This is a genomic window from Candidatus Poriferisodalis multihospitum (assembly GCF_028283155.1).
GTDB lineage: Bacteria > Actinomycetota > Acidimicrobiia > Acidimicrobiales > Poriferisodalaceae > Poriferisodalis > Poriferisodalis multihospitum.
Genome location: NZ_JAPYOK010000097.1, coordinates 1 through 55,584, shown reverse-complemented (window position 1 = coordinate 55,584; position 55,584 = coordinate 1). Strand labels below are relative to the sequence as shown.

Sequence of the window (55,584 nt, the reverse complement as noted above, 5' to 3'; positions counted from 1 at the left end):
CATCCGCAGCCCTCAGTGGCGCAGTCGCCGGGAACCGGCTGCTCGCCGACTGTGACTTCCCACGTTCCGGCAAGCTGCTCGGACGCACCGATCCGCAGCACCTCCACCCGGCAGGAGCCGCCGGTGGCGCTGACCATCAGGTCGACGGTGTCACCCGCGCTGCCGCTCTGCGGCCAGCAATATCCCGCGATCATGCGGCGACCGTAGTTGGCTCGTCGCCGTGGCGGTACGGGTGAGCGTGCCCTCAGTTGGCGTCGATGAAGTCGATCAGCACCTGTGCCAATTCGGGACCCTTGTCTTCCTGCAGGAAGTGGGCTGCGCCTTCGATGGTGACGTGTGCCTGGTCCTGCGCACCGGGCACCACGTGACGGAACGGCTTGTCGGCGCCCGCAGTCACCGGATCCTGGTCGCTGAAGCAGCACAGGAACGGCTTGTCGAACTGCTGCAGCACGCCCCATGCCTCCCGGTTCGGCTGGGCCTCGGGATCGTCCGGCGAGGTGCAGACGAACGACGGCCAGATGCGAGCGCCGGACTTGTACGAGTCGTCCGGAAAGGGAGCGTTGTAAGCAGCCACTACCGCCGGCTCAAGATCGGCGAGGCAGCCTCCGTTGACAATGTCGCCGATCGGGAACACCGGTGAGGTCTGGGAGAACTTCTGCCATGCCATGAAGGCATCGCTGGGCGAGCGGTCCCCGGTGGGCAGACCGGTGTTGGAGACGGCCACGCGGGCGAACCGCTCCGGCTGGGCCGTGACGAGCCTCAAGCCGATCAGCCCGCCCCAGTCCTGGCCGAAGAACGTGATCTCGCTCAGGTCGAGCGCATCGAAGACCAAGCTCGACATCCACGTCACGTGACGGGCGTAGCTGTAGTCGGACTGCTCGGCGGGCTTGTCGCTGCGGCCGAAGCCGACCTGATCCGGCACGACCACCCGATGGCCCGCGTCGGCCAGCGGCCGGATCATGTGCCGGTACAGGTACGCCCACGACGGCTCGCCGTGCAGCAGCAGCACCGGATCGGCATCGGGCGGTCCCTCGTCGATGTAGTGGACGCGCAGCGAACCGCCCTCGCCGTCGGGAATGTCGGTGTAGTGGGGCTCGAAGTCGTACCCCGGGAGATCTGCGAAGCGCTCGTCGGGCGTTCGAAGGGTTTTCATGGTGATTGCTCCTCTTGGTCGAGTCGAGACTGGTCGAGTTCAGTGAGAATGACGGCTGGGTCGGCATCGGGCGGCGCAATTCGGCGCAGTCGCGCCGTGAACCCCAGGTAGTCCCACATGAGGTGCTCGCCGTCGCGCCAGCGGCGCACCTCGATCGGCCCGGAGGGTCCTTCGAGACCGTGAGGGCGCAGCACGTGCACATGGTCCTCGAAGCTGGCGACCACGTGGATCTCGGTCGACTTGTCGAACTCCGCTACGTCGTGCACGCCATTGTCCAACGTGCCGTCGCAGCGCATGTCGTGGATGATGCCGGCGCCGGTCACCACTACCCGATCGGCGGCCTGCTCGATGCGCTGCACGTGCCCGATGGCAGGATGGCCGGGCTGCGCAGTGCCGTCCACGTACACCTCGACGGTCTGCCAGAAGCCCCGCAGATCGGGCGCGCCGTCGGACAGCGGCTCGGTGCAGCCCGCCAGGACCGGCGGCGGCCAATTCGTCCAGCCTCCCGCTGGGGTGTACGCGACGGGAATGGAGTCGGCGGTCAACGTCATCGTCGTGTCTCCTATTGGCGGGCCATCTCGGTGCGCGCTGCTGTCTCGGCTTCGGACCGTGATGCACCGCTGCGGTCGATCTCGACGGCATGCAGTGCGCCGCTGAAGGCAAACGGCGCCTCGTATCGCGGAGACACTGCCTGACCGTGGTCGTGACCGACGCTGGAGCCGATCGAGGAGATGATGTGCATCATGTAAGGAAGCTCCGCGCTCCCGCAGGGCTCGCCGTCGATCGCCAGCTCGATGACGCCTTCGGTGCGGCTCGTGCGCTGCACCCGCGCCGTCAGCATGCAGTCGCCCGCAGGCACCTCCAGCTCGGACTCGACGACGGTGTGCTCGCCGAACGAGTTGTAGTCCACCACCAGGCGGCCGTTCTGCACGAACACCGACATGCCCGGCGAGTGATCGTCACGCCGGGCGACGAACAGCTCGATCATGCGGTCGTCCAGCGGCAGCACGCCGTGGCGCTCGGCTTCGGCCCACCACAGGCCGATCATCTCGTCCAGCTTGTCGGGCCGGGTCTCGGCGAGGTCGTTGCATTCAGACAGGTCCGCTGAAAGCTCGTACAGCTCCCAACGGTCGTCGTCGAAGGATTCCCCCTTGATGTGCCGCGTCACCGCCTTCCAGCACACGCCGTCCTGCTCGACCACGAGGGCACGGGAGCCGGACTGCTCGAAGTACTGGAGCGTGTTGGTGGCCGGGGCGCCTGCATCGGCGAGCACGGGGGCGAAGGAGTTCCCGGTAACCGGCAGCTGCGCGTAGCCACGGAAGACGTCGGGCGCCGCGATGCCCAGCAGGTCGTACACCGTGGGCGCCACGTCGGACACGTTCACGAACTGATCTCGTCGGGTGCCTCGCTGGTCGCCGGCGATGCCGGCGGGCCAGTGCATCACCAGGGGCACGTGCACACCGCCCTCGTGGGTGTTCTGCTTGTACCACTTGAAGGGGCTGTTGCCGCACTGGGCCCAGCCCCACGGGTAGTTGGTGTGCGAGTTGGGTCCGCCGATGTCGTCAAGACGGTCCATGACGTCGTCTGGGTCGTCGACGATGCCGTTGAAGTACTTCATCTCGTGCATGATCCCGAACGGCCCGCCCTCCTGGGAGGCGCCGTTGTCGGCCAGCACGATCAGGATCGTGTTGTCGAGCTGGCCCATCTGGCGCAGCCCGTCGACGAGCCGGCCGATCTGATCGTCGGTGTGGTCCAGGAACGCGGCGAAGGCTTCCTGCAGGCGGCAGGCGAAGCGGCGATGGCTGTCGGGCAGCTCTGCCCACGGCTTCACGCCGGGGTTGCGGGGCGCGAGCTGGGTGCCTTCCGGTATGACGCCCTGCGCGAGCTGGCGCTCGTACCACCGCTGACGCACCACGTCCCAGCCTTCGTCGAAGCGCCCGCGGTACTTGTCGAGGTATGCCTGCGGAGCCTGGTGCGGAGCATGGGTCGCCCCGAATGGCAGGTAGGCGAAGAACGGCCGGTCGGGTCGCACGCCCTTGCTGTCGTTGATCATGCGCAACAGCTGATCCACCAGGTCTTCGCTGAGGTGGTAGCCCTCATCGGGCCCGCCGGGCGGGTCGATGTGGTGGTTGTCGACCACCAGCTCGGGGTGGAACTGGTCGGTCTCGCCTTCGAGGAATCCGTAGAACCGGTCGAAGCCGCGGCCGAGCGGCCACTGTTCGAATGGTCCGGCTGCGGAGATGTCCTCGGTCGGGGCCAGGTGCCACTTCCCGCAGCAGAAGGTGGCGTAACCCTGCTCGCCGAGGACTTCGGCGAGGGTTGCTGCGTGATTGGTGATGTGGCCGAGCTGGTGCGGGTAGCCCGTGCGGTGGTTCGACACCGAGCGCATGCCGACTGCGTGCTGGGACCGTCCGGTCAGCAGCGATGCCCGGGTCGGCGAGCACAGCGGGGTGACATGGAAGTTCGTGAACTGCAGGCCGCCTGCGGCGAGCGCGTCGACGTGGGGCGTGTCGATGTCAGAGCCGTAGCAGCCGAACTGGGCAAAACCGGTGTCGTCGAGCAGCACGATCACGACGTTGGGTGCATCGGCGCCGGGGTGCGGCGACGACGTGAAGTGCGGCTCGGACTCGGCCAGCGTGCGGCCGATGCGGCCTTCGAATGGGGCGGGCTGGATCGGATGTGTCATCGAGGCTCCTGAGACGATGCCGGGAACGGGTTGGCGTGACTGCGCACGTCTACAGCGTGACCGTCGTGAGATCGTCGCCGATGATCACTTCGCCATCGAAGTGCGCTGCAGCCAGCTCGACCCACTCCGGATACTGCTCGGGAGTGGGCGCCGGCACCATGTGAGTCAGCACGAGCCGTTTGGCGCCGGCGCGGGCCGCGGTCTGGGCTGCCTGCTCCACGTCGGAGTGGTAGTCGAGGATGTCCTGGAACATCTCGTTGGGGGACAGCCTGACGAGGTCGCTCCTGATGACCGTCTGGACGTAGGCATCGGCGCCTGCGGCCAACTGGTCCACGCCGACGCATGGGACGGTGTCCCCCGCGATGGCGGCAACCGCGCCCTCGTGTTCGAGCCGGTACCCCAGCGTCGGCCGCACCGGCGCATGGTCAGTCGCCGCCGTGCTGATGTGCACGTCGTTGATGTCGAACGCGTCGCCGGCCTCCAGCTCGGTCACCTCGACCTGCGGCTCGTTGACCAGCATGTCGTGGTGGGCGATCCGGTAGCCGATGTCGGCCTCCAGCGCACCGAGCTGCCGCTCGACGAACTGCGCCGTGCCCGGCGGGCCGTAGACATTCAGCGTTGCATTGCCCTGGCTCATCACCCAGTGGGTCGTGATCACGTCGTTGAGCGCGCACACGTGGTCGCTGTGCAGGTGAGTGATCAGCACAGCGCTCAGGAAGACCGGCAGCGAGCCGCCACCGGCCATGCGCATCACGGTGCCGCGGCCGGCGTCGATGAGGATGTGGGTGTCGCCCGCCTTGACCAGCGTGGAAGGCCCGGCACGGTTGGCATCGGGCAGCGGCGATCCTGTCCCGGTCAGCACGATGTCCATGACGTTCCTCAGGGTGCCTTGCAGTCTCGGCCGAGCCTCGACGAGCCAGCGGCACCCTAGCATTCTTCTGCCAGTATTACTGCCAATACCTTTCGCCCATGCCTCAGGTGGCATTCCCGATATGGCATTCCTGATTGGGCATCGCCGGTCGAGCCTGTCGATATGGTCCGCTGACGTCTCACCGAGTTTGGGAAGGTGGACGAATGCACGCATCGCGCCGGCTCCAGCGCCGCTTGGCCGCAGCGCTCGTGGCGGCGTCGCTGATCGCTGCCGGCTGCACGGGTGCGGCCGACGATGGCGCGTCCCCGACCACGACGCTTGCCCCCGACGCTGCAGCTCCCACCACCGCTCCCCCGGCAGCAACCCAAGACGATGCCGAGGCCGATCCGCGCGATGCCTACTTCGAACTCGACCGCGTGCTCGACATCAGCATCGAGATCGCCGTGGAGGACTGGGATGTCCTGCGCAACCAGACCCGCACCCTCGCGGACGTGTTCGCGGAGATCGAGGAGTACGGCCTCTCACGCCCGTTCGCCAGCATCTACACCTGGTTCAGCGCCACGGTGACCGTCGACGGCGAGACGCACGCCGAGGTGGGCGTGCGCAAAAAAGGCTTCGTGGGCTCCCAGAGCTCCACCAAGCCGTCGCTCAAGCTGCGCTTCGACAAGTACACCGACGGCCAGACACTTGCCGGGGGCATGAACCGTATGACGCTGAACAACAGCGTCCAGGACCCCTCGATGCTCAACACCTGCCTGTCGTACCGGGTGTTCGCTGCGGCCGGCAACCCTGCACCGCGCTGCAACTTCGCCACCGTGTCGGTGAACGGCACCGATCTCGGGCTGTACGTGCACGTGGAGGAGTTCAAGGCCCCGTTCCTGTCGCACCACTTCGGGAGCGCGGAAGGCCACCTCTACGAAGGCACGGTCAGTGACTTCACGCCTGAGTTCCGCGGCACCATCGAGAAGAAGACCCACGAGGACGCCGACGACTGGTCCGACATCGACGCCGTGGTCGCGGCCCTGGCGGATCCTTCCGACGCCGGCCTGAAAGCGCTGAGCGAAATCGTGGATCTCGACCGCTTCCTGTCGTTCTGGGCGACAGAGGTGCTGGTGGGCCACTGGGACGGCTACGCCGGCGACCGCAACAACTACTGGTTCTACCGCGTGCCCGACGGCCGGTTCGTATTCCTGCCGTGGGGCACAGACGGCACGTTCCACCTCTCCGATGACCCGAACCCCTTCGACAACATCTCCAACCCGCCGCCGTCGGTGCTGGCGCTCACCGCCATCCCCAACCGCCTGTACAACGACGCCGACTGGCGGCTGAAATACGTCGCCCGACTGAAGCAGATCCTGGACGACGTCTGGCACGAGACCGAGCTCCTGGCGGCGGTCGACGAGATGGCCGCCATCGTGCAGCAGCACGCCCTTCCCGCCGAGGCCAGCGCTGCCGAACGGGACACCGAGCGAGTGCGGACGTTCATCTCGAAGCGCAAAGCCGAGATTCTCGATGATCTCTCGCCGGAGCCGCCGGAGTGGCCCGAACCGCAAGCAGCCGCGCCCTCCAATGCCGGGTCGGGAACCGTCGAGGTTGCGTTCGAGACGACCTGGGGCACCCACCTGAACCCAAACCCACTCGGGCAGGGAACGGTCCACAGCCTGATGCTCAACGGCGCCCCTGAATCAGTCGGCGGCACCGGCGTGTTTGCTGGTGATGCGAACCCCGAAGAGCGTGTGCTGCTGCCGGGCGTCGACAACCCGACGTCGATTGTGCTCGTGAAACTCGAAGGCGACGGCTCAGTCAGCGGGATGTCGCTGGTCATCGCCCCCCGCCTGCTGGCCGGAGGCACCACGCTGGTCGTCGGCGAGGACGCCATCGCTGGGGGCATCTGGTCCATCCCGCCGGGAGCGTCGACACCGGACAGCTTCTCGCCCTTCACCGAAGGGGTGCTGGAACTGTCGGCCAGCGGAACGGCACCCGGCGCGGCTATCGCCGGCGCATTCTCCGGTGTCTTCGGGTGGTCCCCACCGGGGTCCGGCGATGCCGACGCCGGTACGCAGGGCCCTGACCAATCAGGTACGGCCCTTGATGTCGGTCTGGTCATCAATGAAGTGGCTGCCAAGGGCGACCCGCTCGACTGGTTCGAGCTTCACAACGCCTCACGAGTGCCCATAGCGCTCGACGGCTTCGAAATGGCCGACGATCTCAACGACGTCGGAAAGCGAGTGCCTTTCCCGGCCGGCACAGTCATCCAGCCGGGCACTTACTTGCAATTCAGCCTCGACAAGGAAGGCTGGCCCGGGTTCGCGCTCGGCAGCGACGAGGAACTGGGCATCTGGCTGCTCGACGGCACGTTGGTCGCCAGCGTCGACTGGGTCGAGGGCCAGTCCGGTGCCAATCAGAGCTACGCCCGTGTGCCCGATGTCACCGGCCGATTCGAAACGGTCGACACCCCCACTCCAGGTGCCGCCAACCGGCCCTAAGGCGACGGCGTCTCCGCAAGCCCGTCAATAGTCGGCGATGGCCCCGATGACCTGTTCGCCGATGAGTTCGATGGAACGCAGGATCTTGGCGTGGTCTCCGGAGATGTGGCGGACCATGACCTCTCCGAAGCCCAAGCTGGCGAAGTAGGCGAGACGTTCGGTGACCTCGGCCGCCGAGCCCACGATGAGATCTCCCTTGCCGGTCCCCCGGTAGCCCTCGGCGAGCACCTGGTCGACTTCTGCGTGGGCAGCCTGGCTGGTGTCGGCCACCAAGATGTCGCGCCGCAGCACAGCTCGTGCCGGTCGGCCGTGTGCGGCTGCCGTGTCCTCGTAGAGCTCCAGCTGCTCAACGCTGAGATCATCGGGCGTGTTCTGACCCGACAGCCACCCGTCGCCGAGCCGGCCCGCACGTTCTGCGACAGCGGGCACTGTGCCGCCAATCCAGATCTCTACGGGCACCCGTGGCAGCGGGCTGATGCTGACGTTGTCGAGTTGCACAAACCGCCCCTCGAAGCTGACCGACTCGCCATCGAGCAGAGGGCGCAGCACCGCGGCGAGCTCCTCGGTGCGCCGGGCCCGTGACGCCATCGAGAAGCCGTACGCCCTGAACGGCTCAGGGTTGCCGCCGTTCACCAGCACCACGATCAGCGGTGCTTCGGCAAAGGCGGCAAGTGTGCCGATCTGCTCAGCGAGCATGACCGGTTCGTAGAACGGCGCTAACAGAACGACGCCGACCGGCATGTCGCCCGTGACTGCCATGATCCGCGCCAGCGTCGGCGCCGGCGAGAACGTGTTGGCGTAGCTGGCCGGCAGTGCATGTTGATCGCCAGTCAGAAACCCGTTGAGGCCGGCTTGGTGGGCAGTAGCCGCCAGCTCGAGAACGTTGCGGGCTTGTTGGCCGGTGTCTTCGGCGCCCATGGGCCGCTCGAAGAACGCTCCCGGCGGGAGCGAGTCGAAGATCTCCTTGAACTGCGGATAGGTGTGAGGACCCGTCGGGTACAGGAACCGGATGGAGGTGCCCAGCTTCATGCGCCGGTCACTCCTGAGGCGGGGTGTGCTCGAAGGGCAGGTTCGAGTATCGACTCTGGGTCACCGTCACCCGCAGCACCACCCGGTTCTCAAGGTTGTCCCGCATCGGGAACGGCTTGGACGTGTACTTGTGACTGATGGCGTCCATGGCGGCCATGTCGGGGTCGGGCTCGACTTCGGCGACGCCTCGCAGCTGCATTTCCTCGTAGGGGTTGTCCATGTCAACGATCGAGATGGCGACTCGGGGGTCGCGCAGGATGTTCTGGGTCTTCAGCGATGTCCGCCCGGTGGCCATGATCACCGTCGTGGAGTCGACGAGATCGATCCAGATCGGGTCGAGCTTGGGCGAGCCGTCAGCACGCACGGTTGCGAGGTGCGCGAAGTTTGGCCTGCGCACCAGTTCCTGCGCCTCTGCGGTCATGGCCTTCGGTTCTGGCGTCGTCATGAATCTCCTCGCTTCGTGAGCGGGTCGGTGTGCAGGCGCTCACCGTAAACGCAAGCGCCGGGGCACCGCCCGCAAGGTGACTCGTGTGTTACGGGGCGGATCTCGCTAGTCGACGAGGAGCGCTGACTCGACGCGTGCATCGCCGAGCAGGCGGCGCCCGTCGAGGAACGCGAGCTCGACGATGAACGAGAAACCGACAAGCTCACCCCCGCCGAGTGTGACGAGCCGCGCAGACGCGGCCGCTGTGCCGCCAGTGGCCAACACGTCGTCGACAATCAGCACCCCTATCCCATCGGCGACGGCGTCGGTGTGCATTTCGAGACGCTCAACGCCGTACTCCAGCTCGTAGTCGGCACCCAGTGCGGAGCGAGGCAGCTTGCCCGGCTTGCGCAGCGGCACAAACCCGGCACCCAGCCGATCTGCCGCCATCCCGCCGATCACAAAGCCCCGGGCCTCAGGCGCCGCAACAAGCTCGACGCCCTCGTGCTCGAACGGTGCGACCAACTCGTCAACGCATGCTGCCAAGCCGGCAGGGTCCCCCAGCAACGGCGTGATGTCCTTGAACACGATCCCCGGCCGCGGAAAGCCCGGTACATCCCGTATCAACCCCCGCCACACCGCTAAATCGTGCCTCATCTCCGACGTCCAGCCATCCCCCAGCCGGCTACGAGCGCTGGGCTGTGAAGAGTGTGGAGATGTAGGGGATTTCCAACTGACCGGAGGGGTGGTGACGCTCAAGCAGTGCTCGCAGGCGTCGGCTCGTCTCTTCCTCGCCAAGATGTTGGACGGCGGCGTGCATCTTTGACGATGAGCGTGCCAGCCCGATGAACTGCTCGTGTGTCAGCGGCCGTGTCCATTCTGTGGCGTTTCTCGACACATCGTCGAGGCCAGCCTCGGCCAGCTCGGCGACGACGTCGAAGCTGCGGTAATCGCGGGTGTAGCCCGGACTGTGCTCTTCGAGGAACGACTCGTAGTCCTCGAACAGAGGTAATTCTTCCAATGCACGGTCGTTCTGGATGATCCCGATCACTCCACCGGGAGCCAATACTCGCCGAGATTCGATGTAGAAGCGAGGGTGGTCGAACCAGTGCAATGCCTGAGCGGCGATGACCAGACCTGCGGATGATTCCTGGAGGGGCAAGTCCTCAGCGCTGCCAGCACGGAATTCGACGGCGGAGTCTCGACTGTCGCTCACAGCCTGCGCTCGCATCGCCTCCCCAGGTTCGACCCCGACGATGCGCCATTCAGGCAAGATCAGAGCGAGTTGCCGCGTGGCGATGCCAGTGCCCGAGCCGACATCGACAGCCAGCTGGGGTACAGAGCGGCCATCGAGCGCTTCTCGCAGTGCGACCCACAGCGATTCGGGATACCCAGGCCGAGCCCGGCTGTAGGCGCCCGCGAGTTCGTTGAACGCCTGGTGGCGATCAGTCATGGCGGTCGGGGATGTCGACGAGGCGGCCTCGCGGGATGAGGCGCTCTGGGTCGTACATCGGCAGCGTGCAGAGCTCGCCGCGCAGCATGACTCCCTCGTGAGACTCCACTTCGAGTCGGGTGCCGGGGCCGTCTGCCGGGTCGTCCATGCGTGCAATCGCGACGCCGCATTGCAGGTACGGCGACCAGGCGGTCGAGGTCACCCGGCCGACGGGCGCGCCGTTGCGCCTCAGCGTGCGGCCGAGCTGTGCGATATCTCCTTGTGTCCGCAGACCCCAGGTACGACACGCTCGGTCGGCGCGCTCCAGCGCCGCCTTGCCGACGAAGTCGGGTTTGTTGAGGTCGACGAAGCGTCCGAGGCCGGCTTCGAATGGGCTGACCGTCCGGTCGAAGTCGGAGCCGGCGTTGAGCAGACCGGCCTCGATGCGGCGCGCCCTGAACACCTGCGCCGAGGTGATGATCATGCCGAACTGCCGGCCGACGTCGAGAACTCGGTCGCCGACCGCTTCACGATCGATATCGGGGGTGAGGTAGAACTCCCAGCCGAGCTCGTTCGTGAAGCCCGACCGGGTGATCACCACCGGCTGGTCGGCGATCGAGACCTCCGCTATGTCGAAGTAGCGGAACGGCTCGGGCGGCTCACCGTCGACAACCGCAGCCAGCACCTCGAGCGAACGGGGCCCCTGCACCTGGCTCACCCAGACATCGGGATCACGCACGTCCACATCGAGGTCAGCGGCGTGAGCCCGGTACCAGCCGTAGAGGTCGCCGTTGGCCTGCGCCATCCAGAACCGGTCCTCAGCCAGGCGCAGCATCACCCCATCGTTGATCATGCCGCCGTCGTGGTAGCAGGCGAATTGATAAGCGCATCGCCCAACGCGCACCTTGGACACATCCCTGGGGAACACTCGGTTCGCGAGCCGTTCGGCATCGGGGCCGACAAGTTCGATGGGCAACTCGCCGGTGTGGCGCAGGATCACCTCCCGGCGCACCTTCCAGTACATCTCGGTGGCCGAGACGTCGGCGAAGCGCACCGGCGTCAGGCGACCGTTGTAGATCTGATACTCGGGATCGTGCGCCAGCTCTTGGTACATCAGCGGGTGCGGTGCCATCGACATGCCGAGCTCGCTCGGAGGAACGCCCTCGGTGGACAGCGCTTTGGCCACGAACCTCAGCGGCGGCATCTTCACCGGAACAGCATGAGCGATGGCGCGCGACCAGACAAGAGACGGCGCTGCGCCGTGCGTGAATGTCGGAGCCAGCGGCCCCGCCGCCATCGTGGGTTAGTTGCGGACGAGTCGGAAGACCGGGATCTCGCGGCCGTGCTCGGCAGCGCTCTTCTCGTAGTCGGCGAACTGGGGCATCAGCGCAGCCTGGGCGTCGAAGAGACGCTTGCGCTCGTCGCCCTCGGTGAGCTGAGCCGTGGCCTCCCACTTGTCGGTGCCGACTTCGACCGTGACCGCCGGGTTGGCGACCAGGTTGTGGTACCAGTTCGGGTTGGTGGGTGCGCCGCCCATGGAGGCGATGATCACCACGTCGTCGCCATCGGTGGAGTACACGAGCGGCGAGCACAGCTCACGGCCGGACTTGGCGCCGGTCATGGTCACGAGGATCATCGGAGCGCCCTTCAACCACCCGCTGCAGTTGCACTCGTTCTCGCGGAACTCCTTGATCACAGGTTCGTTCATCTTCAGAAAGTCCACGGAAATCTCCTGTCTGGCGAACTCAGGCAGTATTGCCGCTGGAGCCGATCACGTCCTGCATCTCGCGGACATGGCGCAGCCACAGCCCGCCGCCGTTGTAGGGACGGGGGTCGTAGGAGGCGTGCCCGAGCAGCCGTTGCACCCGCTCGCTCTGGCCGGACAGCTCTCCCAGGCCGAAGTCCATCGGGCTGGCTTCCTCAGGGGTCAGCCAGCCGGCAACGAAGCTCACATGGAAGGCCCGGCGCCACCGGTCTGCGGTCTGGTTGGCGCCGCCGCCATGCAGCACGTATCCCGAATAGATGAGCGCATCGCCCGGCCCCAGCTCAGCCGGTACCGACTCCCGCTCTTCGTAGCGATTGAGCTCCGACAGCCGGTGGCTGCCAGGCACCACCCGGGTGGCGCCCAGCTCCTCGGTCACATCTTCCAAGCCGATCATGGCGCTGACAGTGACTTCCGGGGAATCCGGCCACGTCGCCTTCACGAACGCCCACCAGTTGTTTGCATCTCGGTGAAGAAACTGGGCGGGCTCGCCCGGCCCGATGTACATCACCTGGGCGGTGTTCAGCCAGTACGAGCCGCAGATCGGCAGCAGCACCGCATCTGCGATCTGGGCGTAGAGCTCGTTGTCGAGGACGTCGAAGAACGCCGGCGTCAGCCTGGCCAGGCTCGAGAAGCGGATCGTGTTCGACCCGACGAAGAGCTTGCCGTCGTCGCCGAGCCCCTGCGTGGCCCCGCCAGGCTCGACACCGCGGGCATAGTCGTCGGCCGCCTCCCGCATCTGAGCAATCGTGTCGGCGCTGAACATGCCCTCGACGATGACCCCACCGTCATCTCGCATCGCCTCAAGAATCGGCTCGAGTCCTGCCGCTGCGGGAATGCGCTGCAGCGAACCAACGGCGGTCTTGCTCATGGCGGCACGTCTCGACTTCCGGGACCCGTGCATCGGGCCATCTGCCCAGAAACTACTCCCCGGCTCACGGTTCGCCGCATTCGCAGCAGGCGCCGCGAACCCCATTTCGCCCCAGGGCTAGCGTCAGGCTCGCAGACCGGCAGCCAGAGGGGACGCTGATGGACATCACCACCGTGGATCGGGATCGGGCAGCTCAGTACACCGGCGATGTGGTCGAGCTGGTGTACAACTCGGGACCGCCCACCTACGACTATCAATTCGTCACTCGAGCGGCGTTCGACCGGCTGATCGGCGACTCGTGGCTCGCTGAGGGCACGCTGTGCGGGTATGACGAGACCACGGTCGCCCTCGAGGGTGACGATCTGCTGGGCATCGAGATCGGCTACGCCGGGCCCGAATTCGATCGTCGCAAGAAGACGCTGCGACCGCTGTGGGAGAGCATCATCGAAGACGGGGCCGTGACCCACGACGAGCTGGCCGAGATCGCCCGGCGCTCCTATCTGGCCAGCTACCTCAACGCAGTTATCCCCGCCAGCGCCTACTACGTCCATGCCCTGTCCGTCCGGCCCGATCATCACGGCCAGGGCATCGGTGCCGCGCTCATGAAGGACGCCATCGACCGGGCTGCCGACGAGGGATACCGGGTCGTTCACCTCGACGTGCTGTCCGACAACCCGGCAGTCAAGTTCTATGAGGCGTTCGGCTTCGAGGTGCTGGCCCAAACCGTCGCGCCCATCCCCCACAGTCACGGCGTGCCGATGGAACAGCGCATGTCGCTCGACCTCCGCTGAGTCGGCAAAGGCAAACAGCGATGACCGATTTCGTCCGCACCGACGACGCGCATTTCGACGCGCTGAACGACTGGGACTACGAGCCCCGCTACCACCAGTGGAAGGACCTGCGCGTCCACTACGTCGACGAGGGCCCGGCCGACGGACCCGTCATGCTGCTGCTGCACGGCATGCCGACCTGGGCCTACCTGTATCGAACCATGATCCCGGGCCTCGTAGACGCCGGGTTCCGCTGCGTGGCCCCCGATCACCTCGGCTTCGGCCGCAGCGACAAGCCGACCGATCCGAACTGGTACTCGATCGCCCGCCACACCGAGGTGCTGACCTCGCTGATCAACGCACTCGACCTGACCGACGTCTCTGTCGTGTGCCAGGACTGGGGCGGACCTATCGGCCTGGCTCAGGCGGCGATAATGCCGGACAGGTTCAGCCGGCTTGTGATCATGAACACCTGGCTGCACCACCCGGGGTTCGACTACGACGAGAGCTTCCTGCAGTGGATCGACGCCTGGAAGCCCGGCGGCCGGTATGCGCATCCGCAACCGAGCATCGGGGTGGTGCCACTGCTGGCAGGACGCATGGTCCGCTCACGTGACGTGGTGCCGGCGATCAAAGCAAGAGTCGAGCCCGAACTCGAGGGCGAAGCGGCGCTGAGGTACGCGGGGTTCTCAGCACCGTTCCGAGGCCTGCCCGAGGAAGGCTTCAACGGCGCCCGCTGGTTCCCGCTGTCCATCCCGGTCGGCAACTACGACAGCGGCAACGGCGCAGGCCAGGCATTGCACTACCGGGTGCTGCTGGGCTGGGACAAGGCCGCGCACTTCGTCTGGGGCGCCCAGGACGATGGCTTCAGCGAGGAGTGGGGTCGCACCTGGGCCGGGCAGATGAACGCGCCGATCGATGTACTGCCCGACGCCGGGCATTTCCTGCAGTTCACCCACGGTCCCGAGATCGTCGAGAACATCCTGCGGCGCGCCCGCGGCTGAAATGACGGGAAGCCTGACGCCGACGGCTCGATGAGCCAGGCGACGCCTACTCCTTGTAGGCGACGGCCTCGATCTCGACGAGCGCCCCGGGGATGATGATGCCGGCAATCACGGTGGTGCTCGCCGGCGGCTCGTCGGGGAAGTACTTCTTGCGGGCTGCGCTGTACTCGCCGTACTGGTCGATATCGGTGATGAACGCCTGCAGCTTCACCACATCAGCCATCGAGAAGCCCTCTTCGGCCAGCGCCAGGCCGATGTAGTCGAAGATCTCCTCGGTCTGCCCGCCCATGGACTTGCTGAGGTCGTTGGCGATGCAGCCCGATACGTAGATGGACGGCCCGGCCCTGACCGCCGGAGCGAACGCACCGCTCCGGATCAGCTCCGGAACCGGGTGTGCCTCGATGAGCGCCTCTGAACGAATGACCTTGCCAACCATGGCCGGAGACTAACCGTGCGGTCAGACAGGGCGATCGCCGATGAGCGTCACTCGCTCCATGCGGCGGTGCATGCCGCCGTGGTCGGGCACGGCGTAGTGCTGGGTGCAGCGGTTGTCCCACTGCGCAATCGACCCTGCCCGCCACCGGAACCGGCACTGGTACTCGGGCGTCGCTGCCTCGTCGTAGAGACGCTGGCGCAGCGAACGGCTCTCTGCGGGGGTCATTCCATCGATCGTGAGCGTGAAGATCCGGTTGACGTACAGGCTCTTGCGGCCGGTGACCGGATGGGTGCGCACGACAGGGTGCTTCTGCTCGGGAAACTTCTCGGCGGCCTCGGCGCGCTTGCGGTCGCTCATGCCACGCCCGAACGCCTTGACGTAGGAGTGGATCGCAAAGCTGCCGTCGATCTGTTCCCTGAGATCGTCGGGAAGGCGCTCGTAGGCCAGTTCCATGTTCGCGAAGCAGGTATCGCCGCCATAGCGCGGGACGATGCGGCCCATCAGCACGGAGCCGAGCGGCGGGCACTCGCGGAACGTCACGTCCGAGTGCCAGGTCTCGGCGGCGTAGAAGCTCTCCGCAGTGGATTCGAGCACGAGGATCTCGGGGTGCCCCTCCACATGGGGCGCGAACGGGTGGACTTCCAGCTCGCCGAGCGCACGCCCGTAGGCGACATGCTCGTGCTGCGTGAGCTGCTGATCTCTGAAGAACAGCACCTTGTGCGCCAGCCAGGCGTCCTGCAGCTCGGCGACTAGCTCGTCGTCGAGCTCCCGCAGATCTACGCCGGCGATCTCGGCGCCGATCGAGCCGGTGAGCGGCTCCACCCGAATGCGGTTGTACTCGTTCGGTTTCACCGCATCGACGCGCACTTCAGGCTCCTTCGGGGCCCATCACTCGGGCCCGCAATTGCTGCTCGCACACAGATACTCGCAGATACACCACAATCGGTCCCGAACCGAATCGGCGGGCGGCGCTCGCACGAAGGGATCAACGGAGGACCGACATGGCTCCAGGCGGGCACGACAACCACGACGAGGTCAGTCCGCCCGGGCCGAAGCCGCCGACTGGTCTCACCGTTGCAGCCAACACTGCGGCCGCGATCTCCTTCGACGATCCTGGTGACTTCGAACGAGCCAGCCGTGGCCTCGTCGCCCAGATCGACGATGGCCGCGTCACCATGGACGAACACATCGTGTTCGATGTGGCCCGTCACGCCTTCGTCAACGAGTCTGCGACAGCTCCCCCATCGGTCCATCCGAGCCTGTGGCGGCAGGCCCGGCTCAACGTCCATCACGGCCTGTTCGAGGTAGCCGACGGTGTCTGGCAGGTGCGCGGTTACGACCTCGCCAACATCACATTCCTGGCCGGAGCGGACGGCTGGCTGGTCATCGACCCGCTGACCAACGCTCCCGCGGCCGCAGCAGCGCTGGACCTGGCCAACCGCACGCTCGGCGCTCGACCCGTGAACTCGATCATCTACACCCACTCCCACGCCGACCACTTCGGCGGCGTGCTCGGGGTGACGAGTGCCGAGGCCGTGGCAGCCGGCGACGTGCAGATCGTGGCCCCCGACGGGTTCTTGCAGGAAGTCGTGAGCGAGTTCGTCATCGCCGGGCCCATCATGGGCCGGCGGGCCGCCTACCAGTTCGGGCCGTTGCTGCCGCCGGGTCCGCTCGGCCACGTCGACTGCGGGCTCGGCTCCACGATGGGCTTGGCGCGATCCGATCTGATCGCGCCGACCGACACCGTCTACGAGACCGGCGAGGAACGGATCCTCAGCGGCATCAGGATCGTGTTCCAGAACACGCCAGATGCCGAGGCCCCGGCGGAGATGAACTTCTTCTTCCCCGACAAGCGCCTGCTGTGCATGGCCGAGAACTGCACGCACACGCTGCACAACCTGTACCCGATCCGGGGTGCGCAGACCCGGGACGCGCTCGCGTGGAGCAAGTACATCGGTGAAGCCATGGACTTGTGGGCAGACGACACCGACGTGATGTTCGCGAGCCATCACTGGCCCCGTTTCGGCACCGCGGACGTTCGGGCGTTCCTGGCGATGCAACGCGATGTCTACCGATGGATGCACGACCAGACCATGCGCCTGGCCAACCAGGGTCTTCGACCGACGGAGATCGCCGCGCAGCTGCGGCTGCCGGCCGAGTTCGACCAGTCCCACGTGCAGGGCTACTACGGCACGGTGTCGCACAACTGCCGCTCGGTCTACAACCGTTACCTCGGTTGGTACGACGGCAACCCGGCCAGTCTCGACCCGCTCCCCCCGGTCGAAGCAGGCGCCAACTACGTCGAGTTCATGGGCGGCGCCGACGCAGTGCTCGCGAGAGCACGCGAGTGCTTCGAGCGCGGCGAGTACCGGTGGGTGGCCCAGGTCGTGAACCACGTGGTGTTCGCCGACCCTGCGAATGCCGAAGCGCGCAGCCTTCAGGCCGACGCGCTCGAGCAGCTCGGCTACCAGTCGGAGTCAGCTACGTGGCGCAACGCTTACCTGATGGGCGCGAAGGAACTGCGGGAGGGCTCGCCTGACTGGGGCCGCATCCCTGCCCGGGACATGTCGCAGGCCATGACTGCCGAGCACCTGTTCGACGTGATCGGTGTCCGCTTCGATCCCGACGCGTTCGATGCCGCGCCCGTGACTATCAACGTGCACCTGACCGATCTCGACGAGGATCATGTGCTCGGCGTCGGCCGCTCAGCCATTCACCACCGGCCGAATGCTGTCGACCCGGATGCCGTTGCATCGATCCGCACGGATCGCTCCACGCTCGCCGCTGCGCTCAACGACGCCGGCTCGCTCGACCGAGCCGAGATCGCCGGAGATCGATCAATCCTGCAGTCGCTGTTCGCCGGCTTGACGGTGTTCCGCACGGCACCGCTCATCGAGCCTTGAGGGCGACCGCGGGTCCTACGCTTGGCGCTGCAGACCGGCGGGCATGCTCCGGCGCCCGCTCTGAAACCGAACTGCCGCTACCACAGAGGAACCGCGAGATGACCGACACAGCTCCCGTCGAAGACTGGGCCACCGACTACGACATCTTCGACCCCGACTATGTGCGCGACCCGGCCCCCGTCTGGGACGAACTGCGAGGGGGCTGCCCGGTGGCCCACACCGAGCGCTGGGGCGGCTCGTTCCTGCCCACCCGGTACGACGATGTGCAGGCGCTCGCCAAGATGGTCCCCGAGCTGTCCAGCGGTGACCCGCTCGTGACGACCCCGCCGCCGGAGATCATCGAAGAGCTGCTCATGGACCCCGTATTCGAGAAGTACGGCGCCAACGCCGCGCCCATCTCGGAGGACCCGCCGGTGCACGGCTGGACCCGGCGTCTGCTGCTGCCGCACTTCACGCACAAGGCCGTGCAGGCGCACCGCCAGTACACGCTTGACCTCGCCAACCGCCTCATCGACGGCTTCATCGACGAGGGCACTGTCGACGCCGCCGGGCAGTACGCGCAGCAGATCCCGCCCCGGGTCATCGCACACCTGATGGACGTCGACGAGAGCCGTGTGGACGATTTCACCTACTGGGTGCAGTGCATCTTGGAATTGGGGCTCTCCGATGTGCAGCTCCGCCTCAAGTACCGGCGCGTGATCCGCGATTACTTCCGCGAGGTCGTCGAAGAGAAGCAGGCAAACCCCGACGACGGCTTCGTCTCGGCGCTGCTTGCGGGGACCGACGACCAGGGCGAACCGGTCGATCCCATGAGGGTCGTGGGCATGCTCAACTTGCAGCTCATTGCGGGCATCGACACCACGTGGAGCTCGATCGGGTCAGCCCTGTGGCACTTCGGCACCCACCCCGCCGATCGCGAGCGCATGGTGGCCGAACCCGACTTGTGGCCCTCGGCCATCGAGGAGCTGTTGCGCTTCTACTCGCCGGTCACCATGGGGCGCCGGGCCGCCGCCGATGTGGAGTTCGGCGGGGTCACGATCCCTCAGGGCAGCAAGGTGCTGATGAACTTCCCCGCGGCCAACCGCGACCCGGAGGTGTTCGAGCGCCCCGATGAGGTCATCCTGGATCGACCGCACAACCGACACATTGCGTTCGGCGCCGGCATCCACCGCTGCGCCGGCTCGAATCTGGCTCGCTTGGAGATGGACATCGCGCTGCGGACGTGGTTCGAGCGCATCCCGGACTTCGAGGTGAGCGAGCCCGGCGAGGTCACCTGGGCAGGCGGGCAGGTACGCGGTCCCCGCTACCTCCCGGTCCGCTTACCGTCAAACCCCTGAGTCAACCGATATTGGCGCCGCCGTCGCTGTGGATGAAGCGACCGGTCATGCCGCGTGACGCCTCAGAGGCGAGGAACACGTAGCACTCGGCATGGTCGGCTGGTCCGAGGGCGACGCCCAGCGGGCTCCGCCGCCGGATCGACTCGACACGGTCGGGCTCCTGACCGAGGGATCGGTCGTGCAATCCCAGGGAGCGCAACCCGCGAAGATCAGTGCTGTGCGTGCCGCCGGGGGCGACGCCGTTCACCCGGACGTCGGGTGCCAGCTCATGCGCTAACGACACCACGCAACCGCGCACGGCGAACTTGCTCGCCACGTACAGGATTCCCCCGCGACCGGGCACAAAGCTGCTGGTGGAGCCGGTCAGGATCACCGAGCCCTGGCTCTCGCGCAGGGGTTCGATGCTGGCTCGCACCGCCAGCAGCATCGAGCGCACGTTGACGTTCATGACCTCGGCGAAGGCGTCATCGAGGGCGTCGGGCGGCAACTCCTCGAGTCCCAGGTAGAAGTCGAACAGCCCGACGCAGCTCACCAGCGTGTCGATGCCGTCGAACGCGTCCAGCATCGCTGCCACGGCTGCGTCGTTGTCGTCTGCGCTCGTGGCATCGCCGCAGATCACAGGTCCGGCCGATGCCTCTGCCAGCGCCTGGCACTTGTGCGGGTCGATCTCGAGAGAACCGACGCTGGCTCCCTCGGCCAGGAAGGCATCGTGGACTCCCCGGCCAATGCCCGACCCGGCCCCGACGATCAACGCCCGGTTGCCGGCCAGCCTGCTCATCGCGGAGCCGTCACGGAGGCGTCGCAAGGTGGCCTCACAGGAAGATCGCCAGGTTCTGAGTGCGCAGCACCGACTCGTCGATCTCGATGTCCCGGGCTCGCAAGCGCAGCCCATCCGGCGTCGTCACCAGTACGTCGGTGCGGCCGGCTGACAGGAGGCTCGGAGCCGTGCGGTCTCCCCGCGAGCGGTACAGCAGCACCGCCGATTCGACGACCAACTCGCCATTGTCGCCTTCGAAGGTCCGCACGTTCGAGACGTGATGGCGGATCCGGCTTTGGGGGTCCTCGGTCCATGCGTAGTCGGTGCCGAAGCGCTGCACCCGTTTCTGCAGCGAGTACCAGTCCTCGTCGAAGTGGTCCATGGTCTGTACCTCGGCCTCGTCGGTGGCCTTGACCGCCGTGACCCGCACGGGCATCCGGTAGCGGATCTGTGGGTGCATCAGCCCCAGCCATGCCTCGAAGTTCGACGTGTCGAGCAGGTGGGCTTCCTCCACCAGGAACTGTTCAGCCGATTGGTGCCGAGGGTCGCTGTAGGGAAGCGGCGCCCCCGAGCGCGCTGTGCTCACGCCGGGGTCTCCCCCATGCCGAAGGCGATCGGCTCGCGGGCAGGCGCCGGCTGGGACACCAGGTCGGCCCACATGGAGAACCAGTGGCGCTGGTTGTGCTCGCCGAAGCCCTGGTACGCCGTGCCCGGGCCTCCGAAGTCAGCGAACTGGTCGACGATCGGCTGGCCGTCGAGCGTGAGCCCCATGCGGTTGTTGAGCAGCAGATTCCGCGCCATCGACCCTTTGGCCATTGTCGTGATCGACACCCAGTTCTCGACGTCGTCCTGCTCGAACATGCCCGATGATCCGAAGCACATCAGGTACGCCTTGTACGAGGCGGCCTTGTAGTCGTCCGGGGCGTCAGCTGCCACGCAGAACCAGGAGTACACCTCGGTCTCGCCCGGCCCGACGGGCTGCCACAGGCGCACAGAGATGAACGGCGTGATCCGCCCGTCGGCGTCGGTCTGCGGCCAGTTGTGCACGAAGCTCAGATTGGGGAACAGCGTCGAGGCGGACGGCATGAAGCCCGGCTCTGTGGCAAGCGCACGTTGGGCGCCGCTCAGCTTGTGCTGCATGCGGTCGATCATCTCGTCGGGGTAGCCGACGTAGGCCAGCCCCGACCTGAAGTCGCTGCCGGGCGGCAGCTTGTAGGTGGTGCCGCCTGCGGGCCCGGCGTTCCACAGCACGCCTTCCTTGCGCTTGTACGGCTTCGGCTCGCCGAACAGCTCGATGTCAACCACGCTCGCGTGAGTGTGGGGGGTGTGGTAGCTGTCGCCCATGAAGTTCTCGGCGCCGATCTTCCAGTTGGCCTCCACGCGCCAGCGCTGCGGTCCGCGGAACTCCATCCCGGCGTCGCTCTGGCCCGTGTAGAAGTCGAGGTAGAAGGCGAAGTCGCCGAGCCACGTCTCGAAGTCGGGGGCGTCGGGGTCGAGGCTGGCGAAGATCATGCCGTTGCGGGTCGCCACCGAGGGCGCCCGCAGCAGCGCCTGGCCCTCCTTGATGAACCCGTCCTCGCCGCCGTAGGCGTCGACGTGGAACGGCAGCCCGGCGAGCTGGCCGTCGTTCTTGTAGGTCCAAGCGTGGTACGGGCACCGGAATGTGCGGGCGTTGCCGCGCTCGGCCCGGCACACCTGCATCCCCCGGTGGACGCACATGTTGAACATCACGTGGATCTGGCCGTCGCCGTCGCGGGTCACCAAGAACGAGTCGTCCCCGATGTTGCGCACGACGTAGTCGTTCGGGCGGGCGATTTCGGATTCGTGGGCCAGGAACGTCCACGCTCGGCCGAACAGCCGGGCCCGCTCCAGCTCGTGCACCTCGGCGTCGTTGTACAGGTAGGCAGGGATGAGGCCCTGTCGCACCGAGGCCGTGACCTGGTCAATATCCATCGGTCCTCCCGGGCCTCAGCTCAGCCCACGGCCGTCCTGTTCGAGGGCCGCCAAGTGGTGTCTCCACAGGGTCTCACGGTTGAAAGCACTCCCCAAGTCCGGCAGCTCGGCCAGATCGTTCTCGGGGATCGCCTCGGGCGTGGCTCCCGCAGCTCGCACACGCAGATGCATGCGGGCCAGCGTGTCGACCTGCAGTGCTCGCAGCACCGCATCGGCCACTTCGGCGCCCGTTGTCACCACGCCATGTCCCTGCAGCACCAGCGCTGAGGCATCGCCGAGCGATGCGACCATCTCCGCAGCGAGTTCATCGGTGCGGATCAACACCGATCTCGGGTGCACTGGGATACCGGCGGCAGCCAGATGGGCGGCCGGGATGTCATAGGCACCGAAGATCGGCTCCAGCGCGAACCCCGCCAGGCTGGCCACCACGACATCGGGCGGGTGAGCATGCACCACGCACTCGACATCGGGATGGGCCGCGAGCACCGACGTGTGGATCGGCAGCTCGCTTGGCACCGCGTAGTCCCCAGCGGGATCGTCGGCGATCTCACCTGTGTCCAGGTCGACGACGCGCACATCGTCTGGCACGGTGAACTGCAGCCCGCGCTCGCGAGGTCCGCGGCTCCGCACCAGCGCCCGTCCGCCTTCAATCCGAACGCTGATGTGCCCCAGGATGTTCTCGACCAAACCGCGATGCGCCATCACCCGACACCCGAGCGCGACATCGCGCCGGAGCCCGTCCAGGCCATCGCTCATGCGTCGAAGCTATATCGCCATGCCCACGCGGCGGCCCGGCGAACCAGGCAGTGGCTCGCTCCGTCCCGAGAGGAACGACACCGTTCTGGTTATCGTCCTGCGGACGGCGACGTCGACGGCAGTCGAGGGGTGAGATGAGCGAGGGCGAGAGGGCGACGGGACCGCTGGCCGGAGTGCGCGTTGTCGACCTGTCGTCGGTGCTCATGGGACCGGCTGCCACTCGGACGCTCGGCGACCTCGGCGCCGATGTCATCTTCGTCGAATCGGCAACAGGCGACCGCAACCGCAGCATGGGCGCCGGCCCGACTGCGGAGTTCTCCGGCGTCGCTCTCAACCTGCTGCGCAACAAGCGCAGCATCGCGATGGATCTCAAGCATCCGCGTGGTCGGCAGGCGTTCTTGGACATCGCCGCAACCTGCGACGTGATGATCACCAACCTCCGTCCCGGACCGCTGGGACGGCTCGGCCTGAACTACGAAGCAGTGCGGGAGGTTCGCGACGACATCGTGTTCTGCCGGGCACATGGCTACCCGTCCTCGAGCGATCAGGCCGACGCGCCCGCCTATGACGACATCATCCAGTCCGCCAGCGGCATCGGCGACCTGTTCAGGCGCATGGGCGCCGAGCCGATGCTGCTGCCCAGCCTCGTCGCCGACAAGTTCTGTGGACTGACGATTGCCAACTCTGTGACCGCGGCGCTGTACCACCGGGCTCTGACCGGCCAAGGGCAGTGCATCGAGATCCCGATGATCGATGTGATGCGCGCCTTCGTGCTCGCCGAGCACGGTGCGGGCGCCATCTCCGAGCCCCCAGTGGCGAGCGCTGGATATGCCCGCATCCTCACGCCCGAGCGCAAGCCCCAGCGGACCGCCGACGGCTGGATCAACATCCTTCCCTACGACCACGAGCACTATGTCGCACTGTTCGAAGCAGGGGGACAGCACGATCTCGCCGCCGACGAGCGGTTCGCCACGCCCATCGAGCGCGTCACCCACAGCGACAGCCTGTACCGCGACGTCGCGTCGGTACTGGACCAGCGAACGACTGCCGAATGGCTCGAGCTGTGTTCCGAGCACGGCATTCCCGCCACCGAGGCAGCAACGCTGGATGAGCTCGTATCCCAGCTACCGGTCGAGGAGCATCCGGTCGCGGGCCCGTACCGGTCCATCCCGCCGCCCGAGCAGTTCTCCGAGACGCCGCCGAGCGTCCGGCGGCCAGCTCCGAGGATCGGCGAACACGGTCGGGAGATCCTCGCTGAGGTCGGTTACGACGGCGAGACGATCGACAGCCTCATCGACTCAGGAATCCTCAGCACGCCCTGACATACATTGAAATTCAGGCCGACCCGAGGCAGGCAATCACTACGGTCGCGAGAGGGCCAGCCCCCCGGTTGCTACCCAAGTGGGTTGCTCTGCCAACTCCGGGGCGGCTGGCCTCTGCGATGCAGCGTAACAGGCCGGCGATGACACCGACCTACGATCCGCTCACCACAGAACGGAGTGACGATGAGGTTTGACGGCAAGCGGGTGATCGTGACCGGCGGAGCTTCCGGCTTCGGCAAGGCGATCAGCCAGGGCTTCGCCGAGCGCGGTGCCCGGGTGATGGTGACCGACATCGACATAGAGGGCGCCGAAGCGGTCGCCGCCGAGCTTGACGGGGCCCTGACCTTCCGGCTCGACGTCACCGATGAAGACGCGCACGCCCAGTTGGCTCGGCTGATGGTGGACACCTGGGGCGGCATTGACATCGTGGCCGCCAACGCTGGATTCGCTCACCGGATGGGATCAACACTGGACATCCCCACAGAAGAATTCGACCTCATGTGGGCGGTCAACACCCGCAGCGTCTACTTCGCCGCCAAGCACTTCACGCCGCACATGCCGCCCGGCAGCTCGATCGTGAGCACAGCGTCAATCGGCGGCAAGCGACCCCGGCCAGGCCTGACCCCGTACAACACATCGAAGGCGGCGACGATCATGCTGACGAGGGGCCTGGCCGAGGAGTTCGCACCAGACATCCGCGTCAACTGCGTCGCACCGGTGGCATCAGAGACCCGCTTCTTCGAGCGGGCGACCGGTTTGGACAAGATGCCAGACGAGATGCGAGAAGCAGTCGTCGAGGGCATCCCGATGGGCCGCATGTCCGACCCGACCGACGTCGCGAACGCTGTGATGTATTTGTCCTCAGACGAGGCCAGGTTTCTCACCGGCGTCTGCCTCGATGTCGACGGGGGACGCAGCATCAGCTAGCGGCGTCAGTGAGCACCGGGTCGCCCATGTCGGTGACGGTTCTGCCTCGGTAGGGTCCCGACGGTGAAGTTCGCAGCGTTCCTGGCCCCCCACCACCCGCTCGGCGAGAGTCCCACACTGCAGCTGCAGCGAGATCTCGACCTCGTCGCGCACATCGACCGGTTGGGCTACGACGAGTTCTGGTGCGGCGAGCACCACTCGACCGGCTGGGAGACCATCGGTTCGCCCGAGATGTTCCTGGCTGGCGCCGCAATGCGCACGGGCCGCATCAAGCTGGGCACGGGCGTCACATCCATCCCCTACCACCACCCCTTCCACGTCGCCCAGCGCATCGTCCAGCTCGACCACATGAGTTTCGGCAGGGCCATGCTGGGAACCGGCCCCGGTGCGCTGCCGTCCGATGCCCACACGCTCGGCATCGACCCGATGCTGCTGCGCGACCGCCAAGACGAAGCCATCCCGGTCATCAAGCGCCTGCTGGCCGGCGGGGAACGGTTCACCTACGAGTGCGACTGGTTCTCGGTGTACGACGCCAAGCTGCAAATCCTGCCGTACCAGCACGAGATCCCGATGGTGACGGCGTCGATGATCAGCCCGTCTGGCATGACGATCGCCGGCAAGTACGGCATGGGCGTCCTGTCGATCGGATCGATGTCCACCGAAGGGCTGGCATCGCTGCCGCTGCAGTGGAGCTTCGCCGAGGAGGCAGCGGCCAAGCACGATCAAATCGTGGACCGCGCCGACTGGCGGGTCATGTTCAACTTCCACGTTGCGCCGACGCGAGATCAGGCACGGCGCGACGTCGAGCACGGGCTGCTTCGTTGGCACAACGAATACAACGTCGACACGCTGCAGCGTCCCGGCCTCGAGCGCCTCGCCTCAACCGCAGACGCCATCGACTTCTACGCCGACCCAGACACCGCCGCTGGGGTCATCGGCACGCCCGACGACCTCATCGAGAACATCTTGCGGATGCAGGAGATCACCGGTGGATTCGGCGTGATGATGGGATTCGTCAACGACTGGGCCGACCCCGAAGCCATGTTCCGCAGCTGGGATCTCATCGCTCGCTATGTCATTCCTGCGATCCGAGGCCAGATCGCGCCGATGCAAGAATCGAAAGAATTTGTGATCGACCACCGGGAGTACTTCGACCGGGCGGGCAAGGCGATCCTGTCGAAGATCTTCGAGAATGAGCGGGCCGCCGCAGCCCTGAAGGGCGCCGGCACACCCAAGTCGGGCTTCACCCCCCGCGTCGGCGCTGACGCCGACTGACAGCTGCGCCGCGCACGCGGCGGATCGCTCCCCGTCTGAAACGGTCGACTCAGCTCTCCTGCAGAGCGCGCCAGATTCGCTCGGGAGTCAGAGGTAGATCCAGATGCTCGACGCCGAACGGCGCCAAGGCATCGAGCACTGCACTGTGGATCGCCGGGGTGGCAACCACGGTCCCCGACTCACCGATGCCCTTGGCGCCCAACGGGTTGAGGGGCGACGGCGTCACCGTCTCGTGGCTCTCGAAGAACGGCAGCTCCGCTGCGGACGGCATGGCGTAGTCGGCGAGCCCTACCGTCATCGGGATGCCGTCGTCGTCGTAGAACATCTCCTCGTACAGCGCCGCGCCCACAGCCAGCGCCAGACCGCCGTGCACCTGGCCGTGAGCCAGCACCGGCTGCAGGATCACGCCGGCGTCGTCAACGCTCAGCAGCCGGCGCACCTGCACCGCGCCGGTTGAGGGGTCTACTTCCACTGCGGCCACGCAGGCACCGAATGAGAACGATCCGGCCCCGCCTTCAGGCCGGAAATGGTGGTGCACGCTCAGTTCGCCCAGGTCGGCCCAGCCGAGAGACCGAGCCGGCGTGCCTACGACATGGAACAGCCCGCGATCGGTATCGAGCGTGACATCGTCGGGATCGGCTTCGAGCAGCTCGGCAGCACGCTCGCGGGCGGCCGCCACCAAGTCAAGGGCCGCTCCGTGGGCGGCTGCGCCGCCGAGCTGCGCTGAACGCGACCCGATCGTGCCCCCGCCGACGGGCGAGCGATCGGAGTCGTCGTGGGAGATCGTGATCAGGTCGACGTCGAGGCCCAACTGCTCGGCCACCACCGGGGCGAACGTCGTCTCGTGGCCCTGCCCGTGGGGCGAGGTGCCGACCACCACGTCGACGCTGCCGTCGGCCGCCAGTTGGGCGGTCGCCCGCTCCCCCTCGCCGCCGCCGGTGACCTCGGTGGTGCAGCTCACGCCGATGCCCAGCAGCGTTTCGCTGCCGCCGTCTGCCCGTCGATCAGCCTGCTCGGCCCGCAGTCCCGCATAGTCAGCCAGCTCTGCAGCCAATCGCAGCGCCTTGGGGTAGTCGCCGCTGTCGTAGGTGGCTCCGACCGCGGTGCGGTAGGGAAACCGTTCGGGCGGCACGAGGTTGGCGAGGCGGACTTCGAGCGGGTCACGGCCGATGGCCTGAGCGAATCGGTCGACTGCCCGTTCGATGGAACAGGCCGCCTCGGGCCGGCCTGCGCCCCGAAACGCCACCGTGGGCGTCGTATTGGTGACCACCGACGTTCCTCGAAGCGTTGCGTGCGCGATGTCGTAGACGCCGGTGCCGCTGTTGCGCAGGTTGTTGGTGACGTTGGTGCCCATCGCCGGGTACGCACCGCTGTCCTGCAGCGCGTCGACGGCGTACGCCACGATCGTGCCGTCGCGGTTGCCGCCGATGCGGACGCGGTGACGTGACGCCCGCCCATGGCCCATGGCCAGGGATGCCTCGGAGCGGGTCTGCGCCCAGCGAATCGGCCGCCCGATCTCGCGCGCCGCCCATGCCACAGCGACATCTTCGGGGTAGCAGCCCCATCCCCCTTTGGCGCCGAAGCCGCCGCCGACATCGGGCGAGATGGCTCGCACCGTTCCCGGCTCGAGGCCGAGCAGTGTTTCGATGACGTGCTTGGCGCCTGCGGGCCGCTGCGAGCACACCCACGCCGTGCAGCGCCCGTCGGCACCCCAGCTTGATGCACCGGCGAGCGGTTCGATCGGGTGGGGGCCGAGCCGGGGATGCGTCAGGTCGAACTCGACGGTCACGTCACAGCTCCACCGCAGCAGCACGGGTCTCGGCGATCACCAGGGCGATGGGCTCGCCGACGAAGCGAACAGTGTCATAGGCCATGAGCGGCCGCCACAGGTCCCGGTTCATCGACGGCAGCCGGGGCGGGAACGGCCAGCCGTCCACCTCGGGCCCGAGGTACACGGCGATCACCCCGTCCGCCGTCCGGGCCTCCGTGACATCGACAGAGGCAAGACGTGCATGTGCCTCTGCTGACCGCACGAACACAGCTTGCGCTGCGCCCGCCAGCTCGGGGACATCGAGCCCGTCGATGTAGGTGCTCTGGCCGCGCAGCAGCGCTTCGTCCTCGCGCCGGCCGCTGAATGGAGTGTCTGCCACGGCCGCAACGTAGCCCCGGCGTGCAATGATCGGCACCGCACGTCGCACGATCGGAGCAGGCGATGGACATCCAGGTGGACACCCGAGGCGGACCCTCGGACGGTCCCTACTTCGAGGACGCGGAGGGCTTCAACATGCCCGAGCCGCCGGGCAACGGGAGTCGCCGGATCCCGCTGGGCGACTTCCCGACCGGCCCCGAGGTGGGATCGCGCTTGCCGGACATCGTTGCAACCGATCAGTCAGGGCGCCTGGTCGACGTGCATGCCGACCGGGCCGGCCAGCCTGCCGTGGTGGTCTTCTACCGCTCGGCGGTGTGGTGACCGCCGTGCCGAACCCAGCTGGTCGAGCTGGAACGAGGCATGGATGCCTTCCGGGCAGCGGGCGTCCGGCTGTACGCACTGAGCTACGACGAGCCCGATGCGCTGGCCGACTACGCCAAGGCGCATGACACGACGTTCACGATGCTGTCGGATCCCGACAGCGAGGTGATCAAGTCGTTCGGGATCCTGAACACGCTGATCCCGCCCGATGATCACCCCTGGTACGGCCTTCCGTTTCCCGGGTCGTACGTCATCGATGCCGACGGGGTCATCGTGGCCAAGTTCTTCGAGCACAACTTCGCTGTGCGCTCCGGTCCCGAGCAGCTGCTGGCGGCGGCACTCGGCCATGAGTTCGAGGTTCCGGCCCCGAGCAACGAACAGCCTGCCGACCGGGTCTCGGCAGACGTTCGGATCGACGGGGATCGGCTCCCGATGGGCGTCACGCGCCAGATCGTCGCCACGTTCCGGGTTCCCGAAGGCCAACACCTGTACGGCGAACCTGTGCCCGACGGATTGGTGGCCGCAGCCATCGAGCTCGACGACCTCGACGGGATCCTGTCCTACGAGCTACTAGCGCCGCCGACGTCACCTCTGACGCTCACCGGTTCGGGCGAGACACTGCAGGTGTACGAGGGGGACGTGGTGCTGCGGCTGCCCGTGACGCAGAACGCACGGAAGATGCAGAAGGACGACGAGGGGCGCTTCGTCACGATCAGCGGTCGGGTTCGCTGGCAGGCCTGCGACGACACCGAGTGCTTCCTTCCCCAGTCCATGCCGTTCAGCTTCCGCGTGGAAGCCGGCTTCCCGGTGCTCGGCGACATGGGCCCCGGCGTCGGCCGGGTGCCGGCCATGAATGGCGCACAGCACTTCCAGCGGCTGATCGACCGACGCGTCGGAACCGAGACCGGAGGCGAAGGCCAATGACTGGAGCATTCAATGACCGGTGACAATCCGTTCGGCCGGGGGTGCGCCTGGGTTGACGGCGAGTACGTGCCCATCCGTGACGCCAAGATCTCGCTGCTCGACGTGGGCTTCAGCCGCTCGGATGTGACCTACGACGTCGTCGCCGTGTGGAACGGCAAGTTCTTCCGGCTCGACGCTCACCTGGACCGCTTCGAGCGCAGCATGAAGAGCCTCCAGATGGACCTCGATCTCGACCGTGAGCAGATCACCGAGATCCTCACCGAGTGCGTGCGCAAATCAGGGCTGCGCGAGTCCTACGTCGACATGATCACGACACGGGGTCGGCCGAGCCGAGACAGCCGCAGCCCGTGGTCGTTCCAGAACCGGTTCTACGCCTATGCCATCCCATACATCTGGATCGTCGAGCCCGACAAGCAGGAGGCAGGCTCGCACCTGATCATCGCCCAGGACACCGTGCGCATCCCGACTGCATCGGTGGACCCGACGGTCAAGAACTTCCACTGGGGCGACCTGACCCGCGGCGCTTTCGAGGCCCACGAGCGCGGCGGCAGCGTGGTCGTACTGCCTGACCTCGACGGGAACCTCACCGAGGGTCCCGGCTTCAACATCTTCCTTGTTGCCGGCGGTCAGCTGTACACGCCCGACGCCGGGGTGCTGGAGGGCATCACTCGCCGGACCGTCCTCGACTTGGCCGCCGAGCAGGGTCTGACCACCCACGTGGCCCCCATCCCGGTCGCCGATGCCAGCCGAGCCGACGAAGCGTTCATGACCAGCACGGCCGGCGGCGTCATGCCGGTCACGACGATCGACGGTCAACCGCTCGGAGACGGAACCCCCGGGCCGATCACGATGCATCTCCGTCAGGCCTACTGGGACGCCCACGACGACCCCCGCTGGACGACGCCAATCGACTACTGAGCCCGTCGTCTCGGGCTCCGGCGTGTCGCCCGTCAGAGCCTGCTGAACAGAACTATGCGACAGCCGCAGGAGCCAGTTCGATCTTGGCCGTCACGAGAGGCGTATCGACTACCAGGCCGTGATCGGTCTGGGTGACGGTGGCGCTTTCGGGTCCCGTGATCCGCCATGGTCCGGCTTCGGATCCAACGATTCTGAACATCGTCGTCTGTGTCGGATTCTCGTGCAACGGCGCCAAGCCGAGCTTCAGCGTGCTGCCGGCCCATTCGGCCTGGCGCAAGGCAACACGGGGGAAGTCGACGTCGACCACCTGCGGGCAGCGCTGCAAGGGCGCTGCTGACAGCGTTGTCCAACGCTGGGGCCCGCAGGCTTCAGCGGCGGCCAAGAAGGCGTTGAACTGGCCTCGGGGGTACTCCTCGTTCAACCCCATGCCCCAGGTGAACTCTCCCCGGTCGTGGTCCCAGGTCGGCTCGTAGGACGCTTCGACGGCCGCTGCCAGCCGCTCTTCGAGGTCGGTCATGCCCCACTCGCGGGCCAACAGCAACGATGAGGGGATCCCGCGGCCGGCAATCAGCGGCAGGTCGAGGTCCAGGTCGAGCCGTGCCGACCGGCAGGCCGCGTCGAACAGGCGCCGGGCCTCGTCGGCCCGCTGGGGCGCCACGTAGAACGCCGTGGTCAGCGCGGCTCGCACTGGCAGACGGTGATGCACGTCGATCTGTGGGTCGTAGTACATCGTGGTGGTCGTGGGCTCGGCCTCGCCCACCAGGTCCAAGTAGTGCTCGCGGGCGTATTCCCACCATGGGTCGAACGCAGCGGGGTGGTGGTCGGTGCCGTAGCGATTGTCGTGAAGCCTCAGACCGAGGCCGGCTCCGGCCAGTCAGAACGGCCAGATCTTGGTGTTCTCTCAGTGGCAGCCGATCGGGGCGGCCAGCCACTGCTGCCGCAGGTGAGCGGCAATCTCCGAGTGAGCCCACGTGAACGTGTGCTCGCCGTCGCGGATCATGTCGAACGGCTCGTTCCAGCGGCTCTCGGCAGCGATCATCTCGCGTATGCCGAGCAGCACCAAAAAGAAGCCCTTGTAGAAGAGCATGCCGTCGGCAGCGACGGGGTCCATCTGGATGCCCCACGGCTCGATGCCATTGGCCGTCCAGCCGGGCACGTCGTAGTCGCCCCACAGATGGCGAGGGATGAATGGCCGGTAGGCGTCGGGGTAGTTCGCCCGGTCCGGGTCAGGGCCGAATTGGGTGAGCCAGTCCGACGCCGACCACCAGCCCGTATGGCGTTCGATGAGCTGGTCCAACACGGCGACGTAGCGTTCCGTCCACGCAGGGGTGCGGTGAGCCATCAGACCGAGGGCGTAGGACGAGTCGACGAGATCGAAGCGATGCCAGCTGGCCATCGGCGGATCTGAGCGGTCATCCCAGTGGGGATGCGGCTGGCCGCCGCGTGACCAGTCGTCGGGGGTGTGGGCCTTGCGGTCGAGGTAGCGAAGCCATCCCAGGCTGCGGTCAGACAGCATCGGATCCCTTTCGACAAGCTGTCCCGACGCTAGCCCTGGCTCGATTCCAGCGGCTCCACGGCAACGATCTCACGCTCCGGCGAGCGAGACGACCTCGAACAGTGAGTCGTAGCCGGCCAGTCCCGGCGGATCGGTGCGTTGCGGTACCCGGAACAGGATGATCTCCGAGGTCAGGCCGCTGTAGTCGGAGATGCGGCTGGCGCACTGGACTGGCGTGCCGGTGATAGTCATGGTGTCGACGACCTCGTCGGGCACCAAGCCGATCGCCTCCCGAATCTGGCCTTGAGGCATCAACCGGGTTGCGGCGTCGGCAAACTCGTCGAAACCCAGCTGGCGGAGCTGCGAGTCGTAGTACGGGTGCGGCACGGGGTGGAACAACCCGCAGATGGTGGCCTTGGCGGCGTTGCGAGCCAGCTCCTCGTCGTCGTTGACGCTGAGGAAGGAACCCATCAGGAAACCCACGCCGGCAGGGTCACGGCCAGCCTCGTCAGCCGCCTGTTGCGCCGCGGGCCGGACGATGTTGCGCATGAACTCGACCGACGACATCACACCGACGCCGACACCGTCGGCTACCTCACCCGCCAAGCGGACCATCTTGGGTCCAGAGGCCGACAGGTAGACGGGGATCGACGGGCGTGTGGGTTCCCAGGAGGCGCGCCAGCGGATGCGGTGGTGATCACCCTCATAGCGCACCGGCTCCCCCGCCCGGCCGGCCACGGCGCTGCGCACGATCTGGATGTAGTCGCGCAGCTTGCCCAGCGGCCGGAAGTCGTCGATTCCCATGTACCAGTCGTTGAAGTGCCGATTGCCGGTGCCGAGGCCGAGCGTGAACCGTCCGCCGCTCATCTCGTCGAGGTCCCGAGCTGCGATTGCGGTCAACCACGGTTCGCGGGCATACGCATTGGCGATGTAGGTGCCCACGGTGACCCGCTCGGTGGCAGCGATCACGGCTGCCGCGGAGACGAAGGCGCTGCGTCCGGCCTCCACGGTGTACATCGACTCCATCCCCGCCGCCTCGCCTTCACGAGCAAGTTCGACAAAATCGGCCATCGAGTCCTCGAAGCCCAGCAGTAGGCCCAGCCCAGGTTTCGACATGTCCGGTCCCTCCCTGGACAGTTTCAGAAGATCTTGCCGACGAGGTCCGCCTTGCGGACGGCGCCCATCAGGTCGCTCCAGCCGTCGTCGGTAGCTCGCACCCACTTGGTGAGGTGCTCCATGCGCATCATCTCGGCAATGTCGGGATCTTCGGGATCCATGGCCACGAGGAGCTCGACGAACCGTTTGCTGTCGGTTTCGCTCAGGCTGGGACCCGACGTGTAGGCGCAGTGGCAGTAGGGCCGCGTACGCCACACCTCGACGATGTCGTCGGGAGCCAGCTCGTGGCGGCGCAGCAGGTACCCGAGCCATGGCTCGAAGATGACACCCGCGTCGGCCCGGCCGTCCATGACGGCCCCGAAGATCGCCCGGTCGTCCACCCATCGCTGCAGGTTGGAGTACTCGGTGGCCTCGAGCTCGACGAGCTCGCAGTCTGAGGTGATGTCGAAACCGTCCTCGGCGAGCTGCGCCGTGGGCAGTAGGAACAGCTCGCTGGAGATGTCCACGCCGAGGGCCAGGCGCCGCCCTCGCAGATCGTCCAGATCGGCGATGGCGGCATCGGCTCGGGCGACAATCAGAGAGTGGACGTCCTCATCTGTGTCCCGCATCGCCAGCGTCCGGCATGTGCCCGGCGACTGCAGCAGCAGCTGGGCGTGCGCCATCGGGGCATTCCACGCAATGTCGACGTGACCGTCCAGCACTGCACCGCACAGCGCGTCGTAGGTGGAATACAGCGCGTACTCCGTTTCGAGTCCGGCCTCGTTGAAGTACTTGCGGATGGCGTTCCAGATGAAGACAGCTCGCTTCGGATCGGCCGCCGTGGCGCCGATCATGAGCGGTCGCTGACGTTGGGTCATGGGTTCATCCCCTGTCGCCCAACGTAGTACCGCTCCCTGCGGCGTGGCTCAGCTCAGATCGAACCGGTCGAGGTCCATGACCTTCGTCCAGGCCGCCACGAAGTCGGCCACGAACTTGGCCTCCGCGTCGTCGCTGCCGTAGACCTCGGCGATCGCCCGCAGCTGCGAGTTGGAGCCGAACACGAGGTCAACCGCGCTGGCTGTCCACTTGATGTCGGCGGAGGCACGGTCATGGCCTTCGTATGTGTGCTCGGTGTCGGACACCTGCCAGTCGGTAGCCATGTCCAGCAGGTTCACGAAGAAGTCGTTGGTCAGCGCTCCGGCACGCTCAGTGAGCACGCCCAGCGACGAGCCGCCGGTGTTTGCACCCAGCACCCGCAAGCCGCCGACCAGCACCGTCATCTCCGGTGCCGTCAACGACAGCAGGCTCGACCGATCCACCAGCATCACCTCGGGACGGCGCTTGTCATCGGCCCGCCAGTAGTTGCGGAACCCGTCAGCGGTGGGTTCCAGCACGGCGAACGACTCGGCGTCGGTCTGCTCAGCCGAGGCATCGCTGCGTCCCGGCGAGAACGGAACCACGACATCGTGGCCAGCGGCGCGGGCGGCCTGTTCCACCCCGGCGCACCCGCCGAGGACGATCAGGTCGGCCATCGACACCCGCTTGCCACCGTCCGGGGCGCTGTTGAACGCCGCCTGGACTCCTTCAAGCGCTGTGAGAACGGCTGCCAGCTCGGCCGGGTCGTTGGCTTCCCAGCCATTCTGCGGAGCAAGCCGGATGCGTGCGCCGTTCGCGCCGCCTCGCAGGTCGCTGTCGCGGAACGTTGACGCAGATGCCCACGCCGCCTTCACCAGTTCCGATACCGACAGGCCCGAGTCGAGAATCGCAGTCTTGAGCGCTGCGATGTCGGCCTCGTCGACCAGCTCGTGGTCGACGGCCGGCACCGGGTCCTGCCAGATCAGCTGCTCGTCGGGGACTTCCGGTCCGAGGTAGCGCGAAACGGGTCCCATGTCGCGATGGGTGAGCTTGAACCATGCCCGGGCGAATGCGTCCGCAAACTCGTCGGGATGCTCGAGGAACCGCCGCGAGATGGGCTCGTAGATGGGGTCCATCCGCAGCGACAGGTCGGTGGTGAGCATCACCGGCGCGTGCCGCTTCGACGGATCGTGCGCATCGGGCACGGTGTCGGCCGCAGCGGGATCGGTCGGCACCCACTGGTTGGCGCCTGCCGGGCTCTGGGACAGCTCCCACTCGTAGCCGAACAGGACCTCGAAGAACGAGTTGTCCCACGCCACCGGCGTGGGCGTCCAGATGCCTTCGAGCCCGCTGGTGATCGCGTCACCGGCCTTGCCGCTGCCGAACGTGCTCGTCCAGCCCAGACCCTGTTCCTCGAGGGCAGCACCTTCGGGCTCGGGGCCGACGTGGGCATCGCCGTCAGCGGCGCCATGCGTCTTGCCGAAGGTGTGACCGCCGGCGATCAGCGCCACGGTCTCCTCGTCGTCCATGGCCATGCGGGCAAACGTCTCGCGGATGTCCCGCGCTGCTGCGAGCGGGTCGGGAGTACCGTTCGGCCCCTCCGGGTTCACGTAGATGAGGCCCATCTGTACGGCACCGAGCGGGTTCGCCAGATCCCGGTCGCCGCTGTAGCGCTCGTCGTCGAGCCACACGTTCTCGGGACCCCAGTAGATGTCCTCCTCGGGCTCCCACACGTCCTCTCGGCCGCCGCCGAAGCCGAAGGTCTCGAAGCCCATCGACTCCAGTGCCACGTTGCCAGCCAGAATCATCAGGTCGGCCCAGGAGATCTTGCGGCCGTACTTCTGCTTGACCGGCCACAGCAGCCGGCGGGCCTTGTCGAGGTTGGCGTTGTCGGGCCAGCTGTTGAGCGGTGCGAAGCGGTGCGTGCCCGAGCCGCCGCCTCCCCGGCCGTCGTGGATGCGGTAGGTGCCGGCGCTGTGCCACGCCATCCGGATGATGAGCGGCCCATAGTGGCCGAAGTCGGCCGGCCACCATTCCTGCGAGGTGGTCATGGCCGCCGCGAGGTCGGCCTTGACGGCGGCGAGGTCGAGGCTCTCGAACTCGGCGGCGTAGTCGTACTGCTCGTCGGTGGGGTCGATCAGCGGCGAGTTCTTGCCCAAGGGCCGCAGGTTCAGCTGCTCGGGCCACCACTGCTGGTTAGCGAGTGAGCCCATGTTTGCTTGGTCGTGCAGCACTGGGCATCTGCCGGCGGCGGATGTCGCAGCGTCGGTGGTGCTGTTGTCAGTCATTTCTGCTCCTTGCGGAATGTGGAATGGTTCGGTGGATCAATAGTGCCGTCGTCATGGCGAACTCTCGGCGAGGGCAGGCACGGCCTGGCATACCGGGCAGATGCCCCAATAGATGACCTCGGCCTCGTCGATCGTGAATCCGTGGTCTTCGGCAGCCTCGAGGCAGGGTTGGTACCCCACAGCGCAGTCGACGTCGACCATCCGGCCGCAGCCCCGGCACACCAAGTGGTGGTGGTTGTCGTCGACCCGGTCCTCGTATCGGGCCGCCGACCGTGCCGGCTGGATGCGCCGGATCAGACCTTCTTCGGTCAACATGGCCAAAGCGTCGAATACTGCCTGTCTGGATACAGACCCGATACTGGCACGCACATCGCCGACCAGATCGTCAGCAGCGGCATGAGGTCGGGCAGACACGGCATTGAGCACCGCCAACCGCTGCGCGGTCACCTGGATCCCACGGTCCCGCAACATCTGCACGGTGTCCTGAGGCATGTATCGACTATATCAGATTCTGGACTTAGTCTAAAACCAGCACAGAACAAAAATCGTCCAGCCGCCAACGAGCGCGTCTTGGGTCCGCTGACCGGCGCCGCCCACTCGACGGAAGGCGGAACCGGCGAAGCCGTATGCGCACTGATGACTGGCCGCGGCTGGGACAATTGCGATGTGGCGGGTGTCATTGATGAGCTGCTGCGGCGGATCGCTGAGTTTCACCGCAGCCGTAAGGCTGTCCCCGAGTACCCGATGGTTGCCACGGTGCTCGACGCGCTCGACGAGGCCCGCAGTCCGGCCCTGGTCGAAGCTCGACACCTGCCGGTGCTGCGGCATCTTGATGCCGTCAAGCTCTGCGGCGACGGCGCCGTCGATGCGGTGCTCGAAGAGTTTCTCGCTCTCGCACCGGCGCTGCCGTGGATCCAGACCGCCGGCTATCGGGGCGTGCTGAGCCAGGACTTCCACGACAACTACGGCTACGTGCAGCTCATCGGCCCGACGTCAATTGTCGAGCACCGTTCGGTGAGGGTCGGCATCGGCGTCTGGGGACCGAACCTGCACTACCCCAGCCACCACCATGAGGCCGAGGAGCTGTACCACGTGCTGGCCGGCGAGCCGACGTTCACCAGCGGCGACGGCGTGCCCCGAACGGCCGGGCCCGGCGATGCCGTGCATCACGCACCGTGGCAGCCGCACCAGCAGGACTTCGGTGCGACGCCGACGGTGCTGCTCTACTGCTGGACTGGCGAGGTGGTGGCCGATGCTGCACTCGTCGAGGGCGCGTGCTGACCGCTCGCGTACGTGTCAGCCTTCGGCGACTGCCTTGAGGTTCTCCAGCGATTTGGCAATGTTGTTGACCAGCAGGCTGTGGCGGTTCATCTTCTGGAAGAATTCCTGGTCGAGGATCGGCGAGTCGAAACTCTCGGTGACCCGGCAGCCCACATCGTTTGGCTCGATTTCGTAGCGCCACAGCGTGCGACGGCCGTCCTGGGCAGGCACCTCAAAGGCCCATTCCCGACCGGGTTCGGCAGCCACGACGACGCAGCCCGCATCCCACTTCATGTCGCCGGCCTGGTTGTAGCCCCGGAACTTCGCGCCAACCTCGGGACCGGTCGAGCCGTCCTCCCACTCGGACCTGTAGCACTCGGGGCTGAACTCGCTCACCCGCGACAGATCCGTCAGGATTCCGTAGACCGCTTCAGGGCTCGCCGCTATGTCGACGCTGGTGCTGGCAGTGGTCTCCACCATGGGTGCTCCTCGATGTGGGGCTTCAGGCCGGCGTGATCGTACCGACATCCACCCCAGGGAATTTCGTTCGACTTCCGCCGAGGCCGACTGGCACCATGACGAGCCCGATCCGAGAGGATGACGCGCCATGAACGCAGCCGGACCACTCTCAGTTTGGGAAGCTGACCCCTCTCACCGTCAATAGGCTGCCCGGCCGCGTCAAAGGAAGGACCGATCCCCGATGAGCGTCGCAACAACCAGCCACGTGACTGAGATTCCTGCCGGTCCTCCGCAGGCTGCCGCGGAGCACTTCGAGCGTCTGCTCGCATTCGAAACCGATTGCTGGGATGTGCATGAGTCGATGAAGAACGGTTCGCAGGACTTCGTTCTGCTCCACGTCAACGACGATCAATCGGGATTCGACGCGGGTCACATCGCCGGTGCAACCCACATGTACCACGCAACGATCACCGAGGAGGCCCTGGAGGCCTACCCGCCCGAGACGCAGTTCGTCGTGTACTGCGCAGGGCCCCACTGCAATGCCGCGGACAAAGCCGGTGCCCGGCTCGCTCGGCTGGGCCGGCCGGTCAAGAAGATGATCGGTGGCAAGTCCGGCTGGCTCGAAGAAGGCTTCGACCTCGTCACCAGCTAGCGGGGCCACCCTGACGGGCAGCATCGCCTCAGATGGGGAAGGTCACTCCGGTGACGTTTTCTGAGGCAGCCCACACCTGCCGTTGCACCTCGGCGTCGCGTGAACGGTCACTGGAGCCCACGAGCACCGGGTGCCCGCGCATCTCGAACCAGCCGTCCGAGCCGTAGAACTCTCCTCCGGCAGCGGCTGGATCGGTGGCGGCCCGTAGCGTGGCGAGAGCACCCGTTGCAGCACTGTTGCGCAAGGGGCCAATCAACGGCTCAATGAATCGGATGCCCCGGAAGTGGCGCAGGATTTCTGTCTCGGCCCAGCCAGGATGAGCCGCCAGCGCCACGGCGGGCGAGCCAGCAACCTCCAGCCGACGCTGCAGCTCGTAGGTGAACAGCAGGTTCGCCAGCTTCGAACGACCGTAGGCGGCTGACTGGCTGCGACCCTGCTCTAGCCCGAAGCGGTCGAAGTCGATGCGGGCGCGATAGCGGTGCGCGTTGCTGCTGACCGTGACGATCCGTGATCCCGGAGTGCCGACAAGCCGATCCAGCAGCAAGCCCGTCAGCGCAAAGTGCCCAAGGTGATTCGTGCCGAACCGGATTTCAAACCCGTCCGTTGTCTGCCGGCGGGGTGTGTGAAAGACCCCTGCATTGTTCACGAGCAGGTCGATGCGCCCGTATCGCTCCCGGATGTCGGCGGCGGCGCTGCGCACCGAGTTCAGCAATGCCAAGTCGAGCTCCACCAGTTCCAGGTGAGCAGCTGGGTGGTTTGCCTCGATGTCGGCAACCGCTGCTTCGCCCTTGGCGAGATCCCGCACTGCGAGCACCACGTGAGCACCCCGACCGGCTAGCGCCCGGGCCGTTTCCAGCCCGTTCCCCGAATTGGCGCCGGTCACGATCGCCACGCGCCCGGACTGGTCGGGGATGTCTTCCTCTGTCCACTTGTTGACGGTCACTTAATCAGACAGTCTGGCGGTATCCCCGAAAGCGCCGGAGACGCAGGCTGTTGGTCACTACGAACAGCGACGAGACGCCCATCGCACCGGCGGCGATCATGGGGTTCAAGATGCCCAACGCTGCAAGCGGGATTGCCGCGGCGTTGTAGGCGAAGGCCCAGAACAGGTTGCCCTTGATCGTCGACAGTGTCCGGCGTGACAGCGCAATCGCATCGGCGACGGCTCGCAGGTCACCGCTGACCACGGTGAGATCAGACGCCTCAATGGCCACGTCGGTGCCGGTGCCGACAGCGATGCCGAGATCGGCCTGCGCCAGCGCCGGGGCGTCATTGATGCCGTCCCCCACCATGGCCACCCGCTTGCCGCCGGCCTGGAGCCGCTGCACGGCGGCGGCCTTGTCGTCGGGATACACCTCGGCGATCACCGATTCGATGCCCGCCTGGGCAGCGATGGTGCGTGCGGTGCGCTCGTTGTCGCCGGTGAGGAGTGTGACCGCCGGTCCCTGACGGCGGAGCGCCACGACTGCCTCCGCCGAGGTCGGCTTGATTCGGTCGGCCACCTCCAGGACGATCTCCGCGATACCTCCGCGGCCAGCAAGCACGGCCGTTGCACCTGTGGCCTCGGCGTCGGCGGCCAAAGCCGCGACGTCTGGCGGCACGGCGTCGAACAGGCTGCGGCGACCCACCCGAATCTCGACGCCGCGAATAGTCGCCGTCACACCCGCGCCCGGCGTGATCTCGAACGCCTCCACATCTGTCAACGCGCTTATCGAACCGTCGACAGGCTCATCGACAGCGCCCCCGACAGATCCGGCGATCGCCTGAGCGATCGGATGTGACGACAACGACTCGGCCGATGCAGCCAGTCGATGCACTTCATCACGCTCAGCGCTCGGAAGTTCACCTGCATGAACGCCGGTGAGTGTCATCGCACCCTCAGTGAGCGTGCCGGTCTTGTCCATCAGCACGACATCCACCGAGCGCGTGTCCTCGAGGATCTCACCGCCCTTGATGATGACGCCGAGCTGAGCGCCCCGACCAGTTCCGACGAGGATTCCCAGCGGCGTCGCCAGCCCGAGGGCGCAGGGGCAAGCGATGATCAGCACCGCCACCGCGGCGCTGAACGCTGCTCCGGCGTCGTTGCCCAGGAGCAGCCACGCAACCAGCGTGACGACGGCCGTGGCAATGGCGATGGGCACGAACACCGCCGACACCCGATCGGCCAGCCGTTGCACTTCTGCACCACTGCCCTGCGCTTCGTTCACCAGGCGGATGATCTGAGCCAGTGCCGTTTCGGCGCCGACCTTCGTCGCCTCGACGACGAGCGCTCCATTTGCGTTGATCGTGGCGCCGATCACCTCGTCGCCGGGCCCCACCTCCACCGGCACGGGCTCGCCGGTCACCATCGACGCATCGACCGCAGACCGTCCCTCCACAACCACGCCGTCGGTGGCGATCCTCTCGCCCGGCCGGACAACGAACCGCATGCCGACCGCCAGGTCGGCAAGCGCAATTTCGCGGCCATCGACCAGTCGGGCCGTCCGCACGCCCAAGTCGGCGAGCGCCCGGATGGCGTCACCGGAACGGCGCTTAGCCCGAAGCTCCAGCCATTTGCCCAGCAAGATCAGCGTGACGATCACTGCGCCGGTTTCGAAGTACACATGGCCGTCGCCGATGTCGGCGACGGACACCGCCAGCGACCACGCCAGCGCCGACAGCGATCCCATCGACACGAGCGTGTCCATCGTGGTGGCGCCATGGCTCAGGTTCAACGCCGCCGCTCGATGAAACGGCCATCCAGATCCCACGATCACGACGGCCGCCAACACGGCGACCAACCATTCCCATCCGTCGAACTGCAGCGCCGGCATCATCGAGATCAGCAGCGACGGCACCGTCAGCACCGCACCGATGACCAACCGGGCCAGCAGGTCCGATTGGCGCCGCTTCTCGGCCGCCTCGCTGTCGCCGGCAGCGATGACCGAGTAGCCCAGCGCTGCGATCTCGGTCGCGACCAACGACTCGTCGAGCGATCCGTCGTGCGTGATCGTGGCCCGCCCCGTGGCGAAGTTCACCTGCGCCGCCGCCACAGCATCCAACCCATCGAGCCGGTTCTGGATCCGGCTGGCGCAGGCAGCACAGGTCATCCCGTCGATCGCCATCTCGGCGCGGGCGGTGCCCGTGGTCACATTCGCACTCTAAAGATTCCAGTCAACTGGAAAGTCAAGTGGTTTAGCGGGCTCGGCTGATCACCTGGCAGCGGTTGGGGTCGGTGCACGACGCCGGGTCGAGCCCCTGGGATCGCCTCAGCAGTGCGGCCAGCTCCGTGCGAGCGGAGCGAAGCTGGGAGATCTGGACATCGATGGCATCCACGTGGGCCTCGATCAGCGCCGTGGTGTGCGCGCATGACCGCTCGCCCGCGCTCTTGAGCTCGAGCACCGACGAGATCTCGGCCAGGGTCAGGCCCGTGGCCTGCGCGTCCCGGATGAATCGCAGCCGCTCGACCGCGTCGGCGGCATAGGCGCGATAGCCGCTCGCAGTCCGCTCGGGTTCATCCAGCAATCCGATCGACTCGTAGTATCGAATCGTCTTCGTGCTCACCCCGCAGCGATCTCCCATCTCTCCGATCCTCATCTGCACGACCGTACCTGACCTTCCCGATTGAACCTTCCAGCCGAAGGGAACCCCGCCAAGAAGGACGGGCAATGAAGATCACTGCAGTCGTGCTCAACAGCGTCGGCGGGCCGGTGAGCGTCGACACGCTGGACCTCGACGAGCCCCGAGCCGGCGAGGTGCTGGTGAAGATGGCGGCATCAGGTGTCTGCCACAGCGACCAGCACGTCGTCACCGGCCGTCACCCCGGCGACCTGCCGTGCGTGCTGGGACACGAGGGCGCAGGCGAGGTCGTTGCGCTCGGGCCCGACGTCACCCAGGTGCAGGTCGGCGACCGGGTGGCGCTCAACTGGATCCCGAGCTGCAAGGCCTGCTTCTACTGCGAACGCGGCCAGCATCACCTGTGCCGCGAGGTCGTCGGGCCGCTGTGGGCCGGGTTCCTGTTGGACGGCACGAGCCGGCTGTCACGCGGCAACCAGATGATCCATCACTACTCAGGCATCTCGACCTGGGCCGATCACATGGTCGTGCCCCAAGTGTGCTGCTCGGTGCTCGACCCCGCGGTGCCGTTCGAGGTCGCTGCGCTGATCGGCTGCGCTGTATCCACCGGCGTGGGTGCGGCCTTCCACCAGGGCAACGTCGGCCCCGGCGACCGGGTTGCGGTCGTGGGAGCGGGCGGCGTCGGGCTGAGCGTGATCATGGGAGCCGCGATGGCCGGTGCCGAGCGGATCATCGCCGTGGACCGGGAGCCCGCCAAGCGCGGCTTGGCGCTAGCGCTCGGCGCGACGAATTTCGTCGTGAGCGACGGCAGCGCCATCGAAGCGGTGCGAGAGCTGACCGGCGGTCGCGGCGCCGATGTCGTGTTCGAAGCCATCGGCAACCCCGGTCTGCAGCAGTCGTGGATCGACGGGGTGAGACCCGGCGGTGTCCTCGTCCTCGTCGGCATCGGGGGCACCGCCGAGACGACGCCGTTCAACTGCGCCGAGCTGACACGGGGCCACAAGTCGGTCAAAGGCAGCTACTTCGCCGCCACCGACGCCGGCCAGGCCATCGAGGATCTGTGCGCGGCCTACCTCGCCGGCCGGCTGCCCGTCGACCGCCTCATCTCCAAGCGGGTTCGCGTCGACGACGTGCAGCAGGCCCTCGACGCCATGCTCAGCGGCACCGAGGGCCGCACCGTCATCGTCTACCACTGAGCCGCGTGCTCAACACAGCTGAGCCGTCAGTCACTGCCGGACGAACTGGGCGACCGTCTCGATGTTGAGCTGACCGGCGAGCCCGGCCGTGCGGTGCACAGCCGCCTCCTGCCACTCCTGCGACGACGACATCGCCAGCAGCGCCCCCCGGTTGGGGTACTTGGCGATGGCGATCTCGTCCCAGAGCTCCTCGACCTGGCCGAGCGACAGGAACGTCACGTCCGCTGCGAACTGGATCTCGCCGCCGTAGTCCTGGATGATCCGCGACACCGCACGGCCGTAGAGCTGGTACGCCTCGAACCCGGTCAGATCGGTCTCGCGGCCGTCTTCGTACTCGGCCTTGTCCTTGAACTTCAGCAGGTTGACCATGTAGATCGGCCCGTCGGGCCCGGGCTGCATCATCTCGTCGATGCGCTCGGGGCTCGTGGGCAAGACTTCGTTGACGACCTCCATCAGGTCACCCTCCTGTCGTCGGCTCCATCAGTCAACTACGTCAGCGGCACAGACAGAGCGGACGGACCGCACGGCCTCGGAACGAGCAGATCAGGCCCGACCGACGAGCAGCGTGAGCTGTCCCGTCTTCTGCTGCTTGCCCGTCTGCAGCATCCGCCCCGTCGGCACCGATGTGAGCTCGACGGCGCCGTCGTCGAAGCCGGCACTGACCGACTCGGCCACGAGGTCCATGTCTCGCATCGGGCCCCAGAAGGGCTCATGGTTGTAGTAGGTGTCCCAGTCGATCATCGCCTGGGTGACCGGGTCGACGCCGGCGTACCCGGCGAAGTCGGCGTGCACCATGAGCCCGCCCGGTGCCAGCAGGCGTCGGCATTCGGCCAGCGCCCTGCGCAGCGCCGCCGGCGACATCTCGTGGATCACGATGTGCGAAACGATCAGATCGAAGTGACCGTCGGGAAAGTCGGTGCACTCAGCGTTCTGCTGGGAGAAGTGCACTGCCCGGCCGAGCGATTCGGCCCTCGCATGGGCGTACCGCAGCACCGGTGCGCCCAGGTCGATGGCGTGGACCTCGGCCTCGGGAAACGCATCCACATAAGGCAGCGTGGAATTGCCGGAGGTGCAGCCCATGTCGAGAATCCGGCGGGGTGAGAACTCGGGGTACGAGACTGCCAGGAAGTTCTGGCAGACGGACTGCCCGTAGTCGTCGTTGAGTGCGCCCATCTGGCCCATCGCGTACACGTAGACGCCGCGGTCGAACAGCGCCCCCACCGACACGTCGTCGTCCATGTACTCGCCCCGGTAGCCGCCTGGCATGGCGTGGATGTCGACCTCGGCGTTGTACCAGGGGATCTCCAGATCGCGATCGAGGCGCAGCGACCCGAGCCCCGCATCGGCTGCGCGGGCACGCTCGGCAAGCTCGGGGGCTTGGCGAGCGATGGCGTCGCTGACCGAGCTCCACAGCAGATGCTGGCTGGATCGGCGTACCGAGCTCCACAGCCGGTAGTAGGTGTCGGAGCTGAGCGCTTCGCGGACTTCGTGACGGTCGGCGGGCTCGGCGCCGTGCTCGTCAACCCACTGTCCGCGGACCCGCCGGTCGTAGATCTCTCGCACGCCCGGGCTGACCCGGGTTGCGATGTGCGACTTCAGCGCCTGGACGAAGCTCTCCCGGGCGGTCTCGTCGTGGGTCTCGGCGGGCAGGAGCGGATGTGTTTGCTGGCTCATCTGGCTGTTTCCCCTCTAGAGCTCTGCGAAGGCCCGATCAACGACCCCGAGATAGCGGTCCTCGGTGTCGCCGGCCAGCGCCTCCTCGCGCATCTCCTCGAACACGCGGTACACGCGCCCGGCAAATGCTGCTGCGTCCGCAGCACGGGCGGCCGTCTCGTCGGCATCGGGCCGGTACGACTCGATCGCAGCGGCGGCATCGATGCCGGCGCGCGCCAGCACCGCTTCCAGCGTGGACTGCCGCTCACGCAGCGCCCAAACCTCAGCCGCCAGTGCCGTCACAATCGCAAGGACCGCATCGGTCGCACCGTCGTCATCGAAGAACGTCGGCCTCGCGCCGCGCGCCGTGGTCGGGAAGCTGCGTCCCTCCACCGGCTGGGCCTGCGGCGCTGTGGGCTCGCCCATCACCCCAGCTTCGCAGAATCTCTCTCCACTGGACGGCCTTGCGCGAATACGTCCAGGATCCAAGTGGTTGCCGGCGAATAGACGTCGATGAAAACGGCCGGCTCGTCGCCGAGGACTTCGCCGCCGTGGGGCACGCCGCCCGGCGCGTACCACCCATCGCCCGGCCCGATCTCGCGGGTCTCCTCGCCCACCGTCAACAGCATGCGGCCTGACAGCAGCAGGCTGAACTGCTCGTGGGGATGGCTGTGCATCTCGTAGGTCGCACCCGGGTCGTAGGTGGCCCGGATCATGTGCATGTGCTCGCCGGTCAGGATCTGCGCTTCGACCTGATCCGCTTCCCAGCGGGTGGTGCCGAGCTCATCCCAACTGAAGATGCGCCGCTCGGTCATCGCTTGCCAGCCATCTCGGAGCCGAACATACACTCGCTCGGGTGCCCGGCTCACAGACCCGTCAGCAGCTGCTCGAGGCTGCTCTGGCGGTGATGGCCCGCAGCGGGCTCGAGGGATTGACCATGCGCGGGGTAGCCGACGAGGCGAACGCAGCCCTCGGCTCCATCCAGTACCACTTCGACGACAAAGACGACCTCGTCAACGGCGCGTTCGGACTCCTGGTCGAACGCATGGTCGAGGTGTCGCTGTTCGCCGTGAGCGATGCCGACGACCCCGAAGCCCGGGTGACCGCATTCATCCGGGCGGCCTTCTCCCCCGAGATCATGGACTCCGACTTCCTGCCGCTGCGACTGACACTGTGGGCCGCTGCGCCATCACGCCCCGACATCGCGGCGATCAACGAGGCGCTGCACCAGAACTACCTCGAACGCCTCAGCTCACTGATTGCCCAGGCTCGCCCGTCGATGAGCCCGGCCGACGCCGATCGCCGGGCCGCAGACGTCATGATCACCGAGAACGGCATGTGGCTGAGGTGGGTCATCTCGCAGAACCATGACGAGCTGAACCGCTGCATCGAACACTGCATATCTCTCGCCCTCGGCGACTGACCGGCTAGCAGCCGGTGGCGTCTTGCAGTCGGCGACACGCCTGTTCTATGCGGCCCGTGCTGAGCTTGGTGACGAACCGTCGGAAGCGACTGCGCTCGATGGTGTGAATGTTGTCGAAGTTGACGACGCAATCAGTCGGCACTCCGTCCTCAGAGGCGGTGAGCTCAAGCTCGGAGACCAGTCCACGCCGTGTCCTGGTCAGCACTGCGACGACGACGGCATCGATCCGGTCGGCTACCGGGTCACGGGTGAGTACGAGGACCGGCCTGTCGCCGTCAGGTGCGCGGGCGAACCAGACCTCACCGCGTTGCATCGAGCCAATCCGACCAGTCTTCGGCTGGTCCCCAGTCGGCAACTGCGGCAAGCGACATCTCGTCTTCGGTCACCGGATCGGCTTCATACAGCACAGCCTCGTGCACGGCGGCGAGCCGGGCGAGTTGGCGGCGCAGCGCGTCGCGCATCAACTCGGAGCGCTCGATGCCGAGGCGCTCAGACCATTGCCGGATTCCTTCAACGTCTTCCTCATCGGCTCGAAAGCTCAGCATCATCATCGTCATACATTCAACTCTATTTCGTATGACACACCACACGGATTCGGACGGCATCCTTGACTGGTTTGGACATCTGTCCAATACTGGCGATTGGTCGCATGATGTGGAACTACACACCAGAACTGCCCTTGCGCTCAGCGCCGTTCCTGCACTGGCCGCTCCGGCCAGTCGCCATCGCGAGACATCTCGGACGCACATGGCTGCCGTTGCGGTCGCGCGTCTTCATGCTGGGGGTGGCGCTCGGGGTCTGGGCGTGGTTCATGCCGTCGCCAGAGCGCACGAAGAGCTTCGCCTTCGGCTGGATCCTCGAGATCTGGCTGCGCAATCTGGTCTTGGTGACGCTCGTCGCCGGCGGACTCCATGTCTGGTTCTACGTCCTGCGGCGACAGGGCGCCGGCCTGCGCTATGACGCCCGGCCGTTCGGCCGGAACCGACGGGTGTTCCTGTTCGGGAATCAAGTGCGCGAGAACATGTTCCTCACACTGGTGCCGGCCATAGTCATCTGGACGGGGTTCGAGTCGCTGATCCTGTGGGCGTACGCCAACGGGCACGCACGCCTCATCTCCTTTGACGCCAACCCCGTCTGGTTCGTGGCGTTCCTGGTGATCATCCCCTGGTGGTCGATTATGTACTTCTCAGCCCATCACCGGCTGCTGCACGTCGGCCCCGCCTACCGTCACGTCCACTCATGGCACCACCGCAACACCAACGTCGGTCCGTGGTCGGGGCTGTCGATGCACCCCGCCGAGCATCTCGTGCTGTTCTCCGACGTGGTGCTGCTGTTCCTGCTGCCGTCGCACCCGCTGCACCTGTATTTCATGATGATGCACCACGGCCTCGGGGCGCCCCTGTCCCACACCGGCTACGACGCCCTGCTGCTGGGCCCTCGGACCGGTCCTCAGGCCAGGTTCGAGCTGGGCGACTTCCACCACCAGATCCATCACCGGTTCATCGAATGCAACTACGGCGGCTACGAGTCGCCGCTCGATGAGATGATCGGTGCCTGGCACGATGGAACACCCGAAGGCGCGGCCGTGCTGACTCACCGGTCTCGATGTTCCTGACGCTGTGGGCCACGCCCCGCTCGGTGTCCACCGCATTCGAATGGATGATGCGCCAGCGAGGCGATTTCGAGTGCTTCCACGAGCCCTGGAACGAGCTCTACTACTACGGCGAGGACCGCCGATCGCAGCGAGACGCGCACGTCTCGGCGCGACCGGGTCACACCTACACCGCGTTCTGGAGTGAGATCACCGCGCTGGCCGGGCAGGGCAACGTGTTCATCAAGGACTTCGCCTATTCGGTCGAGCACGATCTCGACGAGGCCAAGCTCGCAGCGATGACCAACACGTTCCTGATCCGCGAGCCGAAACGGGTGATCCAAGGCCTAGGTCATCACTGGCCCGACTGCACGTGGGAAGAGGTCGGGTTCGAGTCGCTGCACCGGCTATTCGGCCAGATCGCCGACCGTAGCGGTGCTCCCCCGCCGGTCATCGACGCCGCCGACCTGACCGGCGATCCCGACGGAACTATCCGGGCATTCTGCGCAGCAGTGGGTATCGAGTTCATTGCCGAGGCGCTGTCGTGGGAATCGGGCGAACGCACCGAGGTGAGCTGGTACGGCGAGGGCACGGGCCCGTGGCACGACAACCTGCGCCGAAGCACCGGCATTGCGCCGCCGCGCACCGAGTACCCGCCGCTCGCCGAGACGCCGCGCCTGAATGAGATGTACGAACGCAGCCTGCCGCTCTACGACGCCATGGCAGCCCACCGGCTCCGGCCGGCGCCGCAGTAGAACCGCTGAGCGTTGCCGTCGGCCCGCTCCAGTCAGTAGACGTACGCCATGCGAAGGTTCGTCATCGGTCTGCTCGCGGGGATTCGGGGCATCTCTGGGTGGGTGTGGAAGCTCCGGGGCACGTCGCCCGACGACGTGGCTGAACAGCGGATCACGAGCGGGCAGTCGTGGAACGAGTTCTGCGATTCGCTCAAGGCGGCGGGGGCTGCGCTGCAATTCCCCGGAACGCCGCGGAATGCGTTCGACCAAGCCGAGGGCTACCGGTACCTGAGCCGCATCGCCCGAGCAGGTCTCATGGCCTTCGTCGAGCACGCCGACCCGAAGGCGCCGGTGCTGCACCGTGTAGTCGGCGAGACCACCAAGATGGGCGCAGACAACCCCGACAACTTCTACCTGACGGCCAGGCTGGACGGGAACTACGAGTACAGGATCACCGGCCGCCGCAACGACATCGCCTACCTGAGCTTCGGCACCCAGGCCGGCCACTACGGCCAAGGCGGCGGTCTGCCCCCCACCAGCTACCTCGAGTCCGACGACATCGACATCGACGCGGACGGGCACTTCGAATTGGTGCTCAGCAGCACCCCGCACGAGGGCAACTGGCTGCCGATGACTGCGGAGACAGGCGTGCTCGTGGTGCGCCAGACCTACGGCGACCGCAACGCCGAGACTCCCGCCGAGCTCACCATCGAGCGCATCAACTGCGCCCCCGCCGAGGCTCGTGCGTCCCATCTGACGGCGAAGGCGCTCGATGACGGGCTCCGCAATGCCGGCTCGCTGGTGATGGGAGCTCCGTTGCTGTTCGCGAAGTGGGCGCGGGACTTCCAGAAGCACACCAACGAGCTGCCCCGGTTCGACCCGGACGTGTCGCTCGCGGCCGGCGGCGACCCCAACATCGCCTATTACCACAGCCACTGGGCGCTCGAGCCTGATGAAGCGCTGGTAATCGAGGCCACGCCGCCCGACTGCGAGCTCTGGAACTTCCAGCTCAACAACTACTGGATGGAGTCGCTGGACTACCGCCACTACACCATCCACACCAACAATCACCTCGCCGGCTACGAGGCCGACGGCTCTGTGCGAATAGTGGTGGCCCACGCCGATCCCGGCCTGCCGAACTGGATCGACACCGCGGGCCACACTTCGGGAACGATGTGCTTCCGCTGGGTGCGTGCCGCCGAGCACCCCCAGCCGAGCTGCCGGGTGGTCAAGCACGCCAGCCTTGCGGAACTGCACCGTGGCTGATCCCGCGGGCACTGGAGGGGCACGGTGACCTCCACCGACTACGAGCATCCCTTCCGCCCCGCCCCAGTCAGGCTCCTCAACCGGCTCGGCAAGGCGGGCGCGAACCTCGGGCTGTCTGACCGGCTGGATGCCGAGGCACTGCGCGACACTGCACGACGCAAGACCGGTTTCAGCGACTTCGGTGACGACGGTCACGCGGAGGCCTTGGAGGTGCTGGTCACCTCGATCAAGGCCGAAGCCCGCCTGAACACGACCGGCCGCCTGATCCAGCGGTCCCGCCTCACCGGGGCGCTGGTGCAGCGGCTCCGGATCTCAGAGCTGCTGCGACGGCATCCCGAGATCGCCGACATCGACCTTGGCACGGTCATCGTGATCACCGGCCTGCAGCGCACCGGCACCACCCTGCTGCATCGGCTGCTGATCTCCCATCCGGACTTCCGCGGCCTCTCCGGCGCCGAGGCCCTGATGCCGGTGCCGGGCGCCCCAGACAGCGACCGCGCCGAACGGGCACGCAAGCGGCAGGCGGTGCTCGCTCAGAAGTCGATCTCGTACCTGGCGCCGGAGTTCATGGCCATCCACCCGATCAGCCATGACGAACCCGAGGAAGACGTCCTGCTGCTGGACCTGAGCTTCATGAGCCAGTCGGCCGAGGCGACAATGCACGTGCCGACCTACGCCCGCTGGCTGGAAGCCCAGGACCACACCCCGGCGTACGAGTATCTCCGGCGGGTACTGCAGGTGCTGTCGTGGCAGCGGCCCGGCCGCACTTGGGTGCTTAAGACCCCGCATCACCTCGAGCATCTCGACGTGCTCCTGCGCGTGTTCAAGGGCGCGACCGTTGTGCAGACCCATCGAGATCCGCGCATCGCGCTCGCCTCGTTCTGCAGCATGGTCGCCCACGGCCGCGGCATGTTCAGCGATCAGGTCGATCCGGTCGAGATCGGTCGCCACTGGAGTGCCAAGACACACCGGATGGTGGAGCGGGCGACGGCAGTTCGAGCCGAGTCACCGGCCGATCAGTTCGTCGACGTGTCGTACTACGACCTCATGGCCGACCCGGTCGCCGAGGTCCGGCGCATCTGCGAGCACGCAGGAATCCCCTTCGACGAACGCGCATCGGGGGCGGCCACGCAGTACCTGGAGGCGAACCCGAAGAACCGCTTCGGCAGGCACGACTACCGGCTGGGGGACTTCGGCTTGACCGACGACATGGTCGACGAGGCGTTCGCGGCCTACCGCGAGGCCTACGCAATCCCCATTGAGAGCGACCAGGGCCGCTCCGCCGAGCAACCCGCCGATGCGGTGCAGCCGGGACGCGGGCTCGGCGACAGCGGCTTCGTCGGAGCCTTGGTGACCGCCGTCCGCGACCTGCGCAACCCGAAGGCCCCCGATGTCGAACCGGTCCCCGACGACGTTTGGATCGACGGCAAGACGTGCCTGGTGACCGGTGCCAATAGCGGGCTGGGCCGAGCTGCCGCTGTCGAGCTCGCCCGGCGCGGCGGCAGCATGATCCTGGCGTGCCGCCCGGGCCGCGACACGATCTGCGACGAGATCAAACGGGAGTCCGGCAGCGAGAGCGTGGAGCTGGTCGAGGTGGACCTCGCCGATCTTCGCTCCGTTCATCGCTGCTGCGACGAGCTGCGTGACCGGGGCGTGCGCATCGACATCGCTCTCTTGAACGCCGGACTCATGACCCCAACAGCGAGGCAGTCCCCGCAGGGCTACGACACCATGCTCGCTGTCCATTTTCTGGCCAACCGCGTCATGATCGACCGCTGGCTGGCCGACGGCGTGATCGATCCGTCGCAGTCCGACAGCGAGACCCCGAGGATCGTGTTCGTCTCATCAGAAGCGCACCGCTCCAGCGCCGACCTCGACATCGAGCGTCTCGACGCCTTCACGCCCTATGGCATGAAGGACGCCATGAGGCACTACGGCCTGAGCAAGCTCGCGCTCTGCACCTACGCCACCGAGCTGTCGCGCCGCCTCAACCCCGGCGACGGCGTCGAGGTCGCCGTGCACTCGCTGTGCCCGGGCGGCGTGGCGACGAACATCGCCCGTGAGGCTCCGCCGATGCTGAAGCCGATCGTCGATCCCGTGCTGCGGCGGCTGTTCCGGTCGCCTGCGGACGCCATCGATCCGGTCATCTACCTCTGCTGCGCTCCCGAGGCCGGCAGCTGCACCGGCCTCTACCTGCACCTGATGCACCGCAAGCAGGTGTCCGAACGCGCATCGGACCCGGCGAATGGCACCAAGCTGTGGGACGCTAGCCAAGTGCTCGTCGAGGAGTCGCGAGGTATCCGATGAGCGCAACCTTGCCGGCCGAGCTGCGGCTGACCCATCTCGAGCAACTGGAGGCTGAGGCCATCCACATCATGCGCGAGGTAGTCGCCCAGTGCGAGCGGCCCGTCATGCTGTACTCGATCGGCAAGGACTCCTCGGTGCTGCTGCATCTGGCCCGCAAGGCGTTCTTCCCCGGCAAGATCCCGTTCCCGCTGCTGCACGTGGACACGACCTGGAAGTTCCGGGAGATGATCGCTTTCCGCCAGCGCATGGCCGCCGAGATCGGGTTCGAGCTGATCGTCCACACCAATGCCGACGGCGTCGCCCAGGGCATCAACCCGTTCGACCACGGCTCGAAGAACTACACCGACATCATGAAGACCCAGGCGCTCCGGCAGGCGCTGGACGCGGGCGGGTTCGACGCGGCATTCGGGGGTGCCCGGCGCGACGAGGAGAAGTCGCGGGCCAAGGAGCGGGTGTTCAGCTTCCGTGACGCGCATCATCGCTGGGACCCGAAGAACCAGCGGCCCGAGCTGTGGAGTCTCTACAACGGGCGGGTCAACAAGGGCGAGTCCATCCGGGTGTTCCCCATGAGCAACTGGACCGAGCTCGACGTGTGGCAGTACATCCACCTCGAGGAGATCCCCATCGTGCCGCTGTACTTCGCCGCCGAGCGGCCGGTGGTGGAGCGCGACGGCGTGCTGATCATGGTGGACGACGACCGGTTCGTGTTCGACGAGGGCGAAACGGTCGAGCAGCGGCTGGTCCGGTTCCGCACGCTGGGCTGCTACCCGCTGTCGGGGGCGATCGAATCGACGGCCACCACGCTGCCCGAGATCATCGGCGAGATGCTGGTGGCCACCCGGTCGGAGCGGGAAGGCCGCGTGATCGACTTCGACCAGTCGGGCTCCATGGAACAGAAGAAGCGCGAGGGGTACTTCTGATGGATCTGCTGCGCCTGCTGACGTGCGGCAGCGTCGACGACGGGAAGTCGACGCTGATCGGCCGGCTGCTGCATGACTCGCAGCTGATCTACGAGGATGTACTGGCCGGCTTGGCGGCAGACTCGGCGACCCACGGCTCAGCGGGCGACCAAGTCGACCTGGCGCTGCTGATGGACGGCCTGCGCGCCGAGCGCGAGCAGGGCATCACCATCGACGTGGCGTACCGCTACTTCTCCACGGATCGGCGCACGTTCATCATCGCCGACACCCCCGGGCACCCCCAGTACACGCGCAACATGGCGACCGGCGCCTCGACCTGCGACCTCGCGGTCATCCTGATCGATGCCCGCCACGGTGTGCTGCCCCAGACCAAGCGCCACAGCCACATCGCCAGCCTGTTGGGCATCCGCCGGGTCGTGGTCGCGGTCAACAAGATGGACCTCATCGGCTGGTCGCAGGATCGGTTCACCGAGATCTGCGAGAGCTACCGCTCTTTCGCCAAGGCGCTCGGGTTCGGCGAGCCGTACTTCCTGCCGATGTCGGCGCTGCTGGGCGACAATGTCGTCAACGCCAGCGACAACCTGGGTTGGTTCGACGGGCCGCCGCTGCTGGAACACCTCGAAACGGTCAGCATTGACAGCGGGATCGACACCGTGCACTTCCGCATGCCGGTGCAGTTGGTGTCTCGCCCCGATGCGGACTTCCGCGGGTACGCCGGCACCATCGCCTCGGGAACGCTCCGGCCGGGTGATGAAGTCGTGGCGCTGCCATCGGGACTCAGTTCGGCCGTGGAACGGATCGCAACCTTCGACGGCGACCTCGATCTCGCCGGGCCGGGGCGGGCGGTAACGGTGACGCTCGCCGACGACATCGACATCAGCCGGGGCGATCTGCTGGTGACGCCGGGAGGCGAACCGCAGCGAGCACACGACCTCGACGCCATGGTGGTGTGGATGGCCGAGGCCGGCGCCGAGCCCGGCAGCTCCTACCTGCTCCAGGCCGCCAACGCTGTGTCGAACTGCACGATTCGCAGCATCCGGCATCGGATCGACATCGATTCCGGCGCACATGAACAGGCACCGGGCCTCGGGCTCAATGACATCGGGCACTGCGTCATCACGTCCGACCGGGAGCTCGCGTTCGATCCGTACAACGCCAACCGAGCGACGGGTTCATTCGTGCTCGTCGAACGGCTCACCAACGCAACGGTGGCCGCGGGCATGATCATCGGGGCGGCCTCGGCGTGGGGCCGCACGCCCGATGCGGCGCTCGTTCGTCAGCGTTCGGAGATCAGCGATGCGGAACGGGCCATCCGCTTCGGCCAGCAGCCGTGCACCATCCTGCTGACCGGGCTCACTGCGGCCGGCAAGTCCACCCTGGCCACGGCGCTGGAGCGAGAGCTGTTCGATCGGGGCAAGGTGTCGATCCGCCTTGACGGTGAGAACGTCCGCATGGGAATCTCCCGTGACCTGGGGTTCAGCACCCAGGAACGCTCGGAGAACCTGCGCCGGGTGTCCGAGGTTGCACGGCTGGCGAACGGCCAAGGGCTGATCGCCATCGCCGCGCTGGTGGCGCCCGATCGCGTGGTTCGACAACGTGCCCGTGGCCTCGTGGGCGCGGAGCGCTACGTCGAGGTGTTCGTGGACACGCCCATCGAGGTGTGCCGCGAGCGTGATCCCCACGGCCTGTACGCGATGGCCGATCAGGGCGAGATTCCACGCTTCCCCGGCGTATCGGCTCGCTATGACCGGCCAACCGACGCCGACCTGCGCGTCGACACGTCCGCCCAGAGTGTGGACGAGTGCGTCGAGGCAATCCTGCGCATGCTCACCGAGCGCGGCTTCCTGAGAGGACCGAGCACGCCGTGAACGAACCTGTGTCGCGCAACATCGTGCGGGCTGAAGGGCGGGTGACCGGCGCCGACCGCGAGGCGCACTTCGGCCATCGCGCCATGACGGTGTGGTTCACCGGCCTGTCGGGCAGCGGCAAGTCGACCCTGGCGTTCGCCTTGGAAGAAGCACTGCTGGAACGAGGTGTCGCCGCCTACGTGCTAGACGGCGACAACATCCGCTTCGGGCTCAACCGTGACCTGGGCTTCTCGCCGGAGGACCGCACCGAGAACATCCGCCGCATCGGCGAGGTATGCCGCCTGTTCAGCGACGCCGGCATCGTCGTGCTGACAGCGTTCATCTCGCCCTATGTCGCCGACCGCAACCAGGTGCGTGCGATCCATCCCGACGGCGCCTTCGTTGAGGTGCACGTCGACACGCCGCTCGACGTGTGCGAAGCCCGCGACCCCAAGGGCCTGTACGTGAAGGCCCGGGCCGGCGAGATTCCCGACTTCAGCGGCGTCTCCGCCCCCTACGAAC

General features: G+C 66.8%; 58 protein-coding genes and 1 pseudogene (1 of these 59 only partly in view). 23 read left to right on the top strand and 36 right to left on the bottom strand.

The window, feature by feature from the left end:
• The 5 genes in view from VI480_RS10625 to VI480_RS10605 are tightly spaced (at most 50 nt apart) and all read right to left on the bottom strand, a layout consistent with a single transcriptional unit that may run on beyond the window.
• Window positions 1-194, bottom strand: partial view of a N,N-dimethylformamidase beta subunit family domain-containing protein gene (locus VI480_RS10625; RefSeq protein WP_323672813.1) — the beginning only. 1,276 nt of this gene lie to the left of the window's left edge; 194 of the gene's 1,470 nt are visible here — the first part of the coding sequence; it begins with the start codon at window positions 192-194; its stop codon lies beyond the left edge, outside the window.
• A 50-nt stretch (window positions 195-244) separates the two neighbouring features.
• A complete protein-coding gene (locus VI480_RS10620) occupies window positions 245-1,153 on the bottom strand; it encodes a haloalkane dehalogenase (RefSeq protein WP_323672812.1) in 909 nt (302 codons plus the stop codon).
• The gene (locus VI480_RS10615; RefSeq protein WP_323672811.1) at window positions 1,150-1,704 is read right to left on the bottom strand and encodes a hypothetical protein; all 555 of its coding nucleotides are present in this window, start codon (window positions 1,702-1,704) and stop codon (window positions 1,150-1,152) included. Before VI480_RS10615 ends, VI480_RS10620 begins: the two co-directional genes overlap by 4 nt.
• An 11-nt stretch (window positions 1,705-1,715) precedes the next feature.
• A complete protein-coding gene (locus VI480_RS10610; protein ID WP_323672810.1) occupies window positions 1,716-3,839 on the bottom strand; it encodes an arylsulfatase in 2,124 nt (707 codons plus the stop codon).
• A 49-nt stretch (window positions 3,840-3,888) separates the two neighbouring features.
• Window positions 3,889-4,710, bottom strand: coding sequence for an MBL fold metallo-hydrolase (locus VI480_RS10605; protein ID WP_323672809.1), 822 nt, complete (start codon window positions 4,708-4,710; stop codon window positions 3,889-3,891).
• 203 nt (window positions 4,711-4,913) lie between these two features.
• Here VI480_RS10605 and VI480_RS10600 point away from each other — a divergent pair, with 203 nt between their 5' ends.
• Window positions 4,914-7,196, top strand: coding sequence for a CotH kinase family protein (locus VI480_RS10600; protein WP_323672808.1), 2,283 nt, complete (start codon window positions 4,914-4,916; stop codon window positions 7,194-7,196).
• 24 nt (window positions 7,197-7,220) lie between these two features.
• Here VI480_RS10600 and VI480_RS10595 read toward each other — a convergent pair whose 3' ends face one another.
• The 7 genes from VI480_RS10595 to VI480_RS10565 form a co-directional block, all read right to left on the bottom strand.
• A complete protein-coding gene (locus tag VI480_RS10595) occupies window positions 7,221-8,225 on the bottom strand; it encodes an LLM class flavin-dependent oxidoreductase (protein WP_323672807.1) in 1,005 nt (334 codons plus the stop codon).
• A gap of 7 nt (window positions 8,226-8,232) precedes the next feature.
• A complete protein-coding gene (locus VI480_RS10590) occupies window positions 8,233-8,670 on the bottom strand; it encodes a PPOX class F420-dependent oxidoreductase (protein ID WP_323672806.1) in 438 nt (145 codons plus the stop codon).
• A 105-nt stretch (window positions 8,671-8,775) separates the two neighbouring features.
• Window positions 8,776-9,306 (bottom strand): adenine phosphoribosyltransferase, encoded by a 531-nt coding sequence (locus VI480_RS10585; RefSeq protein ID WP_323672805.1) that lies wholly within the window; start codon window positions 9,304-9,306, stop codon window positions 8,776-8,778.
• Window positions 9,307-9,334: 28 nt separating this feature from the next.
• Entirely contained in the window at window positions 9,335-10,102 is a 768-nt protein-coding gene (locus VI480_RS10580) for a class I SAM-dependent methyltransferase (protein ID WP_323672804.1), read from the bottom strand.
• Entirely contained in the window at window positions 10,095-11,285 is a 1,191-nt protein-coding gene (locus VI480_RS10575) for an aminomethyltransferase family protein (protein ID WP_323672844.1), read from the bottom strand. The genes VI480_RS10580 and VI480_RS10575 overlap by 8 nt, the downstream gene beginning before the upstream one ends.
• Window positions 11,286-11,384: 99 nt before the next feature.
• Window positions 11,385-11,804: a nitroreductase family deazaflavin-dependent oxidoreductase gene (locus VI480_RS10570; RefSeq protein ID WP_323672803.1), complete on the bottom strand. Its 420-nt coding sequence runs from the start codon at window positions 11,802-11,804 to the stop codon at window positions 11,385-11,387.
• A gap of 22 nt (window positions 11,805-11,826) precedes the next feature.
• Entirely contained in the window at window positions 11,827-12,714 is an 888-nt protein-coding gene (locus VI480_RS10565; RefSeq protein WP_323672802.1) for a phytanoyl-CoA dioxygenase family protein, read from the bottom strand.
• 158 nt (window positions 12,715-12,872) lie between these two features.
• Between VI480_RS10565 and VI480_RS10560 the strand changes: the two genes are divergently transcribed.
• Window positions 12,873-13,505: a GNAT family N-acetyltransferase gene (locus VI480_RS10560; protein ID WP_323672801.1), complete on the top strand. Its 633-nt coding sequence runs from the start codon at window positions 12,873-12,875 to the stop codon at window positions 13,503-13,505.
• A 20-nt stretch (window positions 13,506-13,525) separates the two neighbouring features.
• The gene (locus VI480_RS10555; protein WP_323672800.1) at window positions 13,526-14,488 is read left to right on the top strand and encodes an alpha/beta fold hydrolase; all 963 of its coding nucleotides are present in this window, start codon (window positions 13,526-13,528) and stop codon (window positions 14,486-14,488) included.
• 46 nt (window positions 14,489-14,534) lie between these two features.
• Here VI480_RS10555 and VI480_RS10550 read toward each other — a convergent pair whose 3' ends face one another.
• Both VI480_RS10550 and VI480_RS10545 read right to left on the bottom strand, forming a co-directional pair.
• Complete coding sequence (locus VI480_RS10550) at window positions 14,535-14,924, bottom strand: RidA family protein (protein WP_323672799.1); 390 nt, start codon at window positions 14,922-14,924, stop codon at window positions 14,535-14,537.
• A gap of 21 nt (window positions 14,925-14,945) precedes the next feature.
• Entirely contained in the window at window positions 14,946-15,791 is an 846-nt protein-coding gene (locus tag VI480_RS10545; protein ID WP_323672798.1) for a TauD/TfdA dioxygenase family protein, read from the bottom strand.
• 134 nt (window positions 15,792-15,925) lie between these two features.
• On the opposite strand from VI480_RS10545, the gene VI480_RS10540 reads away from it, so the two are divergent.
• Together VI480_RS10540 and VI480_RS10535 are read left to right on the top strand one after the other, a co-directional pair.
• On the top strand, window positions 15,926-17,827 hold the full coding sequence (locus tag VI480_RS10540; RefSeq protein ID WP_323672797.1) for an alkyl/aryl-sulfatase: 1,902 nt from the start codon (window positions 15,926-15,928) through the stop codon (window positions 17,825-17,827).
• Window positions 17,828-17,925: 98 nt separating this feature from the next.
• Complete coding sequence (locus VI480_RS10535; protein WP_323672796.1) at window positions 17,926-19,164, top strand: cytochrome P450; 1,239 nt, start codon at window positions 17,926-17,928, stop codon at window positions 19,162-19,164.
• Window position 19,165: 1 nt separating this feature from the next.
• Here VI480_RS10535 and VI480_RS10530 read toward each other — a convergent pair whose 3' ends face one another.
• Genes VI480_RS10530 through VI480_RS10515 form a run of 4 tightly spaced genes read right to left on the bottom strand, consistent with a single transcriptional unit; the run spans window position 19,166 to window position 22,630 of the window.
• Entirely contained in the window at window positions 19,166-19,942 is a 777-nt protein-coding gene (locus tag VI480_RS10530; RefSeq protein WP_323672795.1) for an SDR family oxidoreductase, read from the bottom strand.
• Window positions 19,943-19,976: 34 nt separating this feature from the next.
• Window positions 19,977-20,507 carry a 3-phenylpropionate/cinnamic acid dioxygenase subunit beta gene (locus VI480_RS10525; protein WP_323672794.1) on the bottom strand — a complete coding sequence of 177 codons (531 nt, stop codon included), beginning with the start codon at window positions 20,505-20,507 and terminating at the stop codon, window positions 19,977-19,979.
• Window positions 20,504-21,874, bottom strand: coding sequence for an aromatic ring-hydroxylating oxygenase subunit alpha (locus tag VI480_RS10520; protein ID WP_323672793.1), 1,371 nt, complete (start codon window positions 21,872-21,874; stop codon window positions 20,504-20,506). Before VI480_RS10520 ends, VI480_RS10525 begins: the two co-directional genes overlap by 4 nt.
• A gap of 15 nt (window positions 21,875-21,889) precedes the next feature.
• Complete coding sequence (locus tag VI480_RS10515; protein WP_323672792.1) at window positions 21,890-22,630, bottom strand: class II aldolase/adducin family protein; 741 nt, start codon at window positions 22,628-22,630, stop codon at window positions 21,890-21,892.
• 134 nt (window positions 22,631-22,764) lie between these two features.
• On the opposite strand from VI480_RS10515, the gene VI480_RS10510 reads away from it, so the two are divergent.
• From VI480_RS10510 to VI480_RS10500, 3 genes are all read left to right on the top strand, one after another.
• On the top strand, window positions 22,765-23,952 hold the full coding sequence (locus VI480_RS10510; RefSeq protein ID WP_323672791.1) for a CoA transferase: 1,188 nt from the start codon (window positions 22,765-22,767) through the stop codon (window positions 23,950-23,952).
• Window positions 23,953-24,135: 183 nt separating this feature from the next.
• Entirely contained in the window at window positions 24,136-24,879 is a 744-nt protein-coding gene (locus VI480_RS10505; protein ID WP_323672790.1) for an SDR family oxidoreductase, read from the top strand.
• 63 nt (window positions 24,880-24,942) lie between these two features.
• Window positions 24,943-26,154 carry an LLM class flavin-dependent oxidoreductase gene (locus VI480_RS10500; RefSeq protein ID WP_323672789.1) on the top strand — a complete coding sequence of 404 codons (1,212 nt, stop codon included), beginning with the start codon at window positions 24,943-24,945 and terminating at the stop codon, window positions 26,152-26,154.
• Between the two features lie 49 nt (window positions 26,155-26,203).
• Here the strand turns inward: VI480_RS10500 and VI480_RS10495 are convergent, their stop codons facing one another.
• Together VI480_RS10495 and VI480_RS10490 are read right to left on the bottom strand one after the other, a co-directional pair.
• Entirely contained in the window at window positions 26,204-27,943 is a 1,740-nt protein-coding gene (locus VI480_RS10495) for a xanthine dehydrogenase family protein molybdopterin-binding subunit (RefSeq protein WP_323672788.1), read from the bottom strand.
• A gap of 1 nt (window position 27,944) precedes the next feature.
• Window positions 27,945-28,304 (bottom strand): hypothetical protein, encoded by a 360-nt coding sequence (locus VI480_RS10490; RefSeq protein WP_323672787.1) that lies wholly within the window; start codon window positions 28,302-28,304, stop codon window positions 27,945-27,947.
• Window positions 28,305-28,366: 62 nt separating this feature from the next.
• Here VI480_RS10490 and VI480_RS10485 point away from each other — a divergent pair, with 62 nt between their 5' ends.
• The 4 genes and pseudogenes from VI480_RS10485 to VI480_RS10470 all read left to right on the top strand — a co-directional run bounded on the left by VI480_RS10485 (window position 28,367) and on the right by VI480_RS10470 (window position 30,466).
• A complete protein-coding gene (locus VI480_RS10485) occupies window positions 28,367-28,624 on the top strand; it encodes a hypothetical protein (RefSeq protein WP_323672786.1) in 258 nt (85 codons plus the stop codon).
• A gap of 12 nt (window positions 28,625-28,636) precedes the next feature.
• Window positions 28,637-28,906 (top strand): annotated as a pseudogene (locus tag VI480_RS10480) (redoxin domain-containing protein); the annotation flags it as partial.
• Between the two features lie 150 nt (window positions 28,907-29,056).
• On the top strand, window positions 29,057-29,548 hold the full coding sequence (locus VI480_RS10475; RefSeq protein ID WP_323672843.1) for a protein-disulfide reductase DsbD domain-containing protein: 492 nt from the start codon (window positions 29,057-29,059) through the stop codon (window positions 29,546-29,548).
• Between the two features lie 12 nt (window positions 29,549-29,560).
• Window positions 29,561-30,466 (top strand): aminotransferase class IV, encoded by a 906-nt coding sequence (locus tag VI480_RS10470; RefSeq protein ID WP_323672785.1) that lies wholly within the window; start codon window positions 29,561-29,563, stop codon window positions 30,464-30,466.
• 52 nt (window positions 30,467-30,518) lie between these two features.
• Here VI480_RS10470 and VI480_RS10465 read toward each other — a convergent pair whose 3' ends face one another.
• From VI480_RS10465 to VI480_RS10440, 6 genes are all read right to left on the bottom strand, one after another.
• Complete coding sequence (locus tag VI480_RS10465) at window positions 30,519-31,226, bottom strand: hypothetical protein (protein ID WP_323672784.1); 708 nt, start codon at window positions 31,224-31,226, stop codon at window positions 30,519-30,521.
• 141 nt (window positions 31,227-31,367) lie between these two features.
• Window positions 31,368-31,982 (bottom strand): hypothetical protein, encoded by a 615-nt coding sequence (locus VI480_RS10460; protein ID WP_323672783.1) that lies wholly within the window; start codon window positions 31,980-31,982, stop codon window positions 31,368-31,370.
• Between the two features lie 69 nt (window positions 31,983-32,051).
• Entirely contained in the window at window positions 32,052-33,077 is a 1,026-nt protein-coding gene (locus VI480_RS10455; protein WP_323672782.1) for an LLM class flavin-dependent oxidoreductase, read from the bottom strand.
• 23 nt (window positions 33,078-33,100) lie between these two features.
• Window positions 33,101-33,934, bottom strand: coding sequence for a phosphate/phosphite/phosphonate ABC transporter substrate-binding protein (locus VI480_RS10450; protein ID WP_323672781.1), 834 nt, complete (start codon window positions 33,932-33,934; stop codon window positions 33,101-33,103).
• A gap of 48 nt (window positions 33,935-33,982) precedes the next feature.
• Window positions 33,983-36,199, bottom strand: coding sequence for a catalase/peroxidase HPI (gene katG, locus VI480_RS10445; protein WP_323672780.1), 2,217 nt, complete (start codon window positions 36,197-36,199; stop codon window positions 33,983-33,985).
• 51 nt (window positions 36,200-36,250) lie between these two features.
• Window positions 36,251-36,691, bottom strand: a complete 441-nt coding sequence (locus VI480_RS10440) for a Fur family transcriptional regulator (RefSeq protein WP_323672779.1) — start codon at window positions 36,689-36,691, stop codon at window positions 36,251-36,253.
• A gap of 78 nt (window positions 36,692-36,769) precedes the next feature.
• On the opposite strand from VI480_RS10440, the gene VI480_RS10435 reads away from it, so the two are divergent.
• Complete coding sequence (locus VI480_RS10435) at window positions 36,770-37,480, top strand: dimethylsulfonioproprionate lyase family protein (protein WP_323672778.1); 711 nt, start codon at window positions 36,770-36,772, stop codon at window positions 37,478-37,480.
• 15 nt (window positions 37,481-37,495) lie between these two features.
• Here VI480_RS10435 and VI480_RS10430 read toward each other — a convergent pair whose 3' ends face one another.
• The gene (locus VI480_RS10430) at window positions 37,496-37,939 is read right to left on the bottom strand and encodes an SRPBCC family protein (RefSeq protein ID WP_323672777.1); all 444 of its coding nucleotides are present in this window, start codon (window positions 37,937-37,939) and stop codon (window positions 37,496-37,498) included.
• Window positions 37,940-38,159: 220 nt separating this feature from the next.
• Between VI480_RS10430 and VI480_RS10425 the strand changes: the two genes are divergently transcribed.
• Complete coding sequence (locus tag VI480_RS10425; RefSeq protein ID WP_323672776.1) at window positions 38,160-38,570, top strand: rhodanese-like domain-containing protein; 411 nt, start codon at window positions 38,160-38,162, stop codon at window positions 38,568-38,570.
• Window positions 38,571-38,598: 28 nt separating this feature from the next.
• Here the strand turns inward: VI480_RS10425 and VI480_RS10420 are convergent, their stop codons facing one another.
• The 3 genes from VI480_RS10420 to VI480_RS10410 all read right to left on the bottom strand — a co-directional run bounded on the left by VI480_RS10420 (window position 38,599) and on the right by VI480_RS10410 (window position 42,146).
• Window positions 38,599-39,513 carry an oxidoreductase gene (locus tag VI480_RS10420; RefSeq protein ID WP_323672775.1) on the bottom strand — a complete coding sequence of 305 codons (915 nt, stop codon included), beginning with the start codon at window positions 39,511-39,513 and terminating at the stop codon, window positions 38,599-38,601.
• A 4-nt stretch (window positions 39,514-39,517) separates the two neighbouring features.
• Window positions 39,518-41,674 carry a heavy metal translocating P-type ATPase gene (locus tag VI480_RS10415; RefSeq protein WP_416246678.1) on the bottom strand — a complete coding sequence of 719 codons (2,157 nt, stop codon included), beginning with the start codon at window positions 41,672-41,674 and terminating at the stop codon, window positions 39,518-39,520.
• Between the two features lie 70 nt (window positions 41,675-41,744).
• Window positions 41,745-42,146 carry a heavy metal-responsive transcriptional regulator gene (locus tag VI480_RS10410; protein ID WP_323672773.1) on the bottom strand — a complete coding sequence of 134 codons (402 nt, stop codon included), beginning with the start codon at window positions 42,144-42,146 and terminating at the stop codon, window positions 41,745-41,747.
• 71 nt (window positions 42,147-42,217) lie between these two features.
• Here VI480_RS10410 and VI480_RS10405 point away from each other — a divergent pair, with 71 nt between their 5' ends.
• Window positions 42,218-43,321, top strand: coding sequence for a zinc-binding dehydrogenase (locus VI480_RS10405; protein ID WP_323672772.1), 1,104 nt, complete (start codon window positions 42,218-42,220; stop codon window positions 43,319-43,321).
• Between the two features lie 30 nt (window positions 43,322-43,351).
• Here VI480_RS10405 and VI480_RS10400 read toward each other — a convergent pair whose 3' ends face one another.
• From VI480_RS10400 to VI480_RS10385, 4 genes are all read right to left on the bottom strand, one after another.
• The gene (locus VI480_RS10400; RefSeq protein ID WP_323672771.1) at window positions 43,352-43,774 is read right to left on the bottom strand and encodes a DUF1330 domain-containing protein; all 423 of its coding nucleotides are present in this window, start codon (window positions 43,772-43,774) and stop codon (window positions 43,352-43,354) included.
• Window positions 43,775-43,864: 90 nt separating this feature from the next.
• Complete coding sequence (locus tag VI480_RS10395; RefSeq protein ID WP_323672770.1) at window positions 43,865-44,995, bottom strand: class I SAM-dependent methyltransferase; 1,131 nt, start codon at window positions 44,993-44,995, stop codon at window positions 43,865-43,867.
• Window positions 44,996-45,010: 15 nt separating this feature from the next.
• Complete coding sequence (locus VI480_RS10390; RefSeq protein WP_323672769.1) at window positions 45,011-45,400, bottom strand: hypothetical protein; 390 nt, start codon at window positions 45,398-45,400, stop codon at window positions 45,011-45,013.
• Window positions 45,400-45,789 (bottom strand): cupin domain-containing protein, encoded by a 390-nt coding sequence (locus VI480_RS10385; protein ID WP_323672768.1) that lies wholly within the window; start codon window positions 45,787-45,789, stop codon window positions 45,400-45,402. The genes VI480_RS10390 and VI480_RS10385 overlap by 1 nt, the downstream gene beginning before the upstream one ends.
• A gap of 41 nt (window positions 45,790-45,830) precedes the next feature.
• On the opposite strand from VI480_RS10385, the gene VI480_RS10380 reads away from it, so the two are divergent.
• Window positions 45,831-46,397, top strand: coding sequence for a TetR/AcrR family transcriptional regulator (locus VI480_RS10380; RefSeq protein ID WP_323672767.1), 567 nt, complete (start codon window positions 45,831-45,833; stop codon window positions 46,395-46,397).
• Between the two features lie 4 nt (window positions 46,398-46,401).
• Here the strand turns inward: VI480_RS10380 and VI480_RS10375 are convergent, their stop codons facing one another.
• Both VI480_RS10375 and VI480_RS10370 read right to left on the bottom strand, forming a co-directional pair.
• Window positions 46,402-46,710 (bottom strand): type II toxin-antitoxin system PemK/MazF family toxin, encoded by a 309-nt coding sequence (locus VI480_RS10375; RefSeq protein ID WP_323672766.1) that lies wholly within the window; start codon window positions 46,708-46,710, stop codon window positions 46,402-46,404.
• The gene (locus tag VI480_RS10370) at window positions 46,697-46,948 is read right to left on the bottom strand and encodes a ribbon-helix-helix protein, CopG family (protein ID WP_416246677.1); all 252 of its coding nucleotides are present in this window, start codon (window positions 46,946-46,948) and stop codon (window positions 46,697-46,699) included. The genes VI480_RS10375 and VI480_RS10370 overlap by 14 nt, the downstream gene beginning before the upstream one ends.
• Before the next feature lie 98 nt (window positions 46,949-47,046).
• Here VI480_RS10370 and VI480_RS10365 point away from each other — a divergent pair, with 98 nt between their 5' ends.
• From VI480_RS10365 to cysC, 7 genes are all read left to right on the top strand, one after another.
• Window positions 47,047-48,012: a sterol desaturase family protein gene (locus VI480_RS10365; protein WP_323672764.1), complete on the top strand. Its 966-nt coding sequence runs from the start codon at window positions 47,047-47,049 to the stop codon at window positions 48,010-48,012.
• On the top strand, window positions 48,003-48,743 hold the full coding sequence (locus VI480_RS10360) for a hypothetical protein (RefSeq protein ID WP_323672763.1): 741 nt from the start codon (window positions 48,003-48,005) through the stop codon (window positions 48,741-48,743). The genes VI480_RS10365 and VI480_RS10360 overlap by 10 nt, the downstream gene beginning before the upstream one ends.
• Before the next feature lie 48 nt (window positions 48,744-48,791).
• Entirely contained in the window at window positions 48,792-49,988 is a 1,197-nt protein-coding gene (locus tag VI480_RS10355; RefSeq protein ID WP_323672762.1) for a DUF1214 domain-containing protein, read from the top strand.
• Window positions 49,989-50,012: 24 nt separating this feature from the next.
• Window positions 50,013-52,295, top strand: a complete 2,283-nt coding sequence (locus VI480_RS10350; RefSeq protein WP_323672761.1) for an SDR family NAD(P)-dependent oxidoreductase — start codon at window positions 50,013-50,015, stop codon at window positions 52,293-52,295.
• Window positions 52,292-53,215, top strand: coding sequence for a sulfate adenylyltransferase subunit CysD (cysD, locus tag VI480_RS10345; RefSeq protein WP_323672760.1), 924 nt, complete (start codon window positions 52,292-52,294; stop codon window positions 53,213-53,215). The genes VI480_RS10350 and cysD overlap by 4 nt, the downstream gene beginning before the upstream one ends.
• Complete coding sequence (gene cysN, locus VI480_RS10340; protein WP_323672759.1) at window positions 53,215-55,083, top strand: sulfate adenylyltransferase subunit CysN; 1,869 nt, start codon at window positions 53,215-53,217, stop codon at window positions 55,081-55,083. The genes cysD and cysN overlap by 1 nt, the downstream gene beginning before the upstream one ends.
• On the top strand, window positions 55,080-55,584 hold a 505-nt coding region (cysC, locus tag VI480_RS10335), incomplete at its 3' end, for an adenylyl-sulfate kinase (RefSeq protein WP_323672758.1). The genes cysN and cysC, both read left to right, overlap by 4 nt.

Excerpts from the sequence above, each read along its gene's own strand:
- VI480_RS10585 (WP_323672805.1), bottom strand. The coding sequence starts at position 9,306 with ATGAGGCACGATTTAGCGGTGTGGCGGGGGTTGATACGGGATGTACCG.
- VI480_RS10615 (WP_323672811.1), bottom strand. The coding sequence starts at position 1,704 with ATGACGTTGACCGCCGACTCCATTCCCGTCGCGTACACCCCAGCGGGA.
- VI480_RS10390 (WP_323672769.1), bottom strand. The coding sequence starts at position 45,400 with ATGGGCGAGCCCACAGCGCCGCAGGCCCAGCCGGTGGAGGGACGCAGC.
- VI480_RS10385 (WP_323672768.1), bottom strand. The coding sequence starts at position 45,789 with ATGACCGAGCGGCGCATCTTCAGTTGGGATGAGCTCGGCACCACCCGC.
- VI480_RS10580 (WP_323672804.1), bottom strand. The coding sequence starts at position 10,102 with ATGACTGATCGCCACCAGGCGTTCAACGAACTCGCGGGCGCCTACAGC.
- katG (WP_323672780.1), bottom strand. The coding sequence starts at position 36,199 with ATGACTGACAACAGCACCACCGACGCTGCGACATCCGCCGCCGGCAGA.
- cysD (WP_323672760.1), top strand. The coding sequence starts at position 52,292 with ATGAGCGCAACCTTGCCGGCCGAGCTGCGGCTGACCCATCTCGAGCAA.
- VI480_RS10555 (WP_323672800.1), top strand. The coding sequence starts at position 13,526 with ATGACCGATTTCGTCCGCACCGACGACGCGCATTTCGACGCGCTGAAC.
- VI480_RS10600 (WP_323672808.1), top strand. The coding sequence starts at position 4,914 with ATGCACGCATCGCGCCGGCTCCAGCGCCGCTTGGCCGCAGCGCTCGTG.
- VI480_RS10410 (WP_323672773.1), bottom strand. The coding sequence starts at position 42,146 with ATGAGGATCGGAGAGATGGGAGATCGCTGCGGGGTGAGCACGAAGACG.
- VI480_RS10470 (WP_323672785.1), top strand. The coding sequence starts at position 29,561 with ATGACCGGTGACAATCCGTTCGGCCGGGGGTGCGCCTGGGTTGACGGC.
- VI480_RS10565 (WP_323672802.1), bottom strand. The coding sequence starts at position 12,714 with ATGAGCAAGACCGCCGTTGGTTCGCTGCAGCGCATTCCCGCAGCGGCA.
- VI480_RS10610 (WP_323672810.1), bottom strand. The coding sequence starts at position 3,839 with ATGACACATCCGATCCAGCCCGCCCCATTCGAAGGCCGCATCGGCCGC.
- VI480_RS10505 (WP_323672790.1), top strand. The coding sequence starts at position 24,136 with ATGAGGTTTGACGGCAAGCGGGTGATCGTGACCGGCGGAGCTTCCGGC.
- VI480_RS10405 (WP_323672772.1), top strand. The coding sequence starts at position 42,218 with ATGAAGATCACTGCAGTCGTGCTCAACAGCGTCGGCGGGCCGGTGAGC.
- VI480_RS10620 (WP_323672812.1), bottom strand. The coding sequence starts at position 1,153 with ATGAAAACCCTTCGAACGCCCGACGAGCGCTTCGCAGATCTCCCGGGG.
- VI480_RS10455 (WP_323672782.1), bottom strand. The coding sequence starts at position 33,077 with ATGTCGAAACCTGGGCTGGGCCTACTGCTGGGCTTCGAGGACTCGATG.
- VI480_RS10540 (WP_323672797.1), top strand. The coding sequence starts at position 15,926 with ATGGCTCCAGGCGGGCACGACAACCACGACGAGGTCAGTCCGCCCGGG.
- VI480_RS10370 (WP_416246677.1), bottom strand. The coding sequence starts at position 46,948 with ATGATGATGCTGAGCTTTCGAGCCGATGAGGAAGACGTTGAAGGAATC.
- VI480_RS10515 (WP_323672792.1), bottom strand. The coding sequence starts at position 22,630 with ATGAGCGATGGCCTGGACGGGCTCCGGCGCGATGTCGCGCTCGGGTGT.
- VI480_RS10360 (WP_323672763.1), top strand. The coding sequence starts at position 48,003 with ATGTTCCTGACGCTGTGGGCCACGCCCCGCTCGGTGTCCACCGCATTC.
- VI480_RS10560 (WP_323672801.1), top strand. The coding sequence starts at position 12,873 with ATGGACATCACCACCGTGGATCGGGATCGGGCAGCTCAGTACACCGGC.
- VI480_RS10595 (WP_323672807.1), bottom strand. The coding sequence starts at position 8,225 with ATGAAGCTGGGCACCTCCATCCGGTTCCTGTACCCGACGGGTCCTCAC.
- VI480_RS10575 (WP_323672844.1), bottom strand. The coding sequence starts at position 11,285 with ATGCCGCCGCTGAGGTTCGTGGCCAAAGCGCTGTCCACCGAGGGCGTT.
- VI480_RS10355 (WP_323672762.1), top strand. The coding sequence starts at position 48,792 with ATGCGAAGGTTCGTCATCGGTCTGCTCGCGGGGATTCGGGGCATCTCT.
- VI480_RS10605 (WP_323672809.1), bottom strand. The coding sequence starts at position 4,710 with ATGGACATCGTGCTGACCGGGACAGGATCGCCGCTGCCCGATGCCAAC.
- VI480_RS10395 (WP_323672770.1), bottom strand. The coding sequence starts at position 44,995 with ATGAGCCAGCAAACACATCCGCTCCTGCCCGCCGAGACCCACGACGAG.
- VI480_RS10415 (WP_416246678.1), bottom strand. The coding sequence starts at position 41,674 with ATGGCGATCGACGGGATGACCTGTGCTGCCTGCGCCAGCCGGATCCAG.
- VI480_RS10365 (WP_323672764.1), top strand. The coding sequence starts at position 47,047 with ATGATGTGGAACTACACACCAGAACTGCCCTTGCGCTCAGCGCCGTTC.
- VI480_RS10550 (WP_323672799.1), bottom strand. The coding sequence starts at position 14,924 with ATGGTTGGCAAGGTCATTCGTTCAGAGGCGCTCATCGAGGCACACCCG.
- VI480_RS10430 (WP_323672777.1), bottom strand. The coding sequence starts at position 37,939 with ATGGTGGAGACCACTGCCAGCACCAGCGTCGACATAGCGGCGAGCCCT.
- VI480_RS10375 (WP_323672766.1), bottom strand. The coding sequence starts at position 46,710 with ATGCAACGCGGTGAGGTCTGGTTCGCCCGCGCACCTGACGGCGACAGG.
- VI480_RS10530 (WP_323672795.1), bottom strand. The coding sequence starts at position 19,942 with ATGAGCAGGCTGGCCGGCAACCGGGCGTTGATCGTCGGGGCCGGGTCG.
- VI480_RS10520 (WP_323672793.1), bottom strand. The coding sequence starts at position 21,874 with ATGGATATTGACCAGGTCACGGCCTCGGTGCGACAGGGCCTCATCCCT.
- VI480_RS10460 (WP_323672783.1), bottom strand. The coding sequence starts at position 31,982 with ATGCTGTCTGACCGCAGCCTGGGATGGCTTCGCTACCTCGACCGCAAG.
- VI480_RS10425 (WP_323672776.1), top strand. The coding sequence starts at position 38,160 with ATGAGCGTCGCAACAACCAGCCACGTGACTGAGATTCCTGCCGGTCCT.
- VI480_RS10535 (WP_323672796.1), top strand. The coding sequence starts at position 17,926 with ATGACCGACACAGCTCCCGTCGAAGACTGGGCCACCGACTACGACATC.
- VI480_RS10590 (WP_323672806.1), bottom strand. The coding sequence starts at position 8,670 with ATGACGACGCCAGAACCGAAGGCCATGACCGCAGAGGCGCAGGAACTG.
- VI480_RS10440 (WP_323672779.1), bottom strand. The coding sequence starts at position 36,691 with ATGCCTCAGGACACCGTGCAGATGTTGCGGGACCGTGGGATCCAGGTG.
- VI480_RS10510 (WP_323672791.1), top strand. The coding sequence starts at position 22,765 with ATGAGCGAGGGCGAGAGGGCGACGGGACCGCTGGCCGGAGTGCGCGTT.
- VI480_RS10485 (WP_323672786.1), top strand. The coding sequence starts at position 28,367 with ATGGACATCCAGGTGGACACCCGAGGCGGACCCTCGGACGGTCCCTAC.
- cysN (WP_323672759.1), top strand. The coding sequence starts at position 53,215 with ATGGATCTGCTGCGCCTGCTGACGTGCGGCAGCGTCGACGACGGGAAG.
- VI480_RS10450 (WP_323672781.1), bottom strand. The coding sequence starts at position 33,934 with ATGACCCAACGTCAGCGACCGCTCATGATCGGCGCCACGGCGGCCGAT.
- VI480_RS10475 (WP_323672843.1), top strand. The coding sequence starts at position 29,057 with ATGGGCGTCACGCGCCAGATCGTCGCCACGTTCCGGGTTCCCGAAGGC.
- VI480_RS10400 (WP_323672771.1), bottom strand. The coding sequence starts at position 43,774 with ATGGAGGTCGTCAACGAAGTCTTGCCCACGAGCCCCGAGCGCATCGAC.